General features: G+C 60.4%; 54 protein-coding genes (2 of these 54 running past the window's edge). 34 read left to right on the top strand and 20 right to left on the bottom strand.

Annotated features, from left to right (window positions below; all coding sequences use genetic code 11):
* Positions 1–310, top strand: partial view of an ABC transporter permease subunit gene (locus tag ACA041_RS30525; RefSeq protein ID WP_497439141.1) — the end only. Its footprint begins 611 nt before the window's first position; the window shows 310 of its 921 coding nt (coding positions 612–921); the start codon falls outside the window, past its left edge; its stop codon occupies positions 308–310.
* Positions 307–1200, top strand: a complete 894-nt coding sequence (locus tag ACA041_RS30520; RefSeq protein ID WP_128870578.1) for an ABC transporter permease subunit — start codon at positions 307–309, stop codon at positions 1198–1200. Before ACA041_RS30525 ends, ACA041_RS30520 begins: the two co-directional genes overlap by 4 nt.
* A gap of 141 nt (positions 1201–1341) precedes the next feature.
* On the opposite strand, the gene ACA041_RS30515 is transcribed toward ACA041_RS30520, so the two are convergent.
* A complete protein-coding gene (locus tag ACA041_RS30515) occupies positions 1342–1983 on the bottom strand; it encodes an HD domain-containing protein (RefSeq protein ID WP_497439140.1) in 642 nt (213 codons plus the stop codon).
* Between the two features lie 306 nt (positions 1984–2289).
* Here ACA041_RS30515 and ACA041_RS30510 point away from each other — a divergent pair, with 306 nt between their 5' ends.
* On the top strand, positions 2290–3255 hold the full coding sequence (locus tag ACA041_RS30510) for a GlxA family transcriptional regulator (protein WP_497439139.1): 966 nt from the start codon (positions 2290–2292) through the stop codon (positions 3253–3255).
* A gap of 135 nt (positions 3256–3390) precedes the next feature.
* Here ACA041_RS30510 and ACA041_RS30505 read toward each other — a convergent pair whose 3' ends face one another.
* Both ACA041_RS30505 and ACA041_RS30500 read right to left on the bottom strand, forming a co-directional pair.
* A complete protein-coding gene (locus tag ACA041_RS30505) occupies positions 3391–5802 on the bottom strand; it encodes a penicillin acylase family protein (RefSeq protein WP_497439138.1) in 2412 nt (803 codons plus the stop codon).
* Positions 5803–5913: 111 nt separating this feature from the next.
* Positions 5914–6495, bottom strand: coding sequence for a DUF6436 domain-containing protein (locus ACA041_RS30500; RefSeq protein ID WP_497439137.1), 582 nt, complete (start codon positions 6493–6495; stop codon positions 5914–5916).
* Positions 6496–6592: 97 nt separating this feature from the next.
* On the opposite strand from ACA041_RS30500, the gene bipL reads away from it, so the two are divergent.
* Positions 6593–7540, top strand: a complete 948-nt coding sequence (bipL, locus tag ACA041_RS30495; protein WP_497439136.1) for a phospholipase BipL — start codon at positions 6593–6595, stop codon at positions 7538–7540.
* A gap of 120 nt (positions 7541–7660) precedes the next feature.
* Here the strand turns inward: bipL and ACA041_RS30490 are convergent, their stop codons facing one another.
* The gene (locus tag ACA041_RS30490) at positions 7661–8413 is read right to left on the bottom strand and encodes a DUF2059 domain-containing protein (RefSeq protein ID WP_497439135.1); all 753 of its coding nucleotides are present in this window, start codon (positions 8411–8413) and stop codon (positions 7661–7663) included.
* 108 nt (positions 8414–8521) lie between these two features.
* On the opposite strand from ACA041_RS30490, the gene ACA041_RS30485 reads away from it, so the two are divergent.
* Positions 8522–9154: a 2OG-Fe(II) oxygenase gene (locus tag ACA041_RS30485; RefSeq protein ID WP_497439134.1), complete on the top strand. Its 633-nt coding sequence runs from the start codon at positions 8522–8524 to the stop codon at positions 9152–9154.
* Positions 9155–9156: 2 nt separating this feature from the next.
* A complete protein-coding gene (locus ACA041_RS30480) occupies positions 9157–9642 on the top strand; it encodes a 2-thiouracil desulfurase family protein (protein ID WP_497439133.1) in 486 nt (161 codons plus the stop codon).
* A gap of 135 nt (positions 9643–9777) precedes the next feature.
* Here ACA041_RS30480 and ACA041_RS30475 read toward each other — a convergent pair whose 3' ends face one another.
* Positions 9778–10365 (bottom strand): transporter substrate-binding domain-containing protein, encoded by a 588-nt coding sequence (locus tag ACA041_RS30475; RefSeq protein WP_497439132.1) that lies wholly within the window; start codon positions 10363–10365, stop codon positions 9778–9780.
* 135 nt (positions 10366–10500) lie between these two features.
* Here ACA041_RS30475 and ACA041_RS30470 point away from each other — a divergent pair, with 135 nt between their 5' ends.
* Entirely contained in the window at positions 10501–10926 is a 426-nt protein-coding gene (locus ACA041_RS30470; RefSeq protein ID WP_497439131.1) for a DUF4399 domain-containing protein, read from the top strand.
* Between the two features lie 62 nt (positions 10927–10988).
* On the opposite strand, the gene serA is transcribed toward ACA041_RS30470, so the two are convergent.
* A complete protein-coding gene (serA, locus tag ACA041_RS30465; protein ID WP_154855958.1) occupies positions 10989–12218 on the bottom strand; it encodes a phosphoglycerate dehydrogenase in 1230 nt (409 codons plus the stop codon).
* Positions 12219–12423: 205 nt separating this feature from the next.
* Here serA and ACA041_RS30460 point away from each other — a divergent pair, with 205 nt between their 5' ends.
* From ACA041_RS30460 to ACA041_RS30445, 4 genes are all read left to right on the top strand, one after another.
* Positions 12424–13818 (top strand): D-2-hydroxyglutarate dehydrogenase, encoded by a 1395-nt coding sequence (locus ACA041_RS30460; RefSeq protein ID WP_497439130.1) that lies wholly within the window; start codon positions 12424–12426, stop codon positions 13816–13818.
* A 37-nt stretch (positions 13819–13855) separates the two neighbouring features.
* Positions 13856–14521 (top strand): fumarylacetoacetate hydrolase family protein, encoded by a 666-nt coding sequence (locus ACA041_RS30455; RefSeq protein WP_497439129.1) that lies wholly within the window; start codon positions 13856–13858, stop codon positions 14519–14521.
* 184 nt (positions 14522–14705) lie between these two features.
* Positions 14706–15629, top strand: coding sequence for an SdiA-regulated domain-containing protein (locus ACA041_RS30450; RefSeq protein ID WP_497439128.1), 924 nt, complete (start codon positions 14706–14708; stop codon positions 15627–15629).
* 116 nt (positions 15630–15745) lie between these two features.
* On the top strand, positions 15746–16663 hold the full coding sequence (locus ACA041_RS30445) for an SdiA-regulated domain-containing protein (protein ID WP_497439127.1): 918 nt from the start codon (positions 15746–15748) through the stop codon (positions 16661–16663).
* A gap of 128 nt (positions 16664–16791) precedes the next feature.
* On the opposite strand, the gene rpiA is transcribed toward ACA041_RS30445, so the two are convergent.
* The gene (gene rpiA, locus ACA041_RS30440; protein WP_497439126.1) at positions 16792–17466 is read right to left on the bottom strand and encodes a ribose-5-phosphate isomerase RpiA; all 675 of its coding nucleotides are present in this window, start codon (positions 17464–17466) and stop codon (positions 16792–16794) included.
* Positions 17467–17746: 280 nt separating this feature from the next.
* Here rpiA and ilvA point away from each other — a divergent pair, with 280 nt between their 5' ends.
* Together ilvA and ACA041_RS30430 are read left to right on the top strand one after the other, a co-directional pair.
* Positions 17747–19261: a threonine ammonia-lyase, biosynthetic gene (ilvA, locus tag ACA041_RS30435; protein WP_497439125.1), complete on the top strand. Its 1515-nt coding sequence runs from the start codon at positions 17747–17749 to the stop codon at positions 19259–19261.
* Between the two features lie 38 nt (positions 19262–19299).
* Entirely contained in the window at positions 19300–19725 is a 426-nt protein-coding gene (locus ACA041_RS30430; protein WP_497439124.1) for a DUF2269 domain-containing protein, read from the top strand.
* Positions 19726–19847: 122 nt separating this feature from the next.
* Here ACA041_RS30430 and ACA041_RS30425 read toward each other — a convergent pair whose 3' ends face one another.
* Positions 19848–20504: a histidinol-phosphatase gene (locus ACA041_RS30425; protein ID WP_497439123.1), complete on the bottom strand. Its 657-nt coding sequence runs from the start codon at positions 20502–20504 to the stop codon at positions 19848–19850.
* Between the two features lie 143 nt (positions 20505–20647).
* On the opposite strand from ACA041_RS30425, the gene ACA041_RS30420 reads away from it, so the two are divergent.
* Positions 20648–21127 carry an RNA pyrophosphohydrolase gene (locus ACA041_RS30420; RefSeq protein ID WP_007945562.1) on the top strand — a complete coding sequence of 160 codons (480 nt, stop codon included), beginning with the start codon at positions 20648–20650 and terminating at the stop codon, positions 21125–21127.
* Between the two features lie 22 nt (positions 21128–21149).
* A complete protein-coding gene (gene ptsP, locus ACA041_RS30415; protein WP_497439122.1) occupies positions 21150–23429 on the top strand; it encodes a phosphoenolpyruvate--protein phosphotransferase in 2280 nt (759 codons plus the stop codon).
* A 114-nt stretch (positions 23430–23543) separates the two neighbouring features.
* Here ptsP and ACA041_RS30410 read toward each other — a convergent pair whose 3' ends face one another.
* Positions 23544–24290 (bottom strand): NRDE family protein, encoded by a 747-nt coding sequence (locus ACA041_RS30410; protein WP_497439121.1) that lies wholly within the window; start codon positions 24288–24290, stop codon positions 23544–23546.
* A gap of 136 nt (positions 24291–24426) precedes the next feature.
* Between ACA041_RS30410 and ACA041_RS30405 the strand changes: the two genes are divergently transcribed.
* From ACA041_RS30405 to ACA041_RS30395, 3 genes are all read left to right on the top strand, one after another.
* The gene (locus ACA041_RS30405; RefSeq protein ID WP_497439120.1) at positions 24427–25209 is read left to right on the top strand and encodes a sulfite exporter TauE/SafE family protein; all 783 of its coding nucleotides are present in this window, start codon (positions 24427–24429) and stop codon (positions 25207–25209) included.
* 82 nt (positions 25210–25291) lie between these two features.
* Positions 25292–26098, top strand: coding sequence for a prolipoprotein diacylglyceryl transferase (lgt, locus tag ACA041_RS30400; protein WP_497439119.1), 807 nt, complete (start codon positions 25292–25294; stop codon positions 26096–26098).
* Between the two features lie 48 nt (positions 26099–26146).
* Positions 26147–27118, top strand: a complete 972-nt coding sequence (locus ACA041_RS30395; protein WP_497439118.1) for a thymidylate synthase — start codon at positions 26147–26149, stop codon at positions 27116–27118.
* A 125-nt stretch (positions 27119–27243) separates the two neighbouring features.
* Here the strand turns inward: ACA041_RS30395 and cadR are convergent, their stop codons facing one another.
* Positions 27244–27693: a Cd(II)/Pb(II)-responsive transcriptional regulator gene (gene cadR / locus ACA041_RS30390; RefSeq protein ID WP_497439117.1), complete on the bottom strand. Its 450-nt coding sequence runs from the start codon at positions 27691–27693 to the stop codon at positions 27244–27246.
* An 84-nt stretch (positions 27694–27777) separates the two neighbouring features.
* On the opposite strand from cadR, the gene ACA041_RS30385 reads away from it, so the two are divergent.
* The 7 genes from ACA041_RS30385 (at position 27778) to ACA041_RS30355 (ending at position 35843) form a co-directional block, all read left to right on the top strand.
* On the top strand, positions 27778–30042 hold the full coding sequence (locus ACA041_RS30385; RefSeq protein WP_497439116.1) for a heavy metal translocating P-type ATPase: 2265 nt from the start codon (positions 27778–27780) through the stop codon (positions 30040–30042).
* 16 nt (positions 30043–30058) lie between these two features.
* A complete protein-coding gene (locus ACA041_RS30380) occupies positions 30059–30922 on the top strand; it encodes a LysR family transcriptional regulator (protein WP_497439115.1) in 864 nt (287 codons plus the stop codon).
* A gap of 222 nt (positions 30923–31144) precedes the next feature.
* A complete protein-coding gene (locus tag ACA041_RS30375) occupies positions 31145–32221 on the top strand; it encodes a putative 2-aminoethylphosphonate ABC transporter ATP-binding protein (RefSeq protein ID WP_497439114.1) in 1077 nt (358 codons plus the stop codon).
* Positions 32221–33945 carry a putative 2-aminoethylphosphonate ABC transporter permease subunit gene (locus tag ACA041_RS30370; RefSeq protein ID WP_497439113.1) on the top strand — a complete coding sequence of 575 codons (1725 nt, stop codon included), beginning with the start codon at positions 32221–32223 and terminating at the stop codon, positions 33943–33945. Before ACA041_RS30375 ends, ACA041_RS30370 begins: the two co-directional genes overlap by 1 nt.
* Before the next feature lie 32 nt (positions 33946–33977).
* A complete protein-coding gene (locus tag ACA041_RS30365; protein WP_497439112.1) occupies positions 33978–35003 on the top strand; it encodes a putative 2-aminoethylphosphonate ABC transporter substrate-binding protein in 1026 nt (341 codons plus the stop codon).
* 148 nt (positions 35004–35151) lie between these two features.
* Entirely contained in the window at positions 35152–35283 is a 132-nt protein-coding gene (locus ACA041_RS30360) for a hypothetical protein (RefSeq protein WP_497442212.1), read from the top strand.
* Complete coding sequence (locus ACA041_RS30355; protein ID WP_497439111.1) at positions 35283–35843, top strand: phosphonate degradation HD-domain oxygenase; 561 nt, start codon at positions 35283–35285, stop codon at positions 35841–35843. The genes ACA041_RS30360 and ACA041_RS30355 overlap by 1 nt, the downstream gene beginning before the upstream one ends.
* A gap of 131 nt (positions 35844–35974) precedes the next feature.
* Here the strand turns inward: ACA041_RS30355 and ACA041_RS30350 are convergent, their stop codons facing one another.
* Both ACA041_RS30350 and ACA041_RS30345 read right to left on the bottom strand, forming a co-directional pair.
* Positions 35975–37351 (bottom strand): GTPase/DUF3482 domain-containing protein, encoded by a 1377-nt coding sequence (locus ACA041_RS30350; RefSeq protein ID WP_497439110.1) that lies wholly within the window; start codon positions 37349–37351, stop codon positions 35975–35977.
* Entirely contained in the window at positions 37344–38714 is a 1371-nt protein-coding gene (locus tag ACA041_RS30345; RefSeq protein ID WP_497439109.1) for a DUF2868 domain-containing protein, read from the bottom strand. The genes ACA041_RS30350 and ACA041_RS30345 overlap by 8 nt, the downstream gene beginning before the upstream one ends.
* 85 nt (positions 38715–38799) lie before the next feature.
* On the opposite strand from ACA041_RS30345, the gene ACA041_RS30340 reads away from it, so the two are divergent.
* Positions 38800–39312 carry a dihydrofolate reductase gene (locus tag ACA041_RS30340; RefSeq protein WP_497439108.1) on the top strand — a complete coding sequence of 171 codons (513 nt, stop codon included), beginning with the start codon at positions 38800–38802 and terminating at the stop codon, positions 39310–39312.
* A gap of 122 nt (positions 39313–39434) precedes the next feature.
* On the opposite strand, the gene ACA041_RS30335 is transcribed toward ACA041_RS30340, so the two are convergent.
* Positions 39435–40826 (bottom strand): L-cystine transporter, encoded by a 1392-nt coding sequence (locus ACA041_RS30335; protein ID WP_497439107.1) that lies wholly within the window; start codon positions 40824–40826, stop codon positions 39435–39437.
* A gap of 241 nt (positions 40827–41067) precedes the next feature.
* Here ACA041_RS30335 and ACA041_RS30330 point away from each other — a divergent pair, with 241 nt between their 5' ends.
* The 5 genes from ACA041_RS30330 to ACA041_RS30310 all read left to right on the top strand — a co-directional run bounded on the left by ACA041_RS30330 (position 41068) and on the right by ACA041_RS30310 (position 45569).
* Positions 41068–42135: an HAD family hydrolase gene (locus ACA041_RS30330; RefSeq protein ID WP_497439106.1), complete on the top strand. Its 1068-nt coding sequence runs from the start codon at positions 41068–41070 to the stop codon at positions 42133–42135.
* A gap of 451 nt (positions 42136–42586) precedes the next feature.
* Positions 42587–42874, top strand: coding sequence for a DUF6124 family protein (locus ACA041_RS30325; RefSeq protein WP_497439105.1), 288 nt, complete (start codon positions 42587–42589; stop codon positions 42872–42874).
* A 180-nt stretch (positions 42875–43054) separates the two neighbouring features.
* A complete protein-coding gene (locus ACA041_RS30320) occupies positions 43055–44494 on the top strand; it encodes a PAAR domain-containing protein (protein ID WP_497439104.1) in 1440 nt (479 codons plus the stop codon).
* A complete protein-coding gene (locus ACA041_RS30315; protein WP_497439103.1) occupies positions 44491–45108 on the top strand; it encodes a hypothetical protein in 618 nt (205 codons plus the stop codon). The genes ACA041_RS30320 and ACA041_RS30315 overlap by 4 nt, the downstream gene beginning before the upstream one ends.
* Positions 45109–45194: 86 nt before the next feature.
* A complete protein-coding gene (locus ACA041_RS30310) occupies positions 45195–45569 on the top strand; it encodes a hypothetical protein (RefSeq protein WP_497439102.1) in 375 nt (124 codons plus the stop codon).
* Positions 45570–45729: 160 nt separating this feature from the next.
* Here ACA041_RS30310 and ilvD read toward each other — a convergent pair whose 3' ends face one another.
* From ilvD to ACA041_RS30290, 4 genes are all read right to left on the bottom strand, one after another.
* Complete coding sequence (ilvD, locus tag ACA041_RS30305) at positions 45730–47571, bottom strand: dihydroxy-acid dehydratase (RefSeq protein WP_497439101.1); 1842 nt, start codon at positions 47569–47571, stop codon at positions 45730–45732.
* 328 nt (positions 47572–47899) lie between these two features.
* Complete coding sequence (locus tag ACA041_RS30300) at positions 47900–48358, bottom strand: REP-associated tyrosine transposase (protein WP_497439100.1); 459 nt, start codon at positions 48356–48358, stop codon at positions 47900–47902.
* A gap of 190 nt (positions 48359–48548) precedes the next feature.
* The gene (locus ACA041_RS30295; protein WP_497439099.1) at positions 48549–49751 is read right to left on the bottom strand and encodes an MFS transporter; all 1203 of its coding nucleotides are present in this window, start codon (positions 49749–49751) and stop codon (positions 48549–48551) included.
* A 228-nt stretch (positions 49752–49979) separates the two neighbouring features.
* Positions 49980–51176, bottom strand: coding sequence for a class I SAM-dependent rRNA methyltransferase (locus ACA041_RS30290; RefSeq protein WP_497439098.1), 1197 nt, complete (start codon positions 51174–51176; stop codon positions 49980–49982).
* A gap of 285 nt (positions 51177–51461) precedes the next feature.
* On the opposite strand from ACA041_RS30290, the gene ACA041_RS30285 reads away from it, so the two are divergent.
* The 3 genes from ACA041_RS30285 to ACA041_RS30275 are packed head-to-tail and all read left to right on the top strand — an operon-like array spanning position 51462 to position 53490.
* Complete coding sequence (locus tag ACA041_RS30285) at positions 51462–52277, top strand: HDOD domain-containing protein (RefSeq protein WP_497442200.1); 816 nt, start codon at positions 51462–51464, stop codon at positions 52275–52277.
* 24 nt (positions 52278–52301) lie between these two features.
* Positions 52302–53114, top strand: coding sequence for a bifunctional DNA-formamidopyrimidine glycosylase/DNA-(apurinic or apyrimidinic site) lyase (gene mutM, locus ACA041_RS30280; protein ID WP_497439097.1), 813 nt, complete (start codon positions 52302–52304; stop codon positions 53112–53114).
* A 52-nt stretch (positions 53115–53166) separates the two neighbouring features.
* The gene (locus ACA041_RS30275; RefSeq protein WP_497439096.1) at positions 53167–53490 is read left to right on the top strand and encodes a multidrug transporter; all 324 of its coding nucleotides are present in this window, start codon (positions 53167–53169) and stop codon (positions 53488–53490) included.
* A gap of 153 nt (positions 53491–53643) precedes the next feature.
* Here the strand turns inward: ACA041_RS30275 and ACA041_RS30270 are convergent, their stop codons facing one another.
* The 3 genes from ACA041_RS30270 to ACA041_RS30260 all read right to left on the bottom strand — a co-directional run.
* Positions 53644–53895 (bottom strand): YfhL family 4Fe-4S dicluster ferredoxin, encoded by a 252-nt coding sequence (locus tag ACA041_RS30270; protein ID WP_038358877.1) that lies wholly within the window; start codon positions 53893–53895, stop codon positions 53644–53646.
* Positions 53896–54085: 190 nt separating this feature from the next.
* The gene (coaD, locus tag ACA041_RS30265) at positions 54086–54565 is read right to left on the bottom strand and encodes a pantetheine-phosphate adenylyltransferase (RefSeq protein ID WP_497439095.1); all 480 of its coding nucleotides are present in this window, start codon (positions 54563–54565) and stop codon (positions 54086–54088) included.
* A gap of 115 nt (positions 54566–54680) precedes the next feature.
* A protein-coding gene (locus ACA041_RS30260) for a GMC family oxidoreductase (protein WP_497439094.1) crosses the window boundary here: on the bottom strand, positions 54681–55861 show its 3' portion. Its footprint extends 415 nt past the window's final position; 1181 of the gene's 1596 nt are visible here — the last part of the coding sequence; the start codon falls outside the window, past its right edge; the stop codon is at positions 54681–54683.

Here is a 55861-nt window from a genome sequence, read left to right as displayed (position 1 = left end):
GGAAGCTGCATCCGACCTGGGTTCGAGCACGTTCAACAGCTTCTGGAAAATCACCGTGCCGTTGTCGAAAAACGGTATTGTCGCCGGCTGCATGCTGGTGTTCATCCCGGTCGTGGGCGAGTTCGTGATCCCGGAACTGCTCGGTGGTCCGGAAACCCTGATGATCGGTAAAGTGCTGTGGCAAGAGTTCTTCAACAACCGTGACTGGCCGGTGGCATCTGCCCTGGCGGTGGTCATGCTGGCGATCCTGATTGTGCCGATCATCCTGTTCAACCGTAGCCAGGCCAAAGAAATGGAGGGCAAGGAATGAAGCGCTTCCGTTTCTCGAGTTTCATGTTGATAGCGGGTTTGCTGTTCATCTACGCGCCGATGCTGATCCTGGTGATCTACTCGTTCAACGCCTCCAAGCTGGTGACGGTGTGGGGCGGCTGGTCGATCAAGTGGTACGTCGGCTTGATGGACAACACCCAACTGATGGGCTCGGTGGTGCGCTCGCTGGAAATCGCCTGCTACACGGCGGTGGCGGCGGTGGCGCTGGGGACGTTGGCAGCATTCGTGCTGACGCGTATCACTCACTTCAAGGGGCGCACGCTGTTCGGTGGCCTGGTCACCGCGCCGCTGGTGATGCCCGAAGTGATCACCGGTCTGTCGCTGTTGCTGCTGTTCGTGGCCATGGCGCAGATGATCGGTTGGCCGCAGGAGCGCGGCATCGTCACCATCTGGATCGCCCACACCACGTTCTGTGCGGCGTATGTGGCAGTGGTGGTGTCGGCGCGCTTGCGTGAGCTGGACCTGTCCATCGAAGAAGCGGCCATGGACCTCGGTGCACGGCCGTGGAAGGTGTTCTTCCTGATCACCATCCCGATGATCGCGCCTTCGTTGGGGGCGGGCGGCATGATGTCCTTCGCCCTGTCGCTGGATGACCTGGTGCTGGCGAGTTTCGTGTCGGGCCCGGGTTCGACCACCCTGCCGATGGAAGTGTTCTCGGCGGTGCGCCTGGGGGTCAAGCCCGAGATCAATGCCGTGGCCAGTCTGATTCTGCTGGCGGTGTCGCTGATGACGTTCCTGGTCTGGTTCTTCAGCCGCCGTGCCGAAGAAAGTCGCAAGCGTGCGATCCAGCAAGCGATCGAAGAAGGCGCTGCCGACTCCTGGAGACAACCGGACGCACGTCGCGCGCAGCAGGCGCCGGAAGCGGTTTGAAGTAATGCCGGGTTGATCACAACAGTGTGGCCAACCCAGATCCAATGTGGGAGCGAGCTTGCTCGCGATAGCGGAGTTTCAGTCACCATCAATTTTGGCTGTTACGCCCTCATCGCGAGCAAGCTCGCTCCCACATTTTGGTTAGGCGACCCACGGTGACTTGCGGATGATCTCGACAAAGTTCATCGGCTTGAAACCCGGCTCGCTGTCGACCAGAACATCAGCGTTCACAGTGCCGAAAGTGGTGTCCGGCTTGTGTTTGAAGCCATTGGCGAACGCACACAGGATGCACTCCTTGAACCCGTCGCCCCGTGGATGCGCATGCACCACTGCTTCACGCTGCACGGTGGGGAACGCGGCGTAGTCGATACCCAACACATCCATTTCGACACCGGCAGTCACCAGTGCCACGTTGGGGCGCAGGTGTTGCGGCACGCCCGGAGTGGTGTGCAGGGCGATCGACAGCCACACCTGCTCGATATCGTCGTCCGACAAACCGTAGGGCTTGAGAAAAGCCTTGGCGGCGTTGGCGCTGTCGACTTCGAAGCGCTCGTTATCCGTGCGATGACCTTCCACCAGCCCCAGGTCATGGAACATGGCGCCGACATACAACAGCTCGGGGTTGTAGGCCAGTTGCCTGCGCTCACCGCTCAAGGCACCGAACAGGAACACCCGGCGGGAGTGGTGGTAAAGCAGGTCGGATTCAACGTCGCGGATGTATTCGGTGGTGGCCTTGGCCAGGGCGCTGTCGGGGATCTTGATACCGGCGATGGTGCTGCTCATGCTGATTTCCTCGTGGAGAACGCCGTGGCGGCGCTGAAGAATCCAGTCTGTTCCGGGACCCCGGGCCAGACAATCGATCCATGGCTGCGATCCTTGCCAATGAACATGCATATCGCGCCAACCTCGCTTGTTGCACGCGGATTGGCTAGGGTTGCACCAGATCCTGTAGGAGCGAGCTTGCTCGCGAAGGACGTGAAGGCGCCGCGTTCATTCAGGGAGCCCCCGTTATCGTTAACGTCTTTCGCGAGCAAGCTCGCTCCTACAGGGGGGGCGGCGCATCCAGAGCTATTGAGGGCGATTCACGTAATGACTAAAACCATCGCCATCGTGGTCTTCGCAGGCGTCCAGTCCCTGGACGTCACCGGCCCCATGGATGTGTTTTCCGAAGCCAATCGCTTTCTGGCGCCGGACGATCACTATCGCCTGGAAGTGATCGGGGTCGAGCGTGGGGTGATGGCGTGTTCCAACGGTTTGTCGCTCAATGCCCATCTGCATTTCAGCGAGGCACTGCAGGCCTATGACTTGCTGCTGGTGGCCGGTGGGCCGCAGTTGCCGTTCATGCAGTTCGGCGTGGCATTCGATGCCTGGCTGCGCGATGCCTGTGCGCGGGCGCAGCGGTTTGGATCGATCTGCAACGGCGCCTTCATGCTGGCCCGGGCCGGATTGCTTGATGGAAGAACGGTGACCACCCATTGGGGCGATGCGGCGGCACTGGCTGCGTTATGCCCCTCGACTCAGGTCGAAGCCGATCGCCTGTACGTGCAGGATGGCGAGCTGTACACCTCGGCCGGGGTCACGGCAGGGATCGATCTGTCGTTGTACCTGCTGGGGCGCGACCATGGGCCGGAGGTGGCCCTGAGCGTGGCCAAGCGGCTGGTGGTATTCACCCAGCGCTCGGGAGGGCAATCGCAGTTCAGCCCGTTCCTCACGCCCCACGCGGAGCCAACTTCGGCAGTGGCGATGGTTCAGCACTATGTGCTGGCCAACCTCACCGGCGACCTGACGATTGCCGACCTGGCCAACGCTGCCAACATGAGCGCGCGCAATTTTTCCCGGGTGTTTGCCAAGGAGGCGAAGATCACCCCGGCGGAATTCGTCGAGCGGGCGCGGGTGGATGCGGCGAGGGTGCTGCTTGAGAGCACCCATTCGCCGCTCAAGACCGTGGCCTATCAGTGCGGGTTTCGCGATGCCCAGCATATGCGCAGTGTGTTCAATCGCAGGCTCGGGGTGACGCCGCAGCAGTTCAGGTTGAACTTTGCGGCGGTGGTGTGAGCCGGCATCGTTGTGGGCTGTCAGGGCCTCTTCGCGAGCAGGCTCGCTCCCACAGTTGACCGAGTTGTGCAGACAGACACGGTTTAATGTGGGAGCGAGCCTGCTCGCGAAGAGGGCAGCCCGGCCAACACAAATCTACTGCGCAGCCCGCGCCGGCAGCAGCTTCAATGTGCTACGCGTATTGGCGCTGACTTCTTCGTCGTTGATATAGGCCTGGTAGTAGACCCCTTCGATAAACGCCTCGGCCTGGTCGTCAAAGTGCCTGTCAAACGGCACACCGCTCTGGCCGACCGGGTTGACGGTCAGGCTGTGGGCCGGGTCGGCGAAGTCGATCAGGCGCCGGGTCGACGGGCCGTAAGTCACTGGCCAGGGTGCCGGGCCGATTTTGGAGGAGAGGTTGTTCGGCACTTCATGGGTGCCGGGCGCCGCGAACGGGCCGACGTTGAAGATCCGGTCCAGCGGCTTCTGCTGCCCCAATGGATGCCCATGGGTCAGGGTGTGTGCCTTGCCCCACTGCCATTGCGCGAAATCCGCACCCAAGGTGGTCTTGAGGTGCGCGAGGCTCGCTTGCCAGGCAACCTTGACCGTATCGGCGCGGGTTTCCTTGCCGAGGGTGTTGCGGTTGTCCCACCACGGCGCGTCGGCGGTCGCCGCCAGGCGCGGCAGTGCAGCATCGATCACCCGGGTCGAGAGCAGCGTTTCGAAGAATTCATTGCCCAGCTCATCGTGCATCGCAGCATCGGCCAGGTTGAACAGGAACTGGTTGAACAGCGTGGCGCTGGTGGAATCCAGCGGGTAATCGCCTTGCCACTGCGCCAGTTGCTCGACCAGCTTGAGTTCGGCCGGATCGCTCACCACTTCACGCAGTACCGGCAACAACGGAGCGAGCAAGCGCGGGCCGTAGGCGGTGGTGGTGCCCAGTTGCAGTTTCTGGCTGGCGTCCAGGTCCCACTTGATCGTCTTGTCGCTGAGTTGGCGATTGAGCTGCTGACCCCGATCGGCCAGGTTGTAGTAACCGGGAATCTCGATGCCGGTTGGTGAGGGCGGCTGGAAGTTGGCCGAGACGATATACCCCCGCGCCGGGTTCTCTTCCTGCGGGTTGGCGCTGAACGGGTGGAAGCCTTCCTTGTCCGCCTCGGCGGTGCTGCCGTCGAGAATGAACCACGGCCGCACGCCCGCCGGGCGTTTGGGCAATTGTGCCGCCGCCCACCAGCCGATGTCGCCCTTGGCATTGGCCCAGACGATGTTCAGGCCCGGTGCCTGGACCTTGGCGGCGGCACTGCGTGCCTTGGCCAGGGTGTCGGCGCGGTTCATCTGGTAGAAGCCCTCGATGATCGGATTCTGGCTTTCGAGAAAGCCCCACCACATGGCGATCGGCGTTTTGCCGACGCTGTTGCCCAGCGCATCGTTGACGATCGGGCCATGGGGCGATTGGCGCAGCACCAGCGTCACCGGTGCCTGGCCCTTGACCGCGATCTGCTGTTCGCTGCTCACCATGTCGACCCACTTGCCGCGATACCAGACCTGATTCGGATTCTGCGGATTGACCTTTTCGGCGATCAAGTCCAGGTCATCGTTCTGGAACATGGTGATGCTCCAGCCGAAGTCGCGGTTCATCCCGAGAGAGGCGAACGGCATCAACGCCTGATAGTGACCGTAGAGCTCGAAGCCCGGTGCCGATAGCTGCGCTTCGTACCACACCGACGGCGCGGAAAAGCGGATATGCGGGTCACCGGCCAACAGTGGTTTGCCGCTCTTGGTGCGATTGCCCGAGACGACCCAGGCGTTACTGCCCTCGAACTGCGGCAGGCCGTTGTCGGCCAGTGCCTGTTCGCTGAGGCGGGCGAGGGCATTGAGATCTTTCCAGTCGGTGCTGGCGAGGGACGGTACGGCAGCGCTGGGATTCTTCGCCAGCACGCCTTTGGGCTGCCAGTCGAGATCGAACACGTTGAGGTAGTTGGCACCCAGCTGATCGCGCACATACGTCAACAAGGGCTCGGTGCGAAACGCCGCGGCGAAACTGTAGGCCATGTACCCGGCGATGCTGATGGTGTCCTGAGCGGTGAACGGGCGCTTGGCAATGCCCAGTACATCGAATTCCACGGGCTTTGGATGGCTGTCCTGATATTGGTTGATGCCGTCCAGGTAGGCTTGCATGGCGATGAAGGCCGGCGATTGTTTGTCCATGTCCGCCAGGTAGGTTTCGGCACGTTCGCGTATGCGCAAGCTGCGCATCAGCTTGTCGGTATCGAGCAGTTTCGGGCCCAACACTTCGGCCAGTTCGCCGCGGGCGAGGCGGCGCAGGACTTCCATCTGAAACAGCCGATCCTGGGCGTGCACGTACCCGAGGGCGCGGTACAGGTCGGGTTCGTTTTCCGCGCGGATGTGCGGGATGCCGCGCTCGTCGTAGCGCACGGTGACCGAACCTTGCAGGTGTTGCAGCTCGACCATGCCCTGGCGTGTCGGCTGTTTGCTGTAGACGTACCAGCCGGCACCCGCGGCGAGCGCGACAATCAGCAGGGCGAGAATGGTCAGGCTACGTTTCATGATGAATCCTTGTTGTTATTAGTGGCAGCAGCTCCCTGGCGCCACTGTTTAACACGGCTCGGCGAATAGGCCCATCGCCCTAAGGAGGGATTCGTATTGCGAGGTTTTTCCCTACTTCGTTGGATCGACAGGCCACGGGCAGTAACACCCCACCGCCAACGTATGCGTGGCATTCACGGTTCGGCCTTCGTTTAACGCTTGCAGGATCGGCTCGATAAAACTGTTACTGGAGTTGCAGGTCAGGCCTTCGCTGTACGGCCCGAAATACGCCAGCTTGCCGCTGCGATCCCAGATCGCCACGGCCGGGCTGGCGGGGATCTGTTCGGAGCCTGGCAGGACGGTGATGGTTTTCAGGCTGCTCAAGGTGCTCGGCAACTGGCCGTGGCTGGCGGGTTTCTGGACGGCATAAAACTCCACCCCCTTCGGTCCGTACTGCTCAACCAGTTCGCTCAGATGTTGTTGATTGCCGACGTTGCACGGGCAGGCCGGGTCCCAGAAGTGCACCAGGCGGATGGCGCCGGGGCCGGCGAGATTGTCCGGCAGGCGCAACGGGTCGCCGGAAAACACTGCAGTGTGCGAACTGAACGGGCGCAGGTAGCGCCCCTGAAACCAGTCGTAGGCAGCCCAAAGCACACCGGCGCAGACGAGGGCGAGCAGGCTGGCAAGCAGTGTGGTGCGGTAGGGTGAACGCATGGGTTTCAATCCTCGAAGGTCGGCCAGCTTGCCATGCTTGCCGCGACAGATGAATATCGCAGGCCTATAAAGTCCGTTTCATGCTCTGGAATCGTCCATGTCCGCAACATTTGACCCCGATCATCTGCGTGCCAGTCTGCAGCCACTGGCTGAGGCGCGGCCGCTGTCGGTGGAGGCATTGGCCTACCAGCGTTTCTATGGGCTCGATTTTCCTGGGCGACATCTGCGCAGCGGCCTGGGTCGTTTCCCAGTGGATGGTTATGAGGTGGTCAGCCAGTTCTGGTGGCCGCAGCAGGCCAAGGCGACGCTGTTTTTGTTCCACGGCTTTTATGATCACACCGGGCTCTACCGGCATGTGATCGAGTGGGCGCTGGACCAGGGGTTTGCCGTGATTGCCTGCGATTTGCCGGGGCATGGTCTGTCCAGCGGTGAGCGCGCCAGCATCAAGGATTTCGCCGAGTATCAGGACACGCTGCAAGGATTGTTCGCCGAGGCGCAGTCCCTCGATCTGCCGCAGCCGTGGCACCTGTGCGGGCAAAGCACGGGCGGCGCGATCGTGATCGATCATGTGCTCAACGCGGGGGCCAGCAGTCCGGCCCAGGGCCAGGTGATCCTGCTTTCGCCGTTGGTAAGGCCGCGGGCCTGGGGCTGGTCGCAACTGAGCTATTACGCGCTCAAACCCTTTGTCAAAGCCATCGCCCGACGTTTCAGCGAGAACTCCAACGATCCGGATTTCTTGCCGTTTTTGCAGGCTGATCCGTTGCAGCCACTGCGTTTGCCAACCGCCTGGGTCGGTGCGCTGGCGCGATGGATCAAGCGCATCGAAGCCGCGCCGGGCAGCACGCGACGGCCGCTGATTGTGCAGGGGCAGGCGGACATGACGGTGGATTGGCAGCATAACCTTGCCGTGTTGAAGGCCAAGTTCGACCGGCCGCAGGTGTTGATGCTGCCGGAGGCGCGGCATCATCTGGCGAACGAGACGCTGGCGTTGCGGGGGGAGTATTTCGGGTTTTTGACCAAGCGGGTCAAGGGCAGGAATCTTTAGCGTCAGTTCGGGCCCCATCGCGAGCAGGCTCGCTCCCACAGTTGAACGCGTTGTACGGACAAGCACGGTCTAATGTGGGAGCGAGCCTGCTCGCGATGGGGCCCTTGCAGGCGCCCAAGATTACTGGCGAAGCGTGGAAGTATCCTGCCCCACCGCCAACCCCGCCCGAATCGCCGCCAACGCCGCCTGATAATAAGCCTGGCCTTCAGCCGACTCGGCAAAGGTGGCGAACTCCTCCAGTTCGTTGTCCGACAGGTCGCGATAGACATACAGCAGGGTGTTGTTCAAATCGCTGCCGATCTGATCCATTAAGCGCTGGCGCTGACCGTTCAACATGCCTTGGGCCTGACCGCCACCGAGCAGGCCGGGGATCATCGAACTCAGGCTGTCGGCCGCGACACCGGCAATCGCCAGGCTGACTTCGGCACCGGCCTCGCGAGCGGGCAGGGCCTGGGCCAGGTGACCGATGATCAGCATGCGGCTGTCGCTGGCCTGGATCTTCGGCAGGCCCTTGGCGTTTTTCGCCAGTTGATCGCGACGGGTCGCGAGCAACTCGGCGGCGACTATTTTCTTGCCCAGTGGCGACTGGAAGAAGGTCAGCGCCGGTTTCGGGTCGGCGAGGGCCTTGCGCAGTTGTGCTTCGGCGCGCTGGTCGACGGCCTGGGGGGCGAAGCGCTGATTGCTGTTGTTGACCAGTGCCTGGAATACCGCCGGTGGCAGGCTGTTCTGGTAGCGCTTTTGAGCGGCCGAGAGTGCATCGTTGAAATGCGCGCGTTGTTCTGGCCAGCCGGCGACCTTGTACAACTGGTCGTGGCCGTCTGCCCAGGCGGGCGTGACGCAGAACATAAGCAGTGAAAAAAGCAAACGACGCATAGGGGCTCCTGTCGGCAGGCGACTATTCTCCGTGGGGCATCCGTACTTGTCGAGAATTCGTATCAACCCGCTGCGCGGCTCTGTCGGATTTGCAGGCACAGGCATACTATGCGCGCCATGCAAATACCCTCTGATCACCCGCTGCTGATACGTATCGTCGACGACCTGGCTGAGCACGGCTGGTCGCAGCAGAATATTTTCCTGCCAATGGGTCTGACCCAGGAACTGGCGGCGGAGTGCCGTAAACGTTCCGCCGAGGGTGAACTGGCCCCGGCCGCCGTGGGCCGCGGGCCGACATCGGAGGTGCGCGAGGGCATTCGCGGTGACCATATCCAGTGGATCGAGCCAGGGCAGGCAGTGGCTTGCGACAGTTATCTGGGGCTGATGGACAGCTTGCGCGAGGCGATGAATCGCGGCTTGTACCTGGGCCTGGAAGATTTCGAAAGCCATTTCGCCCTGTACCCGCCCGGTGCTTTCTACCTCAAGCACCTCGACCGCTTCCGCGACGATGACCGGCGCATGGTCTCGGCGGTGGTCTACCTCAATGACGCCTGGCAGCCGGAGCACGGCGGTCAGTTGCGCATGTACCTGGATGAGGCTGTCGAATACGATGTGGTGCCTGTCGGCGGATGCCTGGTGGTGTTCCTGTCGGGTGAGGTACCCCACGAAGTCCTGCCCGCGACGCGAGAGCGCCTGTCGTTGACCGGCTGGTTCCGGCGGCGCGGCAACGAGCCGTTCTGATCATGCAGAAGATTCTGGTAAGCCGCTGCCTGCTGGGCCACCGCGTACGTTACGACGGCGGAGCCAGCGGGCCGTTCGATCAGCTCCAGCAATGGGTCGACGAAGGTCGGGTCGTACCCTTGTGTCCGGAAGTCGCCGGCGGATTGCCGACGCCAAGGGCCGCCGCGGAGATTCCGGGCGGGCAGGGCGGCGAGGTGCTGGATGGTCATGCGGCGGTGATCACCACCGAGGGCGAGGATGTCAGTGCGCAGTTTCTGAGCGGTGCCTGGCAGGCGCTGGAACTGGTTCAGAAGCACAACATCCGCATCGCCGTGCTCAAGGCCAACAGCCCGTCCTGCGGGAATCTGCTGACCTATGACGGGACGTTCAGCGGGGTGAAGGTCAGTGGTGAGGGGGTGACGGCGGCGTTGCTCAGGCGCCATGGCGTTCAAGTCTTCAGTGAACTCGAGTTGCCGCAAGCGGCGGCAGTCCTGGCAACCCAGAACTAACTACACAAAAACCTGTGGGAGCGAGCTTGCTCGCGATGGCGACCTAACATTCAACAACAATGTTGGCTGGTATGGCCCCATCGCGAGCAAGCTCGCTCCCACAGGTTTATCTTTCGCTTCACATCTCCAGCGATTTCAGGGTTTCGGCGCCACACCCGCATCCGCGCCGAACCATTTCTGCTCCAGCGCCTCCAGCCGGCCATCGGCCTTGATCCGCTGCAGTGCATTTTCCAGGCTGGCGTGAAACGCCGGGTTTCCCTTCTGAAAAGGAATCACCAGGCCCACAGCCGGGGCGGCTTTGGGTTTTTGTTCCGTCAGCGACTGCACCAACAGAATTGAACGCGGTGGCTCTTCTTTCTGCGCGATCAATTGCGCATCCGCGTGAATGTAAGGTGCGCTGAAGTCGAAACGATCCTTGAGATCAGGGGTCATTGCTATGTGGTTGATGGCAACGTCGTACTTACCGCTCTCGACACCGGCCAGCATGTCGCCGGAATCGGTGATGACGAAGTCGGACCGCACATCCAGTTCATTGGCCAGCAACTGACCCAATTCGACTTCGAAGCCCGTCAGTTTGCCGTCGTCCTTGAAATTGAAGGGCGGTGTATTAGCCTCAAGGGCAATGCGCAATTCGCCACGGTCGTTCACGTCGTCAATCAGTTCGGCATGAGCCAAGGGGCTCAAAAGGGGTAGCAGGCAGATCAGGCCAGGCAAAAAACGCATGGTCACTCCTTTGAATTCATTATCGCGATGCTCTGGGTCAGGCTCGCTTTGCTATGGTTGTCGAGAGCCTTCGACAACGAATGGCCGTGAAGTTGTCATGGTCGCGTGGATTTTACGGAAAAACTGGAGAAGAGAATGAAAACCTTTATGTCACGAGCAGTATTGGCGAGCCTGCTGATGGGGGCTTCGATGCTGGCAACAGCTGCCACACCGGCGCCCAAGGGGGCAGAGGTGTCCATCGTTTCTCCCGAGGACGGTGCCACGGTTGGGCAGACCTTCACGGTCAAGTTCGCCGTCAAGGACATCTCGCTGGCACCGGCGGGTGATGTCACCAAGAACACCGGCCACCACCACCTGCTGATCGATGTCGACAAATTGCCTGCTGCCGGTGCGCCAATTCCGACGGATGCCAACCACATGCACTTCGGCAAGGCGCAGACCCAGGCTGAAATCAAGCTGGCCCCGGGCAAGCATACCTTGCAGCTTGAATTGGGGGATGCGGGACACATGCCGTTCGACCCGCCGATCGTTTCGAAGAAGATTACCGTCAACGTCAAATGACATTGTCATACCCATAAAAAAGGGAGCCCCTCGGGGCTCCCTTTTTGTCACTCGAGTCGCTATCAGAACAATACGCGGCAACGAATGGTGCCGTTGATGTGCTGCAGCTTCTCCTGGGCCATTTCCGAGTAGTCGGCATCGACGTCGATCACGACGTAGCCGACTTTCTCGTTGGTCTGCAGGAACTGACCGGAAATGTTGATGCCGTTTTCGGCGAAGACCTTGTTGATCTCGCTCATCACACCCGGGATGTTCTCGTGGATGTGCAGCAGACGGTGCTTGCCAGGGTGAGCCGGCAAAGCCACTTCCGGGAAGTTCACCGACGATACCGAGGTACCGTTGTCGCTGTACTTGACCAGTTTTTCTGCCACTTCCAGACCGATGTTGGCTTGCGCTTCAGCGGTGGAACCACCGATGTGCGGGGTCAGGATCACGTTGTCCAGGCCACGCAGCGGGCTTTCGAACTCTTCTTCGTTGGAGCGTGGCTCCACCGGGAATACGTCGATGGCCGCGCCGATCAGGTGCTTGTCCTTGATCGCGTCTGCCAGGGCTTGCAGTTCGACCACGGTACCGCGAGCGGCGTTGATCAGGATCCCGCCTTTCTTGATGGCGCGGATTTCCTTCTCGCCGATCATCCACTGGGTCGCAGCGGTTTCCGGAACGTGCAGGGTGACGATGTCAGACATGCCCAGCAGCTCGGTCAGGCTGGCGACCTGGGTCGCATTGCCCAGTGGCAGCTTGGTCACGGTGTCGTAGAAGTACACCTGCATGCCCAGGCCTTCGGCCAGGACCGACAGTTGGGTACCGATCGAGCCGTAACCGACGATGCCCAGCTTCTTGCCACGGATTTCGAAGGAGTTGGCTGCGCTCTTGATCCAGCCGCCACGGTGGCAGGAAGCGTTCTTCTCAGGGATGCCGCGCAGCAACAGGATCGCTTCGGCCAGCACCAGCTCGGCAACGGAGCGAGTGTTGGAGTACGGAGCGTTGAACACTGCGATGCCGCGTTCGCGAGCCGCGTTCAGGTCAACCTGGTTGGTGCCGATGCAGAAACAACCTACAGCGACGAGCTTCTTCGCCTGATCGAAAATCTCTTCGGTCAGTTGAGTGCGAGAACGAATGCCGATGAAGTGAGCATCAGCGATCTTTTCCTTGAGCTGGGCTTCCGGCAGAGAACCTGTGAGGTACTCGATGCTGGTGTAGCCCGCCGCCTTGAGGACGTCGACAGCCGATTGGTGGACGCCTTCGAGAAGAAGGAACTTGATCTTGCTCTTATCGAGAGAAGTCTTGCTCATCTGCGTAAACCTGTATCCCGGAGAAAATTGGCAGGGAAGTAGCCAGCAGACGCTGACCCGAGCGGCATGACAGCCGTCGCCGCGCGACAGCCGTTGGGCACTATTGCGCGGGGTCGGTATGCTAGCATAAGCGCCCCGCTAAACACCCATTCCTGCGACGTGAAGCGTTCTCAGGATGACCATGAATTGTTCGAGAGTTCTGTCGATGACCAATCCTGCCCTGATTGATGAGCTGAAGACCCTGGTTGAGCCTGGCAAGGTGCTGACCGATGTCGACTCCCTGAATGCTTACGGCAAGGATTGGACCAAGCATTTCGCCCCGGCGCCGTCTGCCATCGTGTTTCCCAAGACCACCGAGCAGGTTCAAGCCGTAGTGCGCTGGGCCAACAAGCACAAGGTGGCACTGGTGCCGTCCGGCGGGCGCACCGGGCTTTCCGCCGCTGCCGTGGCAGCCAATGGCGAAGTGGTGGTGTCCTTCGACTATATGAACCAGATTCTTGACGTGAACCTGACCGACCGCACCGCGGTCTGCCAGCCAGGCGTGGTCACCGAGCATTTGCAGAACGTGGCCGAAGAAAAAGGCCTGTACTATCCAGTGGACTTCGCCTCTGCAGGTTCCAGCCAGATTGGCGGCAATATCGGCACCAATGCCGGCGGGATCAAGGTCATTCGCTACGGCATGACCCGTAACTGGGTCGCCGGCATGAAAGTCGTGACCGGCAAGGGCGATCTGCTGGAGCTGAACAAGGACCTGATCAAGAACGCCACCGGTTACGACCTGCGTCAGCTGTTCATCGGTGCTGAAGGCACCCTGGGTTTTGTGGTCGAAGCGACCATGCGCCTGGACCGCGCGCCGAAAAACCTCACCGCCATGGTCTTGGGCACCGCCGATTTCGACTCGATCATGCCGGTGCTGCATGCCTTCCAGAGCAAGCTCGACTTGACCGCGTTCGAATTCTTCTCCGACAAAGCCCTGGCAAAAGTCATGAGCCGCGGTGATGTGCCGGCGCCGTTCGAATCAGATTGCCCGTTCTACGCGCTGCTGGAATTCGAAGCGACCACCGAAGAGGTGGCCAACCTGGCCCTGGAAACCTTCGAGCACTGCGTCGAGCAAGGCTGGGTGCTGGACGGGGTGATGAGCCAGAGCGAGACCCAGCTGCAGAACCTCTGGAAGCTGCGCGAATACATTTCCGAAACGATCTCGCACTGGACGCCGTACAAAAACGACATTTCGGTCACCGTGTCGAAAGTACCGGCATTCCTGAAGGAAATTGACGCGATCGTCGGCGAACACTACCCGGACTTCGAAATTGTCTGGTTCGGCCACATTGGCGACGGCAACCTGCACTTGAACATCCTCAAGCCGGAAAACCTGAGCAAGGATGAATTCTTTGCCAAATGCGCGACCGTCAACAAGTGGGTGTTTGAAACCGTCGAGAAGTACAACGGCTCGATTTCCGCAGAACACGGCGTGGGCATGACCAAGCGTGATTACTTGACCTACAGTCGCTCGCCGGTTGAGATCGAGTACATGAAAGCCGTCAAGGCGGTGTTCGACCCGAACGGGATCATGAACCCGGGCAAGATTTTCGCTGTTTGACTTTCGAACTTAAGAGCTACGAACCAGGAGTCGGTAAATGAGCTATCAGCACCAGTATGTCGACGGTACGCGTATTCATTTCCCGCTGGGGAAAGTAGTGTGCATCGGCCGCAACTACGCCGAACACGCCAAGGAACTTGATAACCCGGTGCCTACGGAACCCCTGCTGTTCATCAAGCCGGGCAGTTGCGTGGTGTCGCTGGAAGGCGGTTTCAGCATTCCGGCCGAGCGCGGCTCGGTGCATTACGAAGCGGAAATTGCCGTATTGATCGGCAAGCCTTTGTCGACCAAACCGAGCCGGGAAGAAGTGCTCGACGCCATCTCCGGTTTCGCTCCGGCCCTGGACCTGACCCTGCGCGACAAGCAGGCCGAGCTGAAAGCCAAGGGCCTGCCATGGGAAATCGCCAAGTCCTTCGACGGGGCGGCGGTGATTGCACCGTTCGTGTCCGTGGGCACCTTCGAAGACCTGGCCGACATCGGCATCCGCCTGACCATCAATGGCGAAGTGCGCCAGGATGGCAACAGCAAGGACATGCTCAATCCGATCGTGCCGATGATCCAGTACATGGCCGGCTGTTTCTCGCTGCAGGCTGGTGATGTGATCCTCACGGGCACACCCGTTGGCGTTGGTCCGCTGAATGTCGGTGACGAACTGGTGCTGGAATTGCCGGGCGTCAGCAGCTTTAACAGCAGCGTGCGCTAAATCAACGCAAACCCCTTGTAGGAGCTGGCTTGCCAGCGAAGGCGGCCTGTCTGCCAACATCATCGTTGAATGTGATGGCCTCTTCGCTGGCAAGCCAGCTCCTACAGGGGCCCGGGGCTTACGGCGTCTGAGCCGAGCCCAATTGTGCTATTACCCTTGGCCTGAATTCTGGAACGCTGCCTTGATGCCGACCCAATCGTTGCTCAAACCTGCCCGCCGTCCGCGCTTTTTCATGCGTTGGTATTCCTGGCTATTGCTCGCGGCGGCTGCCGCGTATGGTCTCGCGTTTGCGATGCACTGGGATGACCGCGGCGTGCTCTGGTTGCTGGAACGTTTCGAAAGCCCGGCCGAACGCCAGGAGAGCATCTGGTTGCCGGATTACCGCGCAGTGATCGACGCCAAGGTGCTGCCGGGCATGGAAAAGGACGAGGCTTCGGACCTGGCCTACGACCCGCAGAGCAAAACCCTGTTTTCGGTCATGGGCAAGAACCCATTCCTGGTCGAGCTGACGTTGCAGGGTGACGTACTGCGCAAGATACCGCTGACAGGCTGGAGCAACCCGGAAGGCGTGACCGTGATGGGCAATGGTCGGTTGGCCATCGTGGATGAGCGCGATCACCTGCTGTCCATCGTCAAGGTCGATGCCGACACCCGTGAGCTGAACATCGCCAACTTTGCAAAATACGATCTCGGTTCTTCGAAGAACCAGAACAAGGCCTTCGAAGCCATTGCCTGGGACTCGCGCACTCAGCAGCTCCTGCTGGGTGAAGAACGTCCACCGGCGCTGTACAGCTGGAAAAGCGACGCCAGCCAGACCCTCAAGGGCGACAAGCAGAAAATCGTCAGTGATGAACTGGACATCCGCAACCTGTCGGCCCTGGCCATCGACCCGCGCACCGGCCACACCCTGGTGTTGTCCGCCGATTCGCACCTGTTGCTGGAGCTGGACGAGCAGGGTGAACAGGTCAGTTTCATGACCTTGCTGGGCGGTTTCAATGGTTTGAAGAAGACCATTCCGCGCGCCGAAGGCGTGACCATGGATGAGGCTGGCACGCTGTACATGGTGAGCGAACCCAACCTGTTCTACCGCTTCGAAAAGCAAAAATAACGATCATCCTGCGCCGATTGAATGCATAGGTTGTGGTACAAGGCCACTGGCCATTAAGCTTCAATTCAGACTACCGTGGTATTTCATCCGCCTGTCTTGAATCCGAGCCCGCCTGAATGCGCCGACTTGCCCGTCCCAAACCCCTGATTTTCATTCTTTCGGTGATTGCGCTGATCGTACTGGTTGCGTTCGGCCAGTACCTGCGCCTGTTCGAGCGTGCCTGGTTCAATGTGAACACGCTGTGGCAACCAGAGAGCGCTCAATCCATCGGGCTGGATCGCTATCAGGTCACGCTCGAAGCCCGGGTCATCGAAGGTCTGGACGACGACGTGTCTGCGCTGACCTTCGATCCGGTGCGCAAAAGCCTGTTCACGGTCACCAACAAAAACTCCGAACTGATCGAGTTGTCTCTGGACGGCCGAATTATCCGACGCGTAGCGCTGGTCGGCTTCGGCGATCCGGAGGCGGTGGAGTTCATCAGCGCCGACACTTATGTGATCACCGATGAATATCAGCAGCGACTGATCAAGATTCACTTGGAGAAGGACACCACCTTCCTCGACGCGCAGGATGCCGAACAGATCACCCTCGGTGTGCACATGAGCAGTAACAAGGGCTTTGAGGGGCTGGCTTATGACTCGGTGGGCAAGCGGCTGTTCGTGGCCAAGGAACGCGACCCGATGCTGATCTACGAAGTACAGGGCTTCCCGCATTACGACCCGGAAAAGTCCTACGCGGTACACGTGGTCAACAACCCCAGGCGCGATGCCGGGATGTTCGTTCGGGATCTGTCGAGCCTGCAATACGACGAGCGCAGCGGACACTTGCTGGCATTGTCCGACGAGTCGCGACTGATTCTGGAGCTGGACGTGGACGGGCGACCACTGAGCACCATGTCACTGAGCAAGGGGCGCCAGGGTCTGCAGAAAACCGTGCCGCAAGCGGAAGGGATCGCGATGGATGACGACGGCACGATGTACCTGGTGAGCGAACCGAACCTGTTCTACGTCTTCAAGAAACCTGCACAACCCTAACCAACACCCCAAACCAACTGTGGGAGCGAGCCTGCTCGCGATGAGGCCGTATCAGTCGATGGAGATGTTGACTGAAAGACCGCTATCGCGAGCAAGCTCGCTCCCACAGGTTTTGCATTGAGTTCGAGTTATTCGGCCCGCAGGGTTTTTACACCTTCGCTGGTACCCAGCAGCAACAGATCCGCCGGACGCGCCGCGAACAAGCCGTTGGTGACCACGCCAACAATCGCGTTGATCTGCGTCTCCAACTCCACCGGGTTGGTGATCTGCATGTTGAATACGTCGAGGATGATGTTGCCGTTGTCGGTCAGCACGCCTTCACGGTAGACCGGGTCGCCGCCGAGCTTCACCAACTCGCGGGCCACGTGGCTGCGGGCCATCGGAATCACTTCCACCGGCAGCGGGAACGCGCCCAGGACCGGCACCAGCTTGCTCGCATCGGCGATGCAGATGAAGGTCTTGGCCACTGCCGCAACGATCTTCTCGCGGGTCAGGGCTGCGCCGCCGCCCTTGATCAGGTTCAGGTGCTCATCGCTTTCGTCGGCACCGTCGACGTAGAACTCCAGGTCGCTGACGGTATTGAGCTCATACACCGGAATGCCGTGGCCCTTGAGGCGCGCGGCGGTGGCTTCGGAGCTGGCGACCGCACCGTCGAACGCGCCCTTGTGTCGGGCCAGGGCGTCGATAAAGCAGTTGGCGGTGGAGCCGGTGCCGACCCCGACGATGCTCTTGTCATCGAGTTTCGGGAGGATGAAGTCGACGGCGGCCTGAGCCACTGCCTGTTTGAGTTGATCCTGGGTCATGCGGGCTCCGAGGTGCCGAAGGGGGACGAAAGGCCGGCATTATAGGCCTCGGGCTGGGGAAGGTCATCGCCCGATTGGCGTCTCCCCCCGATGACTGTAGGAGCGAGCTTGCTCCGGGCGGCGTTCCGACGAAGGTCGTGAACGATGACGCGTAAATTCAGATACCCCGCGGCGTCTTTGGGTTTTTCGCGAGCGAGCTCGCTCCTACAAGTGTGGTCGTGCGCCCGAAAGCCGGGTTAGACTCCTTGGCCCTGCCCAACCCGCTCAGTGATGCTTTCCGATGCTCGAACAGTACGTCAAAAAGATCCTCACCTCGCGCGTTTATGACGTTGCCGTAGAAACCCCTCTGCAGACTGCCCGCCAGCTCTCCGAGCGGCTGGGCAATGACATCTGGCTCAAGCGCGAAGACTTGCAGCCGGTGTTCTCGTTCAAGATTCGCGGCGCCTACAACAAGCTCACCCAGCTTTCCGATGAGGAGCGCGCTCGCGGTGTCGTGACCGCTTCGGCGGGCAACCACGCGCAAGGCCTGGCCCTGGCGGCCAAGGTGTTGGGCGTGAAAGCGACCATCGTGATGCCCAAGACCACTCCAGAGATCAAAGTCGAAGGCGTGCGCTCCCGTGGTGGCAAAGTAGTGCTGCACGGCGATTCGTTCCCGGAAGCCCTGGCCTACTCGCTGAAACTGGTCGAGGAAAAAGGTTACGTCTACATCCACCCTTACGACGATCCGCATACCATTGCCGGGCAGGGCACGGTGGCCATGGAGATTCTGCGTCAGCACCCGGGGCGTCTGGATGCGATTTTCGTCCCGGTGGGTGGTGGCGGGCTGATCGCCGGCATTGCGGCGTACGTGAAATACCTGCGTCCGGAAATCAAGATCATCGGCGTCGAGCCGGACGATTCCAACTGCCTGCAAGCCGCCATGGCGGCCGGTGAGCGCGTGGTGCTGCCGACCGTGGGCCTGTTTGCCGACGGTGTTGCGGTGGCCCAGATCGGCCAGCACACCTTCGATATCTGCAAGGACCATGTCGATGGAGTGATTACCGTCAGCACCGACGAGATCTGTGCGGCGATCAAGGATATCTACGACGATACCCGCTCGATCACCGAACCTGCCGGCGCCTTGGGCGTCGCCGGGATCAAGAAGTACGTCGAGCAACATGGCATCACCGGACATACCTTCGTCGCTATCGACTCCGGGGCCAACGTCAACTTCGACCGCCTGCGCCACGTCGCCGAACGCGCCGAGCTGGGCGAGGGCCGTGAGGCCATCATCGCCGTGACCATTCCCGAGAAGCCGGGAAGCTTCAAGGCGTTCTGCGAAGCCATCGGCAAACGCCAGATCACCGAATTCAACTACCGCTACAACACCGGCAGCGAAGCGCATATCTTCGTTGGCGTGCAAACGCATCCGGAAAGCGATCCGCGCAGTGCGCTGCTTGCCAGTCTGACCGAGCAGGGTTTCCCGGTACTCGACCTGACCGACAACGAGCTGGCCAAGCTGCATATCCGCCACATGGTGGGCGGGCGTGCGGCCCATGTCGTCGATGAAGTGATATTGCGCTTTGAGTTTCCGGAACGGCCTGGTGCGCTGTTTAACTTCCTCAATAAGCTTGGCGGGCGCTGGAATATTTCGATGTTCCACTACCGCAACCACGGCGCAGCGGATGGCCGGGTGGTCGCCGGCCTGCAAGTACCCCATGACGAACGCCATCTGGTGCCGGCGGCACTGGAAGAAATCGGCTATCCGTACTGGGATGAAAGCGACAATCCGGCCTATCTGCTGTTTCTCGGCTGAGGGCTACGCTGATGAGCAGGCTATAAGGAAATCGAACGATGGAAACTTTAACCGCCCTGAAAGTGGCGCACATCGTGGCAACGGTGGTGTTGCTGGTGTGTGCGCTGGGTTTGGGAATTTGGGTCTGGCGCACGCGGCGTAGTGGCGACGCGACGGCACCTGCCCGCACGTTGCAGCGGCCGCGGGTATTTATCTGGCTGCTGATGGGGCTGGCGCTGCTCAGCATGCCGTTCACCGGGTGGTGGATGGTGCATCTGGTGGGCTGGCCGTTGGGGCAGACCTGGTTGCTGGCTTCGAGTGTGCTTTACACCGTGGCGGCGTTGGGGTGGTTCTGGTTGCTGGTGCGGCTTAACAAGTTGCGCACTGCGCCAGGCGGCAATGGCAAGTTCACCTTTGCCTTGGCATTGTTCAGTTTTATCTGTTTCATCGCCATTGCCGGGTTGATGGGCGCCAAGCCAGTGTAGGAGCGAGCTTGCTCCGGGCGGCGTTCCGACGATGGTCGTTAACGATAACGCGGGGCGCCTGACTCCCCGCGGCGGGCTTGAGTTTTTCGCGAGCAAGCTCGCTCCTACAGTACGATTGTCTATCAGTCGCGCAGAGTAATTACCGGCCACCCACGCTTTTCGGCCTCGGCCCGCAGATTCGGATCCGGATCAACCGCCACCGGATTCGCCACCTGCTCCAGCAACGGCAAATCATTCATCGAGTCGCTGTAGAAATAACTGTCTTGCAGCGAATACCCGCTCTCTTCCAGCCAGCGAGCCAGCCGCGTGACCTTCCCTTCGCGAAAGCACGGAATGTCGGTGCTACGCCCGGTGTAACGGCCGTCAACCATTTCACATTCCGTGGCGATCAGGGTTTCGACACCGAGTCGCCGGGCAATCGGCCCGGTGACGAAGCGGTTGGTCGCGGTGATGATCACCAGTTTGTCGCCGGCCTCGCGGTGCTTGGCCAGCAGTTCGAGGGCCTTGGGCAACACGATGGGTTCGATGCAGTCGCGCATGTAATCCAAGTGCCATTCGTCAAGCGTGGCCATCTCCGTGCGGCCGAGCACTTCCAGGCAGAAGTTCAGGTACGCATCGTTATCCAGCTTGCCGGCCAGGTAATCCTGATAGAACTCGTCGTTGCGAGCCTTGTAGGCGACGGCATCGAGAAAGCCGCGTTCACAAAGGTAATCGCCCCAGGCGTGGTCACTGTCACCGCCCAGGAGCGTGTTGTCCAAGTCGAATAAAGCCAGGCGCATTGCAGTTACTCGCTGAAAAGTCTGTAGAAAGGAGTGCAGAATACGTACTTTTCACAAGAGTGCACATAAGGTAGGCCGGCTCGTTGCTGCCTTCACAACCTTTGTGGAACAATGCGGCGACATGCGTTTGCGAGGTTGTTGCCGTGATCGACCCCGATGGTTTCCGCCCCAATGTCGGGATCATTCTGACGAATGATGCCGGCCAGGTGCTATGGGCTCGCCGTATCAATCAAGATGCCTGGCAGTTTCCACAGGGAGGAATCAACCCCCAGGAGACGCCGGAAGACGCCTTGTACCGCGAGTTGAACGAAGAAGTGGGCCTGGAACGCGAAGATGTTGAAATTCTCGCCTGCACCCGGGGCTGGTTGCGCTATCGTTTGCCGCAACGTCTGGTCAGGACCCACAGCCAACCGCTGTGCATCGGCCAGAAGCAGAAATGGTTTCTCCTGCGCCTGATCTCCAACGAGCAGCGGGTGCGGATGGATTTGACCGGTAAACCGGAATTCGATGGCTGGCGCTGGGTCAGTTATTGGTATCCGTTGGGCCAGGTGGTGACATTCAAGCGCGAGGTGTATCGACGCGCTCTCAAAGAGCTTGCCCCGCGCCTTTTAACGCGCGACTGACGACGGAGTTCGACCCCGAGCCATGCTCAATACGCTGCGCAAGATCGTCCAGGAAGTTAACTCCGCCAAGGATCTCAAGGCGGCGTTGGGGATTATTGTGTTGCGCGTCAAAGAGGCCATGGGCAGCCAGGTCTGCTCGGTCTACTTGCTTGACCCCGAGACCAATCGCTTCGTGCTGATGGCCACCGAGGGCTTGAACAAGCGCTCGATCGGCAAAGTCAGCATGGCGCCCAACGAAGGTCTGGTCGGTCTGGTCGGCACGCGTGAAGAACCCCTGAACCTGGAAAACGCCGCGGATCACCCGCGCTATCGCTACTTTGCCGAGACCGGTGAAGAGCGCTTTGCCTCGTTCCTTGGGGCACCGATCATTCACCACCGCCGCGTCGTCGGCGTGTTGGTCATCCAGCAAAAGGAACGCCGCCAGTTCGATGAGGGTGAAGAAGCCTTCCTCGTCACCATGAGCGCGCAGCTCGCCGGCGTTATCGCCCACGCCGAGGCGACCGGTTCGATCCGTGGCCTGGGGCGTCAGGGCAAGGGCATCCAGGAAGCAAAGTTCGTCGGTGTGCCGGGTTCGCCGGGTGCGGCGGTCGGTACCGCGGTGGTCATGTTGCCGCCAGCCGATCTGGATGTAGTGCCCGACAAGACCATCACTGACATCACCGCGGAACTGGGGCTGTTCAAGACCGCCATCGAAGGCGTGCGCGCCGACATGCGCGCCTTGTCGGCCAAGCTCGCGAACCAGTTGCGCCCGGAAGAGCGCGCGCTGTTCGATGTCTACCTGATGATGCTCGACGATGCTTCGCTCGGCAGCGAAATTACCACCGTGATCAAGACCGGCCAATGGGCCCAGGGCGCGTTGCGCCAAGTGGTCACTGAGCACGTCAACCGCTTCGAATTGATGGACGACGCCTACCTGCGTGAACGCGCCTCCGACGTCAAGGACCTCGGTCGGCGCTTGCTGGCTTATCTGCAGGAAGAGCGTCAGCAGACCCTGGTCTACCCCGACAACAGCATTCTGATCAGCGAAGAACTGACGCCGGCGATGCTCGGCGAGGTGCCGGAAGGCAAGCTGGTCGGTCTGGTCTCGGTACTCGGTTCCGGCAACTCCCACGTGGCGATCCTGGCGCGCGCCATGGGTATCCCGACGGTGATGGGCCTGGTCGACTTGCCGTATTCCAAGGTCGACGGTATCCAGATGATCGTCGACGGCTATCACGGCGAGGTCTACACCAACCCCAGCGAAGTGCTGCGCAAGCACTTCGCCGAGATCGTCGAGGAAGAGAAGCAGCTGGCCCTCGGGCTGGATGCGCTACGGGATTTGCCGTGCATAACCCTCGACGGCCACCGCATGCCGCTGTGGGTCAACACCGGCCTGCTGGCGGACGTGGCACGGGCGCAGAAGCGCGGCGCTGAAGGCGTCGGCCTGTACCGCACCGAAGTGCCGTTCATGATCAACCAGCGCTTCCCGAGCGAAAAAGAGCAACTGGCGATCTATCGCGAGCAGCTGGCCGCATTTCACCCGCAGCCGGTGACCATGCGCAGCCTGGACATCGGTGGCGACAAGTCGCTGTCGTACTTCCCGATCAAGGAAGACAACCCGTTCCTGGGCTGGCGCGGCATTCGCGTCACCCTCGACCACCCGGAAATCTTCCTGGTCCAGACCCGGGCGATGCTCAAGGCCAGCGAAGGCCTGAACAACCTGCGGATTCTGCTGCCGATGATCTCCGGTATCCACGAGCTGGAAGAAGCCCTGCACCTGATTCACCGGGCCTGGGGTGAAGTCCGCGACGAAGGCTGCGACGTGCCGATGCCGCCGATTGGCGTGATGATCGAAATCCCGGCGGCGGTTTATCAGACCAAGGAACTGGCGCGGCAGGTGGACTTCCTGTCGGTCGGCTCCAACGACCTGACCCAGTACCTGCTCGCCGTGGACCGCAACAATCCGCGGGTAGCCGACCTTTACGACTACTTGCACCCGGCGGTGCTGCAAGCGCTGCAGAATGTGGTGCGCGACGCCCACGCCGAAGGCAAACCGGTGAGCATCTGCGGCGAAATGGCCGGTGACCCTTCAGCGGCGGTGCTGCTGATGGCGATGGGTTTCGACAGCCTGTCGATGAACGCCACCAACCTGCCGAAAGTGAAGTGGATGCTGCGCCAGATCAACCTGAGCAGGGCCAAGGAATTGCTGGCGGAGTTGATGACCATCGACAACCCGCAAGTGATTCACAGCTCGCTGCAGCTGGCGTTGAAGAACCTTGGGTTGGCGCGGATGATCAATCCGGCTTCGGCCAAGACTCTCTGAAAGGCTGATGGCCCTTTCGCGAGCAGGCTCGCTCCCACATTGGATCTGTGTTCGACGCAAATTCCCTGTGGGAGCGAGCTTGCTCGCGATGGGGCCAGTCCTGATGGTACACATCTAAACCTTGATCTCCACTTCCCCCAAATGCCCCCCATACGGTCCGAAACTGCGCTCGACCATATGCCGCGTCCCATCCGCATGAACAATCAACGCCGTACTCGCCCGCGTCCCATAAGTCGGGCTGGCAATAAACACACTCGACAGCAACGTCTCCGTCGCCAGCCCCACCCCGGTATCCGGCAACTCGGCAAACGGAGCCGTCTGCGGGTCGTTCAACAACGCCAACAACGCCTCGGCCTGCGGATCGTCCAGCACCGCCTCCAGCGCCGTCCGGGCCTTGAGCAACTTTGGCCACGGCGTATCCAGCCCGGCGTTCGACACTCCATAAACCCCCGGTGGCAGCATCACCGCCTCAGCCTCCCGGGCATTGAAATGCCACAGCTCGTTGGCATTGCCGAGCAGCAGGTTAAATCCGGCGTATTCAATCGAACGTGCAACAACGTCGCTTAAATAGACATCAATTGGCCGGTCACTGGCAAGAAACCGCGCCACCAGCTCACCCCGGGATGTGCGCGCGGGCGGCTGATGAGGATCGCGAATGTTGGTCAGCGCAGCGAAGCGTCCATTGGCACCGACGCCCAGCCAGGTGCCACCGGCCTCAAGATCGCGGCCGGCATAGACCTGCGGCGATTCGGGCCATTGCGCCAGGGGCAGGCTGGGGCGGGCGTAGAACTCATCGCGGTTGGCCGCGACGATCAGCGGCTGGGCGTGGCCGGGGCGCCAGGCGAAAACAATCAGGCACATAAGGTGGTCCTTGTGTGTTTTTTTGCCCACTCTACGCAGTCATCGCCCGTCGATCTATCGCCATCCGCAGTGGAGCCCGAGGCCATGCATCCGTTACCATGCCGCTCCTATTTTCGGGAAGCGGGCGGGGACGGCCATGGAATTTCTGCTGTATCTGGCGCTGGGCGCCTGCGCAGGCGTACTGGCCGGGCTGTTCGGGGTGGGCGGCGGAATCATCATCGTCCCGGTGCTGGTGTTCAGTTTCACCTTGCAGGGCTTCGACACGTCAATCCTGACCCACCTGGCGGTCGGCACATCACTGGCGACGATCATCTTTACTTCGATCAATGCCATCCGCGAGCACCATCGCCGCGGCGCCGTGCGTTGGCCGATTTTTGCCTGGATGACCGTCGGCATACTCATCGGCGCCGGTTTCGGCGCGCTGACCGCCGAGGCGATCTCCGGGCCGAACCTGCAGAAAGTCATTGGCGTATTCGCCCTGATCATCGCCGTTCAGTTCGCATTGGATTTCAAGCCCAAAGCCAGCCGCACCGTGCCGGGCAAAGTCGGCCTGACCGTGGCCGGCACTGTCATTGGTTGGGCTTCAGCCATTTTCGGGATTGGCGGCGGCTCGCTGACCGTGCCGTTCCTGACCTGGCGCAGCGTGCCGATGCAGCAAGCGGTGGCGACCTCTTCGGCCTGCGGGCTGCCGATCGCCTTGGTCAGTGCCTTAAGTTTCATGATTCTGGGGTGGCACGATCCCTTGCTGCCGGCCCATAGTCTCGGTTTCATTTATTTGCCGGCGTTGCTGGGGATCGCCCTGACCAGCATGGTATTCGCCCGCTTTGGTGCCCGGCTGGCGCACAGCCTGTCGCCGCGCTTGCTGAAAAGACTGTTCGCCGCTTTGCTGTGCTGCGTTGGAGTGAGCTTCCTGCTCTGACGTGCGTCGCAATGCTGGCTTAATCCTGGCGTGACAGCGTCCCCGGGAATTTTGGAAGTTTCAACTCTAACGAGGAGTCGCAATGCTGCCTTACCCGCAGATCGACCCGGTGGCCCTGGCCATCGGTCCGCTGAAAATCCACTGGTACGGCCTGATGTACCTGATCGGCATCGGCGGCGCGTGGTGGCTGGCTTCCCGCCGGCTGAACCGCTTCGACCCGACCTGGAGCAAAGAGAAGCTCTCCGACATGGTGTTCTGGATGTCGATGGGCGTGATTGTCGGCGGCCGCCTGGGTTATGTGCTGTTCTACGATCTGAACGCGTACCTGGCCAACCCGACACTGATCTTCGAGGTGTGGAAGGGTGGCATGTCGTTCCACGGTGGCTTCATCGGCGTGATGCTGGCGGCGCTGTGGTTCGGTAAAAAGAACGGCAAGTCGTTCTTCCAGCTGATGGACTTCGTCGCACCGATGGTGCCGATCGGGTTGGGCGCCGGGCGTATCGGCAACTTCATCAACGCCGAGTTGTGGGGCAAGGCCACCGACGTGCCGTGGGCGATGATCTTCCCGACCGACCCGGCGCAACTGGCGCGTCATCCGTCGCAGCTGTATCAATTCGCCCTGGAAGGTGTGGCGCTGTTCGCCATCCTCTGGTTGTTCTCGCGCAAGCCGCGCCCGACCATGGCGGTGTCCGGGATGTTCGCGCTGTTCTATGGCATCTTCCGTTTCATCGTCGAATTCGTTCGGGTGCCAGACGCGCAGCTGGGCTATCTGGCCTGGAACTGGCTGACCATGGGTCAGGTACTTTGCATTCCGATGATCGTCGGCGGCCTGTTCCTGATCTGGCTGGCCTATCATCGCGCTCCGGCGGCTCCAGCGGCGGCAGTATAAATTCGAACCCCGGGGTGACGACCCCGGGTTCAAGGACACAGGTAACTCATGAAGCAATATCTCGATCTGGTGGCCCACGTCATCAAGAACGGCACCAAACAGGCCAACCGTACCGGCGTGAACACCATCAGCTTCCCTGGCGCGATGCTGCGTTATGACCTGAAGGACGGTTTCCCGGCGATCACCACCCGCAAGATGGCCTTCAAGTCGGCTGTCGGCGAAATGTGCGGTTTTCTGCATGGGGTGAACAACGCCGCCGAATTCCGTGCCCTGGGCTGCAAGGTCTGGGACCAGAACGCCAACGAAAACGCCCAGTGGCTGGCCAACCCGTTCCGTCAGGGCGAAGACGACCTTGGCGAGATCTACGGTGTGCAATGGCGCAAATGGCCAGCGTACAAGCAGATCCCGGTCAGCAACCAGGCCGCTATCGAGCAGACCCTGGGCCAGGGCTATCGCCAGATCGCCGAAGGCGAAGAAGATGGCCATGCCTACGTGGTGCTGTACAAGGCGATCGACCAGATTCGCCAGTGTCTGGACACCATCATCAAGGACCCGGGCAGCCGTCGCATCCTGTTCCACGGCTGGAACGTCGCGCAACTCGATGAAATGGCCTTGCCGCCGTGCCATCTGCTGTACCAGTTCCACCCGAATGTCGAGACCAGGGAGATTTCCCTGACCCTCTACATCCGTTCGAATGACCTGGGCCTGGGCACGCCGTTCAACCTCACCGAAGGCGCCGCGCTGCTGAGCCTGATCGGTCGCCTGACCGGTTACACGCCGCGCTGGTTCACCTATTTCATCGGTGATGCCCACGTCTACGAAAACCACCTGGACATGCTCAATGAACAGCTCAAGCGCGAGCCGTTCCCGATGCCGAAACTGGTGATTTCCGACCGTGTGCCGGAGTTTGCCAAGACGGGTGTCTATCAGCCGGAATGGCTGGAGTTGATCGAGCCGGGCGATTTCTCGCTGGAAGGCTACGAGCACCATGCGCCGATGACCGCGCCGATGGCGGTCTGATGTAGCACGCAATACCCCTGTGGGAGCTAGCCTGCTAGCGATAGCGACGGCACATCCAACAATGATGTGACTGAAAAACCGCTATCGCTAGCAGGCTAGCTCCCACATTGGGTTTTGGGGTGTTCTTAGTGGCCGTGACTGCGGCCCACATGTGAAGGCTCCACCTCCGTCGCCACAACCCCGCCGCTCACCTCCAACCGCTGCAAAATCCCGCACTGATCGATATCCGGCCCTTCGCCGCAGCGTTGGCGCAGGTCGATCAATTGTGTTTGCAACGCCAGCAACCCATCGATCCGCGCCTTGACGTGATGGATGTGTTCGTCGATCAGCGCATTCACGCTTTCGCACTGATCCTGCGGGCTGTCGCGCAGGGTCAGCAGGCTGCGGATCTCCTCGAGGGTCATGTCGAGGGTGCGGCAGTTACGGATAAAGGTCAGGCGCTCGGCGTGGGCCTGGGTGTAGACGCGGTAGTTGCCGTCGCTACGGGCCGGTTCCGGCAGCAGGTTTTCGCGCTCGTAGTAGCGGATGGTTTCCACGGCGCAGTCGGTGAGTTTCGCCAGTTCTCCTATCTTCATCGCGACAATCTCCAGAAGAGTGCTTGACCCTATAGTGGCTACAGGGTCTTTACTTGGCAACAGGCACCTTCATGGACGTAACCAATGAGCGACTCCCTGCATACCCACAGACCTGATGCCGCAGACGATTGCTGCAGCAGCAAACTCAAGCCCGCCCCTCAACATGTGCATGGCGGCGCTGGTGATTCCTGCTGTTCGTCGAAGGCAGCGGCGCCCGCGCTGATCCAGTTGAGCGAAGCGCCGACTGCCGATGCGCGGCTGAGCAGTTTTCGTATCGACGCAATGGATTGCCCGACCGAACAGACGCTGATCCAGAACAAACTGGGCAAACTTTCGGGTGTGCAACAGCTGGAATTCAACTTGATCAACCGCGTGCTGGGTGTGACCCACAACCTGGCGAACACGGCGCCGATCATCGACGCGATCAAGTCGCTTGGCATGCAGGCCGAGCCGCTGGAGCAGGGCGTTGAAGCGCCAGCACCGGTAGCCGGGAAAAAGCCCTGGTGGCCGCTGGCGTTGTCCGGTGTCAGTGCGGTGGCTGCCGAGGTGATCCACTTCACCAGTGCCGCGCCTGATTGGGTCGTAGGGATCATCGCGCTGGTCTCAATCCTCAGTGGCGGTCTCGGCACCTATAAAAAGGGCTGGATCGCCCTGAAGAACCGCAACTTGAACATCAACGCGCTGATGAGCATCGCGGTGACGGGGGCGATCCTGATCGGTCAGTGGCCGGAAGCGGCAATGGTGATGTTCCTCTTCACGGTGGCCGAGTTGATCGAAGCCAGGTCGCTGGACCGGGCGCGCAATGCGATTGGCGGCCTGATGCAAATGACCCCGGAACAGGCCACGGTGCAGATGGCCGACGGCAGCTGGATCGCGCAGGATGTCAAAACCATTGAGCTGGGTGCGCGGGTGCGGGTGCGGCCCGGTGAGCGGATCGGTCTGGACGGTGAAGTCGTGTCCGGGAATTCGACCATCGACCAGGCGCCGATCACCGGCGAAAGCCTGCCGGTCGAGAAAAACATCGGCGACAAGGTGTTCGCCGGCACGATCAACCAGGCGGGATCTCTCGAATACTCGGTGACCGCCGCGGCGAACAATTCAACCCTGGCGCGAATCATCCACGCCGTCGAGCAGGCCCAGGGCGCGCGGGCACCCACCCAGCGTTTCGTCGACAGCTTCTCGAAAATCTACACACCGGTGGTGTTCGTTCTGGCACTGGCCGTGGCCATCATTCCGCCGCTCTTCATGGAGGCGCTGTGGTTCGACTGGATCTACCGCGCGCTGGTGTTGCTGGTGGTCGCTTGCCCCTGTGCGCTGGTGATTTCCACCCCGGTGACTATCGTCAGCGGCCTCGCGGCGGCGGCGCGCAAAGGGATTCTGGTCAAGGGTGGCGTGTATCTGGAAGGTGGTTACAAGCTCGATTACCTGGCCCTGGACAAGACCGGCACCATTACCCACGGCAAACCGGTGCAGACCGATTATCTGTCCCTCGATCCGACCGCCGACGAATCGGCTCCAGCCATTGCGGCGGCGCTGGCCGGTCGCTCGGATCACCCGGTATCGCTGGCGATCGCCAACGCGGCTGTGGATAAACAGTTTGCGCCACTGATTGTGGATAACTTCGAGGCGCTCGGCGGTCGGGGTGTGCGCGGGGAGATCAACGGCCAGACCTATCACTTGGGCAATCATCGCCTGGTGGAAGATCTGGGGCTGTGCTCGCCAGAGTTGGAAGAGAAGCTGTTCGCCCTGGAAAAACAGGGCAAATCCGTGGTGTTGTTGCTCGACCCATCCGGACCGCTGGCGCTGTTCGCCGTAGCGGACACGGTGAAGGAGTCCAGCCGAGAAGCCATCCAGCAGTTGCATGACCTGGGCATCAAAACCCTGATGCTCACTGGTGACAACGCTCACACGGCCCAGGCGATTGCCGCGCAAGTCGGCATCGATCAGGCCCAGGGCGATCTGCTACCGACTGACAAGCTGCAAGCCATCGAAGCGCTGTATGCACAGGGCCATAAAGTCGGCATGGTCGGCGACGGCATCAATGACGCTCCGGCACTGGCCCGGGCCGAGATTGGTTTTGCCATGGCTGCCGCAGGCACCGATACCGCGATCGAGACCGCCGATGTCGCCCTGATGGACGACGATCTGCGCAAGATTCCGGCTTTCATTCGATTGTCGCGCCAGACCTCCAGCATCCTGAAACAGAACATCGCCCTCGCTTTGGTCATCAAGGCGATCTTTCTTGGGGTAACCTTCGCCGGGCTCGCCACCATGTGGATGGCGGTGTTCGCCGACATGGGCGTGAGCCTGTTGGTGGTGTTCAACGGTTTGCGCCTGTTGCGCAAATAGACGATGGGGGAAGGGTGTGCTGAGTGCCGAGCTGAAGGCGTTTTACATGGTTGCCCGCCTGGGCAGCATTACCCTGGCGGCAAAGAAGCTTGGACTGAGCCAACCGACAGTGACGACCCAGATCCGTCATCTGGAGAGTCAGTACTCGGTAGAACTGTTCTACCGCGGCGGCCGCCGCCTCAGCCTCAGCGATGAAGGCGCGCGGTTGCTGCCGATGGTCAAGGCGCTGCTGCAGCAGGAAACCGATATCGAGTTCTTCCTGCGCAACAGCGGTCAGCTCCAGGGCACGTTGCGCATCGCCGCCACCGCGCCGTATTACATACTCGATCTGGTGAAGACCTTCCGCGAGCGTTTGCCGCAGGTGCAGGTGTCGGTGGAAATCGGTAATTCCCAACAGGTGCTCGAGGCGCTTGAGGATTATCGGGTGGACGTCGCGGCGTCATCGCAATTGCTCGAAGATGCGCGCCTGATTCGCCGGGTGCTTGGCAGCGATCCGCTGGTGCTGGCGGTGCATCGCAATCATCCGCTGGCGGTGCATGACCATGTGCCGCTCAGCGCGCTGGCCGGGCATACCTTGTTGATGCGGGAATCGGGTTCGACGACTCGACGACTGACAGAAGAATTGCTGGGCAGCGCCGGGGTGAGCTTCGGGCCGCTGCTGGAGATCGGCAGCCGCGAGTCGATTCGTGAGGCGGTATTGCGCAACATCGGCATCAGTATCATTGCCCGGCAGGAAGTGCCGCATGACCCGCAATTGCGGGTGTTGACCATCGAGAATGCGCCGCAGATTCCTGAATATTTGTATTGCCTCAAGGAAAGGAAAGGGGCGCGGTTGCCGGCGGCGTTCCTGGGGTTGGCGCAGGAGATGTCCCCGGCTTGAGTACTGCGGTGACTGTGCTGGCCTCTTCGCGAGCAGGCTCGCTCCCACAGTTGGCCGCGTTCCCCTGTGGGAGCGAGCCTGCTCGCGAAGGCGTCGGCCCTGACAACACCATAACTCAACCCAAATCCCCGAATACCACTATCAGCCATTTTCGCCTCACTGCCACATGACGTACGCATTACATCCCTAGGATGGCCCTCATCTGCTTGATGAGGCCTGTCCATGAACCACTCGATCGCAACTGCCCTGACCAACCCCGGCGCCCCGATGAAAGTGCGCGGCGTGCAGAAACGCTTCGGCGCGTTCACCGCGCTGGATAACGTGTCCCTCGACGTGGCGGCCGGTGAGCTGGTGTGTTTGCTCGGTCCATCGGGCTGCGGAAAAACCACCTTATTGCGCTGCATCGCCGGTCTTGAAAAACAGGACAGCGGCGAGTTGTACCTCGGCGATCGCGACGTTTCCCACCTGGCACCTCAGGCTCGGGACTACGGCATTCTGTTTCAGTCCTACGCGCTGTTCCCCAATCTCACTGTCGAAGCGAACATCGCCTACGGCCTCGCTGGCAGTGGTCGCGAAGAAGTGCGCCAGCGCGTTGGTCAGATGCTGGAACTGGTCGGCCTGATCGGCAGTGAGAAAAAGTACCCCGGCCAATTGTCCGGCGGCCAACAGCAGCGCGTCGCACTGGCTCGGGCATTGGCACCGGCGCCATCCTTGTTGTTGCTGGATGAACCGATGTCGGCATTGGACGCCCGGGTCCGCGAGCATCTGTGCACCGAATTGCGCCAACTGCAGCGCAACCTCGGCATCACCACCCTGATGGTCACGCACAATCAGGACGAGGCCATGCTGATGGCCGACCGCATCGCCGTGATGAACAACGGCAAGGTTGAGCAGTACGCCTCGCCGCAGGAAATCTACGACCGTCCGGCCACGCCGTTTGTGGCGGAGTTTGTCGGTCAGGGCAACTGGCTGCCTTTCAGCCGCCGCAGCGACAGTCATGCCCAGGTCGGCGGGATGAACATGCGCCTGGCCGACGGCAGCGCAAAAGCGACCTCGGGCCGCTTGTTCTGCCGCCCCGAAGCGATCAGCGTCAACCCGCCGGTGCATGAAGAAAACCTGTTCCCGGCCAAGGTTCGCGAGATCTCGTTCCTTGGCAACCGCTGCCGCATGAGTTTCGAACTCGATCAGCTGCCAGGCCATGCGCTGCTGGCCGAGCTGGCGCCGGAAGCCATGCCGCGTCTCGGTGCGCAGCAGATCATGGTCGCCTTGCCACCGCGCAGCCTGCAGGTGTTTGCCTGATGAGCGCGAACATCGCGCTGCCGATGCCGCACAAACAGGTGCGGCAGGCCTCCCGTGCCGAGATCGGCGATAGGGTGTTCGTGGTTGGGGGCAAGGTTCTTTTACTGGTGCTGCTTGGTGTCGCGGTGTTGATGCCGTTGCTGGCGATCTTCTGGCGAGGCTTCAGTTCGGAAGCTGGGCAGGGCGGCGGTCTGGTGGCCGCCCGGGAACTGGTGACCAGTGCCAATTTTCATTGGCTGCTCGGCAATAGCCTGAAGGTTTCCCTCAGCGTGGCGGCGATTGTCGTACCGCTGGCCTATCTGTTTGCCTTCGCCCTGCAACGCACCTTGATTCCCGGCAAGGGCATCTGGCGCGGCATTTCGTTGTTGCCATTGATGGCGCCGTCGATGCTGCCGGGGATTGCACTGGTTTATCTGTTCGGCAACCAGGGTATGTTGCGCGGCTTGCTCTCGGACAACATCTACGGCTTCTGGGGAATTGTGCTGGGCGAGGTCATCTACACCTTTCCACACGCCTTGATGATTTTGCTGTCGGCACTGTCCCTGGCCGATGCGCGACTGTTCGATGCCGCGTCGAGCATGGGCGCCAGCCCGGCGAAAGCCTTTCGCAGCATAACCTGGCCGGCGACTCGTCAGGCCGTATTCGCGGCGTTCTGCCTGGTGTTCACCCTGACCATCACCGACTTCGGTGTGCCTGTGGTGGTCGGGGGTGACTATCAGGTGTTGGCACTGGAAGCCTACAAAGCCGTAGTCGGCCAGCAACAGTTCGGTCGCGGTGCGCTGATCGGCATGGTCCTGCTGCTGCCGGCGTTGTTCAGCTTCGGTGTCGACGCCTGGCTGCGTCGGCGTCACGGCGATTCCATGAGTGGTCGGGCGCAAGTGTTTCAACCGGCGCCATCGAAGCTGCGCGACGGTTGCTACCTGGCCATCGTGCTGCTGATCTGCGCGGTGTTGCTGCTGGTGTTCGGCATGGCGGTGTTTTCGTCGCTGGTCAAATTCTGGCCGTACAACCTGTCGCTGTCGCTCAACCATTACCAGTTCAATGACACGGCTGGCGGCGGCTGGCTGGCTTATGGCAACAGCGTGAAGATGGCCTTGTGCACGGCCTTGATCGGCAGCGTGCTGATCTTCACCGGCGCTTACCTGATGGAAAAAACCAGGAGCCAGCGCGGGTTGAACCTGACCCTGCGCATGCTCAGTTTCGTACCGATGGCGGTGCCGGGCCTGGTACTGGGCCTGGGTTACGTCTTCTTCTTCAATCTCACCGGCAACCCGCTGCATGTGCTCTACGGCACCATGACGCTGCTGGTGGTCTGCACCATTGCGCACTATCTGACCACTGCGCAAATGACTGCCACCACCGCGCTGCGTCAGCTCGATGCCGAATTCGAAGCCGCTGCGCTGTCGCTCAAGGCGCCGCTGTACCGGCACTATCTGCGCGTTACCGTGCCGATCTGCCTGCCGGCGCTGCTGGACATCGTGCGCTACCTGTTCGTCTCGGCCATGACCACCGTGTCGGCGGCGATTTTCCTCTACAGCCCGGACACCATCCTCGCGGCGGTCGCGGTGCTGAACATGGACGACGCCGGCAACGTCGGCGGCGCGGCGGCCATGTCGACCCTGATTCTGTTCACCTCGGCGGGCGTGTCGCTGCTGCTGGCCTGGGCTTCGCGCGGTGTGCTGCGCCGCTCCCAGGCCTGGCGGCAGACCGCGCCTGGTCATTGATTTACACCCTCAACTCATACAGGAATTGCATCATGTTCAAGCCTTTGGCCCTGGCCGCTGCTGTCCTCACCGCTTTCAGCCTGAACGCTTACGCTGCGAAAACCGAGTTGACGGTGTACACCGCCCTCGAAGCCGAACAACTGAAGACCTATAAAGCAGCCTTCGAAAAGGCCAACCCGGAAGTCGAGATCAAGTGGGTGCGCGATTCCACCGGCATCATCACCGCCAAACTGCTGGCGGAAAAAGCCCTTCCGCAGGCTGACGCGGTGTGGGGGCTGGCGGCCTCGAGCCTGGCAATTCTCGATCAGCAAGGCATGCTGCAAAGCTACGCGCCGAAGGACCTGGACAAGATCGGCGGCAATTACCGCGACGCGGCGAATCCTCCAGCCTGGGTCGGCATGGACGTTTGGGCAGCGACCATTTGCTTCAATACTATCGAAGCCGAAAAGCAGGGTTTGACCAAGCCGGTGAGCTGGCAGGACCTGACCAAGCCTGAGTACAAAGGCAAGATCGTGATGCCCAACCCGGCCTCGTCCGGCACCGGATTCCTCGACGTCAGCGCCTGGCTGCAAACCTTCGGCGAGAAGCAGGGCTGGCAGTACATGGACGACCTGCACCAGAACATCGGTCAGTACGTTCACTCCGGTTCCAAGCCGTGCAAGCTGGCGGCGGCGGGTGAATTCCCGATCGGCATTTCCTTTGAATACCCCGCCGTTCAGTTGAAACGCCAAGGCGCGCCGCTGGACATCATCCTGCCGAAAGAGGGCCTGGGCTGGGAGATCGAAGCCACCGCCGTGATCAAGGGCACACCCCATGAAGATGCCGCGAAGAAACTGGCTGACTTCTCTGCAAGCCCGGCGGCAATGGAGCTCTACAAAGAGAACTTTGCAGTGCTCGCTCAACCGGGTATCGCCAAGCCACAGACAGAATTGCCGGCGGATTATGAGCAGCGTTTGATCAAGAATGACTTTGCCTGGGCGTCGAAGAATCGCGATAAAATCCTGACTGAGTGGCGCAAGCGGTATGACGGAAAGTCGGAGAAAGTGGCTGCCAAGTAAGATCTTTATTGGCTGATAGGGCCTCTTCGCGGGCAAGCCTCGCTCCTACAGGGGGGCCATGGCGGACACAGGTCATGTGAACGCCCCGCTCCATCTGTAGGAGCGAGGCTTGCCCGCGAAGGCGGCTTCGAATTCAGGACATCACTTAATGACTCACCACAACGACATGCTGATCGTAGGCGCCGGCATCCTCGGCCTGTCCCACGCCTACGCCGCCGCCAAAGGTACACGGTTACCGCGTCGAGCTGCTGCGCGGTGCCGCATGTTGGGAGAACTTTGATGGACCGCAACGAGCAAGTGATCGCCGAGGTGTTCGGTTTGTACGAGCGCTTTGGCGACAGCGATTACATCGGCGAACCGGTGTCGCAGATCGAGCACATGTCCCAGGCGGCCGAACGGGCCATGGCCGAAGGCTTCGATGACGAAATCGTGCTGGCGGCGTTCTTTCATGACATTGGCCATATCTGCCCCGCCGAGAATGCCGGGAACATGGGTGGTTTCGGCGTAGTCAGCCATGAACGCCTCGGTGCGGACTACCTGCGGCGTGCAGGCTTCAGCGAGCGCATGGCGCGGCTGGTGGAGTATCACGTTCAGGCCAAGCGTTATCTGACGTTTAAGGAGCCCGGGTACTACGAGCGCTTGAGCGAAGCCAGCCGCCGGACCCTGGAATATCAGGGTGGGGTGATGACAGTTGAAGAGGCTGAGGCCTTCGAGCGGGATCCGTTGTGCGAGGTGAGTTTGCGGATGCGGCAGTGGGATGAGCAGGCGAAGGAACTGTCGGTGCCGGTGCTGGATCTTGCAGTGTTGAAGGAAAAAGCAGTGCGACTGCTGGCTGCGTAATTGTGTGATATCGAGGCGCGGCCTTCGCGAGCAGGCTCGCTCCCACAGTGGATCGGTGATCGACGCGCATCCCTTGTGGGAGCGAGCCTGCTCGCGAAGGGGCCAGCTCCGACCACACAGCGCTCAAGATCCTACAACTGCCGCGCCAACACCTCGACCTGCTCCTGCCTCTCAGCCTGATTCAGCTTCGCATGCGGATTGAGCGACGACCACTGCGGATGCGCCCGGGCCTTGTTCAGCGCTTCGGGCAATTTGCCTTCGCGCCAGGTCTTGTCCTGAGGTGTAGCGACTTGAATGCTGTCCATCGCTGCATGCCCGCGCGCATTCAGCGCTTGCAAAAGCTGCCGCTGACGCAACGCCAACAACCTTAGAACGCTGTCATCGACAGTCAATTCGCGCTGGCCTTTGATTTTGCCCATCAGACGACTGCCGTAGCTGCGCGCAGTTTGCAGGGCGCCGCCGGCAATCGCGCCGGCCAGCGCGGCAGCACCGAGGGTCAATCCGCCGACCAGCAAGTCGACTCCGGCCCCGGCCGCCGCGCCGGCGGCGATACCGCCACCGACCCGCACGCCCAGTTGCTTGAGGGTTTCCGGGTTGAACAGATCATCGCCCCAGCGGCCGTCGAGCAGTGGCAAATCAGTGGCTGACGCGTCCTGTGGGCGAAAGGCGTAGAGCTTGAGCAGGGCTTCGACGCAACGCTGTTCTCGCTGTCGAACGGCTTTGCGCAGCTCGTTGACGGCTCGCTGTTCCTGCTCGGCATTGCTGATCACGCTACGTCGGCAGGCGGCGCAGTCGATCAATAAATCGGCAATCAATTGCGCAGCGCTCTGCTCACGAGCCAGGCGTTGCGCCTGCTGATCGGCGATCAGGCGCTCCAGTTGCTCGCGGGAGCTTTCCAGCAGCAGCGCGAGGCTTTCATAGAGTCGACGTTCGCCATCCTCCGGCGGGGCGACACTGTCAAAACGCACCAGTGCGTGCAAACCCAGGCGCGCCAATGCCTCGCGCCAGTCCGGCTCGCGGTGGTTGGCGCTGCTGACGAAGTTCAACACTGGCAGCAAGGGTTTGCCGCAACTGGCCAGCACTTGCAGTTCGTCGCGGTACTTGGACAGCACCGGCTCGCGGGCGTCGATCACATAGAGGCCGGCGTCGCAGGTCAGCAGTTGCCGCAGCACCTTGGCTTCCTGTTCGAAACGCTGCCGGGCCTCGCTGCCTTCGAGGAATCGTGCCAGCCGTGCCGGGCCGTCGAGGCGTTCGCCGGGACGCTCCAGGCGTTCGAGGTAGTCGAGCAGGGCGATGGCGTCTTCCAGGCCGGGGGTGTCGAACAGATCGAGCAAGGGCTCGCCGTCCACCGACAACCGAGCGCCTTCGACGTGTCGCGTGGTACTGGGGCGATGGGAAACTTCACCGAATCCGACATCCCGGGTCAGGGTGCGTAGCAGCGAGGTTTTGCCGACGTTGGTGTGGCCGACCACGGCGAGCTTCAGCGGCGGTTTCCAGGGATTAGTCATGACCGGTCTCCAGCCAGTTCAACGGCGCGCTGTCGGCAAACGGCAGTTCCAGCTGTTGCAGCGCCACATGCCAGTCGCCGAGGCGCGCGGCATCCAGCGCTTCGCCGGGCGGCGCTTGCAGCAACCAGACACGGGTCGCAGTTGCGCTGCGCGCCAGTTCGGCGATCAGCGACAGGCTGCCGCGATCCGGTGAACGTCGTGGATCGCAAGCGATGGCCAGGCGAGCCGGCGGGAAGCGGCTCAGTTGTTCGAGCAGTTTGTTGCGCGATTCGCGGCTGTCGAGGATGCCCGCGTTGCTCACGGTCTTCGGCAATTGCGGTGGCCACGGGCGTTGGTCGTCCAGTTCTATCGCCACCAGCAGCGCGCCATCGCCAGGCAGGTCGCTGACGCCGTTTTCAATACGGTGCAGTTGTTCGGGGGCGGCATCGCTGATCCCCAGGCGTTCGCTGGTCGGCATCAGCCGCTCGCGCAGTTGGGCGTAGCCGGGCAGGTTCAAATCCAGATGCAATCTTGCCAGGCCGGTTTTCCAGCGCCACCGGCAGAACAACGCCAGAAGCAAACGTGGCAACACACCGTAGACCAGCAAAACGCCTACCAACCATGCCGCCCAGGCCTGGCGGGCGCTTTCGATATTCAGCGCGGCATCGCCACTGGCACGGATCATCTCCACGGTGGGCACACTGAACCCGAGCAGGGCCGGCAGGGCGCCGAGGGCCTGGGTCATGGCGACGAACGTCTCGCCGCCAAGGATGGTGGTTTCCCAGACGAAGCCGTAACGCCGGGTGGCCATCAGCATCAGCAGAATCACCAGGGCACTGAGCATCGCCAGCAGCCACAAACCGTTGACCAGCACGCCGAGCGCCCAGCGGTTGAGTTTCTGTCGTTGCAATAACAACAGCAGGGCCGGCGCCAGTTGCGCAGCCTTGGCATCGCGGGCGAGTTTTTCGCTGAGCCACAGCCACACGCGTCCCAGCGTTGCGCCGTGTTCCCCGGCAAACACCAGGCCCAGCGCCCAACTCAGCAACAAAATCAGGTTCAGCCCGAGCAGACTGCCCAGGGCCCAGAACACATTCACCGGCGTTTGCCCGTCACCCAGCGCGGCAAATGCCAGGCCGGCGCCGCTGACAACGGCCAGCACGGCCATGACAATCAACGCCAGGCGTGCACCTTGCAGCCAGTGTTCGAGGGCGATGGTCAGCCCATCGCGATCGGCCAGCCACAGCGCACGACGTTGAATCCGCGCCGGCAGGTCGCCGCCCGCGGTGCGGGCCAGTCGGTTGGCTTCCATATCATCCAGAGGGCCGGCGTGTTCTTCGCGCAGGCGGATGGTTTCCGTCAGCCAGAGGTTATTCAGTCCAGTCACGCGCCATCCCGTCGCTCAATTGAGTCGTGAGCATAACCGCTGTGACGCTTATCGGGGTACGGGAGGCTCTGGTATCCTCGCCGACATGACTAAATCACTCCCTCTCAGCCTGATCGCAGCCCTCGGTGAAAACCGTGTGATCGGCATCGACAACAGCATGCCCTGGCACCTGCCGGGGGACTTCAAATACTTCAAGGCCACGACCCTCGGCAAGCCGATCATCATGGGACGCAAGACCTGGGATTCCCTCGGTCGGCCACTGCCGGGCCGGTTGAATATCGTGGTCAGCCGTCAGGCGGATCTGCAACTGGAGGGGGCGCAGGTTTATCCGTCGCTGGAGGCCGCCATCGTTCGCGCTGAAGAATGGGCGAACGAGCAGGGCGTCGATGAGGTGATGTTGATTGGCGGCGCGCAGTTGTATGCGCAAGGGTTGGCGCAGGCGGATCGGCTTTATCTGACTCGCGTGGCGCTGAGTCCGGAAGGGGATGCGTGGTTTCCGGAGTTTGATTTGAACCAGTGGAAGCTGGTGTCGAATGTGCCGAATCCTGCGCAAGGCGACAAACCGGCGTACAACTTTGAAGTCTGGGAAAAAGCCTGAAAGCATCGCCAGCAGGCTGGCTCCCACAGTGGGTTTGAGGGGAAACACAGATTGTGTGAATACCCAAAGTCCCTGTGGGAGCCAGCCTGCTGGCGATGAGGCCAGATCAGACGCTAAAGAATTTAAGCGTGAGCCAACTCCGAATGCTCATCCGCACCCAGCAACGCTTTATCCGTCTGCTGCATCATCTGGCTGGTAATCGCCCCCGCCGTAATCGACCCACTGACGTTCAACGCCGTACGCCCCATATCAATCAGCGGCTCGACCGAAATCAGCAACGCCACCAGTGACACCGGCAAGCCCATCGCCGGCAACACGATCAACGCCGCAAACGTCGCGCCACCACCGACCCCGGCCACCCCGGCCGAACTCAACGTCACAATCGCCACCAGGGTCGCAATCCACAGCGGATCCAGCGGGTTGATGCCCACCGTCGGCGCCACCATCACCGCCAGCATCGCCGGGTACAGACCGGCACAGCCATTCTGGCCAATGGTCGCGCCGAACGAGGCGGCGAAACTGGCGACGGACTGTGGAATGCCCAGGCGACTGGTCTGGGCTTCGATGCTCAACGGAATGCTGGCGGCGCTCGAACGGCTGGTGAACGCAAACGTCAACACCGGCCAGATCTTGCGAAAGAAGCGCAGCGGATTGATCCCGGCGGCCGACACCAGCAGGCCATGCACCACAAACATCAGGCCCAGGCCCAGGTAGGAAACGACCACGAAACTACCGAGCTTGATGATGTCCTGCAGGTTGGAACCGGCGACCACCTTGGTCATCAGCGCCAATACCCCGTACGGCGTCAGTTTCATCACCAGACGCACCAGGCGCATTACCCAGGCTTGCAAGGTGTCGATGGCGTTGATCACTTTCTGACCTTTGTCGACGTCATCCTTGAGCAATTGCAACGCCGCGACCCCGAGGAATGCAGCGAAGATCACCACACTGATGATCGAAGTCGGCTTGGCCCGCGCCAGGTCGGCGAACGGGTTTTGCGGGATGAACGACAGCAACAGCTGCGGCACATTCAGGTCCGCGACCTTGCCCGCATAGTCGGTCTGGATCGTTTGCAGCCGGGCCATTTCCTGAGTGCCGGCCACCAGGCCTTCGGCGGTCAGGCCAAAGAGGTTGGTCAAGCCGATACCGATCAGCGCGGCGATGGCCGTGGTGAACAACAGCGTGCCGATGGTCAGGAAACTGATTTTGCCCAGCGACGAAGCGTTGTGCAGACGGGCCACGGCACTGAGGATCGAGGCGAACACCAGCGGGATGACGATCATTTGCAGCAACTGCACATAACCGTTGCCCACCAGGTCAAACCAGCTGATCGAGGCTTTCAGCACCGGGTTGCCGGCACCGTAAATCGTGTGCAAAGCGACACCGAAACCCACACCCAGCGTCAGCGCGAGCAGAACTTTTTTCGCCAGGCTCCAGGTCGTGTGGCGAGTTTGTGCCAGGCCAAAAAGTAACGCGAGGAACACCAGCAGATTGAGGATCAGCGGCAGATTCATGAGAACTCCGATAAAGACTTGTGCCAGCCACCTTCCGGGGCAGCTGCGAACCGGCAAGCCTAACAGCTTGATATCTAATGAATTAATATCAAAAAAGTCTGATTACTGTCGTTTTTGGAATAAGCGGATGTCGCTCTCAGGGATGCAGCTGGCGCAATAGGGACTTGGGTGGTCGCAGGCAGGTGAGGACTGTCACGGCAATTTGTTAGCGTCGATATCTTTAAATCAGGGAAGCATGCCGATGAAGCTCGCACCGAAATTTCTGGCCGCCGCACTGGGATTGAGTTTGGGCTTGGGCCTCGTCGGCCAGGTATTCGCCACGGATCTGAAGCATTGGCCTGCCGATCAGGCCAAGGCGCTGGACGCGATGATCGCCGCCAATGCCAACAAGGGTAACTACGCGGTGTTCGACATGGACAACACCAGTTACCGCTACGACCTCGAAGAGTCGTTGCTGCCGTTCATGGAAAACAAAGGCCTGATCACCCGCGACAAACTCGATCCCTCCCTGAAACTGATTCCGTTCAAGGACACCGCCGAGCACAAGGAAAGTCTGTTCAGCTACTACTACCGCCTCTGCGAACTCGACGACATGGTCTGCTATCCATGGGTCGCCCAAGTGTTCTCCGGCTTCACGCTCAAAGAGCTCAAGGGCTATGTCGACGAGTTGATGGCCTCCGGCAAACCGGTGCCGAGCACCTATTACGAAGGCGACGTGGTCAAGACCATCGACGTCAATCCGCCGAAGATCTTCACCGGGCAGAAAGAGCTCTACAACAAGCTGATGGAGAACGGCATCGAGGTCTACGTGATGACCGCCGCCTCCGAAGAGCTGGTGCGCATGGTCGCCTCCGATCCGCAGTACGGCTACAACGTCAAACCGCAGAACGTGATCGGCGTGACCATGCTGCTCAAGGACACCAGCACTGGCGAGCTGACCACGGCCCGCAAGCAGATCACCGCCGGCAAGTATGACGAAAAAGCCAATCTCGGCCTCCAACTGACCCCGTACCTGTGGACACCGGCCACCTGGATGGCCGGTAAACAGGCCGCGATCCTGACCTACATCGATGAGTGGAAAAAACCGGTGCTCGTAGCTGGCGATACCCCGACCAGCGACGGTTTCATGCTGTTCCACAGCGTCGACGTGGCCAAGGGTGGCATCCACCTGTGGGTCAACCGCAAAGACAAATACATGACCCAGATTAACGGCATGATGGCCAAGCACGCCGCGGCCCAGGCCAAGGAAGGGCTGCCGGTGACGGCGGACAAGAATTGGGTGATCGTCACACCGGCAGAGATCCAGTAAGGATTTGGATTCAGTGTAGGAGCAAGCTCGCTCCTACAGTTGATCCCGGTTGTTCACACATAGCATGTTCACTGAGGACCCATTGTGGGAGCGTCGGTGCAACGAAAGACTCCGCTTGAACGACATCTCCTTACAGTCGCGCCCTACGCATTCTTGCGTAAGGGACTACGACTACTTCAGAATCCGCCGGCTTGTGCGTCTGGGTACCGGCTTCTATCGTTTCCGCGTCGCTGAACATCAGTGATCGGGTTTGGTAGCCCGTGTTCACCTCGGCGCATTGCGCCACCCGTTGCAGGGTTCATTTCTGTCTCTGCTCATATGGTGGCCATGCGCAGGGCATCTTCGGACGCGCCGGGTTCCTGGTGACCGGTCTACCAACCTGCGTATGGCCGCCACCCTTCGTTTGGTAGCGAGGGTGATGGCTCCTTTTTTCTCACCCGGAGCTCCATCAATGTTGAAAATTACCCCCGATCCTCCCGATTCCGACAACCTGTCCGCCCGAATCAACGCCACCTCACGAAAACCCAGCCAAATGTTCTTGATCAGACCAGGCCTCGACACCGAAAGCCTTTTGGCGCACGCCTGTGAATCGTTGGCCTCGGCCAATGTCATGGCCAGCGATTTCGCCGGCCTGCTGGAAGGCTCTCAACGCAGCACGATGCTGGGGATTGCCCAGGTCATCATGCTGGGCGAGCTGGCGGTGAATCAGGCGTTGGATAACCTCGACCCGCAGGAGTAACGCGGGTAAAAAATGCCCCGCACTTGGCGGGGCATTCCCTAGCTTTATCGCCAGCATACCGACCAACATATCCAGCCTCATTTCAGAAATGACCTACATCAATCACAGAAGCGTCTGATTCTTCCTCCACTTCGCCTCTTCTAACTTGCGTCCTTTCGATCTGACAAGGACATATTTCGCATGAAGCGCTACAACATCACCGTCGGGGCCAAAACCACCGTCGGCGGCACGGTCGTCAGCGGTTGGCATCGCGGCAGCATCAATGGCCAGGCCATTGCCTGCGAAGGCGATGAAGTCAAATGCCCGGAATGCGACAGCACGGGGACAATCGTCTGCGTCGGCCCACGCCTGTCGGAGCAGTGGGATGGACTCAAGCCCGCCCTGGATGGCGACCTGTGCAAGTGCAAGTGCGATCCACCGCCCAAGTTGATTGCCAATCAGACCATGAGGAGCCAACAGATCGAAGGCGGCAGCATTGCGTCGCCTGCCCGAGCCGCGGCTCAATCCGCCGCACCGGTCGAAGCTCGTAAGCCGACAGCCGAACCGAGCCCCTCCAGCGTCCGTCCTGCAACGAGCTACGGCGAGCAGTCGGGACAGGTCTGCCAGAACCTTTGGCGCAGCTATCAGCAAAGAGCCGAAGCCATCGTGGCACCGGGCGGCATCCTGATCGCCGACCCCAAGGCGCGTAATCGCGCGATCAATTCGGCGTACGCCCGATTGTGGCTGGAGGATCAGCGTTTCCAATGGGCCGGTCTCGCGGCGTTCGCTTCCAAGCAGGTGGGATGTGGCTTGCTACATGCGGCTGATTCAGTCGAGAGGATTCAGAATGAATACGAGGCGGGAAAGCGCATGGTCGACAGCGCCCAGCGTCGCTGGAAATTCTTTGGGATTGAATTGTTCGGCAAGACTGACAAACAGTCGCAACGCGACTACGAGCTAACCCGAAGCAATAACCCGATACCGGGCGTTGACCTGCGTAACGACAGCGAATCATTGTCGTACGTGCAGAAGCAACTCCAGTACGTGCACGACATGCTGGCGCTGGGCAATACCACGCTGTTTCTGGATGTGTTTCCGCTACATGCTTTTTACAAGGAGCGTGGATTGTGGGCGCTCAAGACATGCCTCGCATCACGAAAAAACATATTTGGGCATGTACAACAACCAGTGTTGTGGCCGATCGAGCAGGAAAAACTGGAGTTTGGCACTTACCATGAGGAAATACTGCAAGCCTTCGCGGCCATTGAGGCTGGCAACATTGCCGAAAGTGTTGTGTTTCTTGCCGAACATGAACAAAAGAACATCCTGCAACCAGCAATGTACAGCAACGTGCAATTGGTACGTTTGCTACATGGCAACCAATTCTCCTATGTCACTAACCTCCCCTCCGGTGCTGCGGCAGCGGTCGAGCTGACTCTGGCCAGCCAGTGCCATCCCAGCGAAGACGGGCGCACCGTGGGCTTCAGCAATGATTACTTTGCCAACCTGGCCGATATCCATCAACGCATGCCTTTCGTACTCAAGGCCGCGGTGCAATTTGATGAGCTGCTACGACGCTCTGATCGTCATCTGATCGAACAGGCGATTCTGGACATTGCCGCTGGACGCGGTGTGCGATGAATCTGGTGCGACGCATGAAGTGGCGATGGAGGGTTTTGGCCACTGCTGTCGCGGCTCTGCTGACAATGGCGGTGATGCGAGCGCTATCGGATGAGCCGGAAATTGCGCTAGTGATCGGCGAACCTTGGGAAGCCATGCGTCTGCGCTCCAGCGCGGTCATTGATCCGGCTTTTCCTGGGTACTCCTGGTTCAATACACCCAAGTCTGACGCGCGCCTACGTTTTATCGACTATCAATTTGGGTTCGTGACCCCGCAGGCTCGCTTTTTCACGGTTAGTTTCGATCGTGATGGGTTAGTCAGAAGTCTCCGCATGTCCCCGCAAGTCGAGCCCCTGTTACTCGACGATACACTCAAGGTCGTGCTGGATTTGCAGGCGCAATGGCGCCACGGTGGCTGGATACCCATTCGGGTCAACGACGACCCACCGTTTGCTGACACTCCCGAATGGCGGGCTCGATTGCGAGACGTGAACAAAGGTGGCACGTCTACTTGGCAAGCGGGTGATCAGTATCAGGTGATGCTGGTGGTCAATCGTTTCAGAGATGACAAGCGCCCCAAAGAGGAGCGTTATCTTATCAAGTTACAAGTTGCAAGGCCGTGGGTGAATCCTTGACTTCGCGAGTCGAAGACATAAGTAACGCTCTCATTAGGCCGAGAACTTATGCAGCTTAAGAGTTATTTTAATGGAGTAGATTAGACATGGTGGTACGCATTCTTTGGTCAGTGATGTATCTAATTGGAGGTGTCTTGCCTGCCTTCGGATTGGCCCTGCTAAGCTCATTCCTTATGATGTCTGGTGAAGTCTTTGGCGTAATATTCAGCACACTCACCTGGTTGGGAACCACCGGGCTTGGATTGGCGGCGCTAAACACACCCACTGCTACTGGATTGAATCGCAGGCGCATTGTATCGGTGATGTTAATAATGGGGCTGATAGTTATATCCCCTGTGCTGCTAACCTCGCTAACCCCCCCCAGCAACAAGATTTGGTTTAATGCGGCAATTCTTGGTCCGACACTATTGGCAATTCTCTATTTGGGGAAAGTTGCCTGGATCTCTAACTCCGACGAGTGACGAATTATTGCGTTTGACTCAGTCATGAAGGTACTCCTGTGGGGTATCGCTTTGTTTTGGCAAGTTAGAAGCACCAAGAGTGGATGTAATCGACTGATATTTGAGCCCAAAAAAAATGCCCCGCACTTGGCGGGGCATCTTTATGTTCGACGGTTAAGAATTACAACCCATCAAGCATCGCCTTATTACGCACGGCACCCTTGTCGGCACTGGTGGCCAGCAAGGCATAGGCCTTCAGCGCGGTGGTCACCTTGCGTGGACGCTTCTCCACCGGTTTCCAGCCTTTCTGATCCTGCTCGGCACGACGCCCGGCCATCTCTTCATCGCTGATCAACAGGTTGATCGAACGGTTCGGAATGTCGATCAGCACCTTGTCGCCGTCCTGCACCAGACCGATCGCGCCGCCCGCAGCCGCTTCCGGCGATGCGTGGCCGATGGACAGGCCCGAGGTGCCGCCGGAGAAGCGGCCGTCGGTGAGCAGGGCGCAGTCTTTGCCCAGGCCCTTGGATTTCAGGTACGACGTCGGGTACAGCATTTCCTGCATGCCCGGGCCGCCTTTAGGGCCTTCGTAACGGATGATCACGATGTCGCCGGCCTTCACTTCATCAGCGAGAATGCCGCGTACGGCGCTGTCCTGGCTTTCGAAGATCTTCGCGTTGCCTTCGAAGACGTGGATCGACTCGTCGACGCCCGCGGTTTTCACTACGCAGCCATCCAGCGCGATGTTGCCGTAGAGAACGGCCAGGCCGCCTTCTTTCGAGTAAGCATGTTCGACACTGCGGATGCAGCCGTTCTCACGGTCGTCGTCCAGGGTTTCCCAACGGGTCGACTGGCTGAACGCGGTTTGCGTCGGGATGCCCGCCGGACCGGCCTTGAAGAAGTGATGCACCGCTTCATCGTCGGTCTGGGTGATGTCCCACTTGGCGATGCCTTCGGCCAGGCTCTTGCTGTGCACGGTCGGCAGGTCGGTGTGCAGCAGACCGCCACGGGCCAGCGAGCCGAGGATGCTGAAGATCCCGCCGGCACGGTGCACGTCTTCCATGTGGTACTTCTGGATGTTCGGCGCGACCTTGCACAGTTGCGGTACGTGACGGGAGAGACGGTCGATGTCGCGCAGGTCGAAATCGATCTCGGCTTCCTGGGCCGCGGCCAGCAAGTGCAGGATGGTATTGGTGGAACCGCCCATGGCGATGTCCAGGGTCATGGCGTTTTCGAACGCCTTGAAGTTGGCGATGTTGCGCGGCAATACCGACTCATCGTTGTCGCCGTAGTAACGCTTGCACAGCTCGACGATGGTGCGGCCGGCCTGCAGGAACAGCTGTTCGCGGTCGCTGTGGGTGGCCAGGGTCGAACCGTTGCCCGGCAAGGCCAGGCCCAGGGCTTCAACCAGGCAGTTCATCGAGTTGGCGGTGAACATGCCGGAGCACGAACCGCAAGTCGGGCAGGCGCTGCGCTCGTATTCAGCGACTTTCTCGTCAGAAGCGCTGGAGTCGGCGGCGATCACCATGGCGTCGACCAGGTCGAGACCGTGGGAGGCGAGTTTGGTCTTGCCGGCTTCCATCGGGCCGCCGGAAACGAAGATCACCGGGATGTTCAGGCGCAGGGCGGCCATCAGCATGCCTGGTGTGATCTTGTCGCAGTTGGAGATGCAGACGATGGCGTCGGCGCAGTGGGCGTTGACCATGTACTCGACGGAGTCGGCGATGATCTCGCGGCTCGGCAGCGAATACAGCATGCCATCGTGACCCATGGCGATGCCGTCATCCACGGCGATGGTGTTGAATTCTTTCGCTACACCGCCAGCGCGTTCGATCTCGCGGGCGACCAGCTGGCCCAGGTCCTTGAGGTGGACGTGGCCCGGTACGAACTGGGTAAAGGAGTTGGAAATGGCGATGATCGGCTTTTTGAAGTCGTCATCTTTCATCCCCGTGGCGCGCCACAATGCGCGGGCGCCGGCCATGTTGCGGCCATGGGTGGATGTTTTCGAGCGGTAATCAGGCATGAAGCACTCCGGGCGGCTAATCAGGTATCAAAAGGGAAGTGAGCTTCTATTGACGTCGGGAACACTCAGAAATGGCCGTGTGTCCGGAAGTTGCCGATAACTTTGCGGGATCGCCGCGCGCTTCAGCTTGAGCTCATAAACCCGCCGGGGGATGACTGGCGATGAATAGGGCCGATTCTACACCGCTGGCGGCTGGAGGGAATGGCCGTATACCTGTAGGAGCGAGCTTGCTCGCGAAAAACCCATGGACGTCGCGGGCAATTTGCAGCGCTGCGTTATCGTTGACGTTTTTCGCGAGCAAGCTCGCTCCTACAGGGGTGGGGGTGATTCACAACCAGATGGCGTCCCACAATGGGTAATGTCCGATATGCTCGACCAGGCCTGCCCTTAAAGGATTGGCGGCGATATAGCGAGCCATTGCTTTCAAGTCATCCTCCTGACGCAATGCGCGGTCAAAGTAGCCCTTCTGCCAAAGCGTCCCCTGGCAACCCCTTGCCTTATTGATGGCGTGGGCACTTCGCGATTTGGTGATTCGCATCAGCCTCGGCAAATCGCCGTTGTGCAATTCAACCAGCCAGTGGAAGTGGTCCGGCATGACCACCCAGGCCAGCGAAGTCGCCTTGCCGTCTTCCTGAGCCTTCCTGAATTCGCTGACAAGCAGGCGGCCAATGCGCCAGTCCTGGAAGATCAATTGCCGCTGGTGGGTGACAGCGGTGAGCAGATAAATACGCCCTGATTCTGAACAGCGCCCTGTGCGCAGCCGATGTGCGTTTTGCCGGGTGGACATTCCTTCGTCCTCTTCTGTAGTTGGAAGAGAAACGGTAGTTGGACCGGCGTCTGTTGGCCTCTGAACAGTGGTTCCGGATATGTCCTGCCCCCCCTGTAGGAGCGAGCTTGCTCGCGAAAAACGTCAACGAAAACGCAGCGCAGCCAGGTTGCCCGCTTCGCCGATGCGTTTTTCGCGAGCAAGCTCGCTCCTACGGCGAAGATATCCTGTTATTCGTCAGCCAACCCCAGAGGCTGAAAACAATGAAGCTGACAGCAATCGTCATCAGCAAATCACTGCCGGCTTGTGCAAGGGCGGCGCTGCTGACGGCGGCGGTCAGGAACATGATGCTGTTGCCCGCCGATGCCGCCGTACCTGCGCTGCTTGAAAACAACAGCATCGCCGCAGAAATGGCGGCTGGCCGAACCAGGGTGACGGCCAGGGCGCTGATCAGCATCGGTATGAGCAAAGTCAAAGTGCTGATGGCTTCAAAGCTGACGACCAACGTTAGCAGCACGCCAGCGACGCCGAGCAATCCGAGGCCGATGTTGATTTGCCGGGACGGCGAAATGTGTTTCTGCAAGAACGAGGCAGCAATGCCGCCGAGGAGATAGGCCACCCCGTACACCATCAGCACCAGCGCGTACTGGTATTCGGAGAGCTTCAACGCGTCCATGAAAATCAGCGGCGTCACGCTGATCAAGGCGAAATAACAGGCGAATACCAGCGCGGCGATCCACCAGTAGCGCAGGAAGTCTCGATTGCTGGCGACGGCTTTCAGCGTGCCGATGATTGATGTGCAGGCTCGGTTCGGGCTGGCCGACTTGGACGGCAGTATGCAGAACGCATGGATCAGCATGCCAAGCGCCATCAGCGCAAAGCCGTAGAAGCTTCCCTGCCAGCCGAATGTGGTTTGCAACCATGAACCTATCAGCGGCGACAGCGCGACAAAGGAGCCGCTCAAGGTCATGTAATAGAGCCTCACCCGGGCTCGATCCTGTTCATCGAACAGGTCTTCCACCAGCGCATGTCCCAGCACGAAGAAACCACAGCCCATGGCTTGCACCGAGCGAAACAGCAGGAAGGTCAGGTAATCCGCCGCCAGTGCGCAACCTATTGCACCCAGGATCGACAGCGCGATGCAGCCCAGCAGGACTTCCTTGCGTCCCCATTTATCCGAGAGCGGGCCGGCGACCAGTTGGGAAATCGAAAAGACCAGGGTGAACAAACTGATGGAGAGTGCGACGTCTGCGGTGGGCGTGTTGAACCTTGCGGCCAGAGCGGGGAATGAGGGCAGGAGAATATTGATGGGGAAGAAGCTGATCAGCGAAATGCAGGTGACGAGGATGAATCGGGAGAGTTGTTGGCGCTTTACCGCGCTACTGAGCGGGGGCGATAAGGAGGACTCAGACATTGTTGTTAATTTCCGGAGCAAAGCCAGAAACCGATACTAGTCTGCGAACGATGGAATTCAATCAAAAGCGTTGTGGGAGGTTTCCCGTATTGATGTGGCTTGCCTCTGTAGGAGCAGCCGGTCGACGCTCGATTGCTCGCGAAGAACGTCAACGATAACGCAGTATTTCTGGTTGTCCGCGTCGTCGATGCGTTTTTCGCGAGCAAGCTCGCTCCTACAAGGGGGTGGTTAGCTGTTTGGCAGCAGGCGGCAGGTGATGCTCTTGATGTAGCGCGTTTCAGCAATCGCCGGATGCACCGGATGATCCGGCCCCTGGCCGCCGCGCTCCAGCATCTGGATGTTGCGATCCAGGTGACGGGCGCTGGTCAGCAGGATGTTTTGCAGGTCGTCTTCCGGCAAATGCATCGAGCACGAAGCGCTGACCAGGATGCCGTCCTTGCTGAGCAGGCGCATGGCTTGCTCGTTCAGGCGACGGTAGGCGCCTTCGCCGTTCTTCATGTCTTTCTTGCGTTTGATGAACGCCGGCGGGTCGGCCACGATAACGTCGAAACGCTCTTCGCTGGCTTTCAGTTCTTTCAGGGCTTCGAAGACGTCGCCTTCGATGCAGGTCATTTTTTCGGCGAAGCCATTGAGCGCGGCGTTGCGCTCGACGCCGTCGAGGGCGAAGGCCGAAGCGTCGACGCAGAACACTTCACTGGCGCCGAATGCGGCGGCTTGCACGCCCCAGCCGCCGATGTAGCTGTACAGGTCCAGTACGCGCTTGCCTTTGGCGTAAGGAGCCAGGCGTGCGCGGTTCATGCGGTGGTCGTAGAACCAGCCGGTTTTCTGGCCCTGGATGACCGGCGCTTCGAATTTCACGCCGTTCTCTTCCAGCGCGACCCATTCCGGCACCAGGCCGAATACGGTTTCGACGTAGCGGTTGAGGCCTTCGGCATCGCGTGCGGCGGAGTCGTTCTTGAACAGAATGCCGCTTGGCTTGAGCACTTGGGTCAGCGCCGCGATCACGTCTTCTTTATGGGCTTCCATGGTCGCCGAGGCGATCTGGACCACCAGGATGTCGCCGAAACGGTCGACCACCAGGCCAGGCAGCAGGTCGGAGTCGCCGTAGACCAGGCGATAGAACGGCTTGTCGAACAGGCGCTCGCGCAGGGACAGGGCCACGTTCAGGCGATGCACCAGCAGCGATTTGTCGAGCGGCAGCTTGATGTCCCGCGACAGCAGGCGGGCGCAGATCAGGTTGTTCGGGCTCATGGCAACGATGCCCAGCGGCTTGCCGCCGGCGGCTTCGAGGATCGCCTGGTCGCCGGCCTTGAAGCCGTGCAATGGCGTGGCGGCGACATCGATTTCGTTGCTGTAGACCCACAGGTGGCCGTTTCGCAGGCGACGGTCGGCGTTGGCTTTGAGGCGCAGGCTAGGCAGGGACATGACGTCGCTCCGGAAAAAAGAGCGGGAGTATAGCGTGTTGCGGCTGGTGGCGGGCCGGGTGGGCGATGAAACGCGGATGTCGCCTTCCGACGAAAGCGATTTCGAATATCACGCACAAGCACCGATCAACCCAAGATTAAACCCAGCAATATCAACGGCGATTTGCCCATCAGTGTGTCGGATCCAACTTCATAAAGGTTAGAATTGCCCCCTGACCCAGAGCGCGTATTTATGTCCCAAGAGCTGACCACTGAACAGATCCGACAGTCCCTGCAAGGCATCAGCGTGCCGGCCCAACCGCAAATCATGGTGGATTTGCAGATGGAGCAATACATGCCGGATCCTGATCTGGAAGTGATCGCCAAGCTGATTTCCCAGGATCCGGGTCTCTCCGGTTCCTTGCTGAAAATCGTCAATTCGCCGTATTACGGCTTGAGCAACAAGATCGCCTCGATCAAGCGGGCAGTGAATCTGCTGGGCAGCCGTTCGATCATCAATCTGATCAACGCGCAGTCGATCAAAGGCGAAATGAACGACGACACCATCGTCACCTTGAACCGTTTCTGGGACACCGCCCAAGACGTGGCGATGACCTGCCTGACCCTGGCCAAGCGCCTCGGGACCCAGGCCGGCGATGAAGCGTATGCCCTGGGCCTGTTCCACGATTGTGGCGTACCCTTGATGGTCCAGCGATTCCCGAACTACATGAGCGTCCTGGAAGAGGCCTACGCCAGTGCCAGTGCCGAGTGCCGGGTGGTGGACACCGAGAACCGGGTGTTCAACACCAACCACGCGGTAGTGGGTTACTACACGGCCAAGTCCTGGCGCCTGCCGGAGCACGTGACCGATGCCATCGCCAACCACCATAATGCCTTGGCGATCTTCACCGATGAGTCGTCGCGCAACAGCCAGCTGAAAAACCTGCTGGGGATCCTGAAAATGGCCGAGCACATCTGTGCGTCCCATCGGGTCCTGGGCAACCAGGCAGAGGACCACGAGTGGAACAGCATCGGGCCACTGGTGCTCGATTACGTCGGCCTCTCGGACTACGACTTCGAGACCCTCAAACAAACGATTCGCGACCTCGGCGCTCATCGCTGAGCGACAGCCTGACTCGAGAACCCCATGCCTGAATTGCCGGAAGTCGAAACCACCCGCCGCGGGATCGCGCCGCACCTTGAAGGCCAGCGCGTCAGTCGGGTGATCGTGCGCGATCGCCGGTTGCGTTGGCCGATCCCGGAGGACCTCGATGTGCGGCTGTCCGGCCAGCGCATCGTGTTGGTGGAACGGCGCGCCAAGTACCTGCTGATCAATGCCGAAGTCGGCACGCTGATCAGTCATTTGGGCATGTCCGGGAATCTGCGCCTGGTGGAAGTCGGCATGCCAGCGGCCAAGCATGAGCACGTGGACATCGAGCTGGAGTCTGGCCTGGCCCTGCGTTACACCGACCCACGCCGGTTTGGCGCGATGCTCTGGAGCCTCGATCCGCTCAATCACGAATTGCTGATTCGCCTGGGACCGGAACCGTTGACCGACCTGTTCGACGGCGACCGCTTGTTCAAGCTGTCCCGGGCACGTTCCATGGCAGTCAAGCCGTTCATCATGGACAACGCGGTGGTGGTCGGCGTCGGCAATATCTACGCGACCGAAGCGCTGTTCGCCGCCGGGATCGATCCGCGTCGTGAAGCCCGGAGCATTTCCCGGGCGCGCTATCTGAAGTTGGCGATAGAGATCAAACGTATCCTTGCACATGCCATTGAGCGCGGCGGCACCACCTTGCGCGACTTTATCGGCGGTGACGGCCAGCCCGGTTACTTCCAGCAGGAATTGTTCGTTTACGGCCGCGGGAACGAGCATTGTAAGATCTGCGCAACGCAATTGCGGGAAGTAAAACTCGGGCAGCGCGCCAGCGTGTTTTGCCCGCGTTGTCAAAGCTGACAGGTCCCAGAGGCTATAGTCAGTGCTCACTGCCTAGCCGAAGGAACGTGCCATGAACCTGTTTCGAACCCTTGTCGTCGCTTTACTGCTGAGCATCGGTACGCCCGTGCTGGCGGCGAACGCGGGCAGCGGCGACCCGCGCTACACCATCCAGAATCCCCCCGCGTACGCCATGATCGGCGATTTGCTGATCGCCCGACCCTTGCTGGTGGTGGCAACGGTGATCGGTGCCGGGGCGTTTGTGGTGTCGTTGCCGTTTACCGTGCTGGGCGGCGGCGTGGGCGATGCCGGCCAGGCGTTGGTGGTCGACCCGGCGAAAGCGGCGTTTGTACGGTGTCTGGGGTGTATCGGGGAGGGATTTGAGCAGCGGGAGTGAGGTCAGTCAGGTCTTCGGTGTGGCTGATGGCCTATTCGCGAGCAGGCTCGCTCCCACATTTGATTCGTGTTGTGAATCAGATAGTGTAAACACAGCAGTACTACTGTGGGAGGGAGCCTGCTCGCGAAGGCGCCCTCACAGGCGCCGAATGACTTATGCCTTGCCGGTAATGATCCGGTACTTCTCCATCAACTGCTCTTCAGTCTCCGGATGCGCTTCGTCCAGCGGAATGCAATCCACCGGGCAAACCTGCTGGCACTGAGGTTCGTCATAGTGGCCAACACACTGTGTGCACAGGTTCGGGTCGATCACATAGATCTCTTCGCCCTGGGAGATGGCGGCGTTCGGGCACTCGGGTTCGCAGACGTCGCAGTTGATGCAATCGTCGGTGATGATCAGGGACATGCTAACTCCAGCCAGGGCGCAAGACCCGGGCGCAATAAATCAATGCGACAATTGTGCCGCATTGGCGCTGTAGGAGCCAGCTTGCTCGCGATGAACGTAAGGGCGCCGCGCTCATCCAGGCAGCCTTCGTCATCGTTAACGACCTTCGCGAGCGCCGCCCCGAGCAAGCTCGTTCCTACAGTTGCGGAGTTTACTTCTTGAAACGTTCGGTCAGCGCGTCCGCCACCGCCGGGTGGACAAACTTGGTGATATCGCCGCCAAGGGCTGCGATTTCACGGACCAGCGTCGAAGAAATGTACGAATAACGCTCGGACGGAGTCAGAAACAGGCTTTCCACATCCGGCGCCAGCTGACGGTTCATGTTGGCCAGCTGGAATTCGTATTCAAAGTCCGACACCGCCCGCAAACCACGCAGGAACACGTTGGCATTCTTCTCTTTTGCGAAGTGCGCCAGCAGCGTCGAGAAGCCGACGACTTCTACATTAGGCAAATGTTGAGTGACCTCGCGGGCCATTGCCACTCGCTGTTCCAGGGGAAACAGCGGGTTTTTCTTGGGGCTGGCAGCGACGGCGATGATCACATGATCGAACAGGCGCGCGGCGCGTTCGACCAGATCGCCATGGCCCTTGGTAATAGGGTCGAAGGTACCTGGGTACAACACTCGGTTCATCGCGTCGTCCTGGCGGGAGTCCGTTGGGGAGTCGGATGGTATCGCAGCCTTCCCGGTCGGCCAAGTCGCCTTTTGGGTAAGAAAGCACTATAGACGATTGCACTATTCTCCGTTTTCATGGGTTTTTCAAACGTTCGGCCAAGGCGGTGGCCAGTTGCGCCGTCAGCCCATAGACCGACAATTGCGGATTTGCGCCAATGCTGGTGGGGAACAGCGAGCCGTCATGGATCGAAAGATTGCCTAGCTGATGATGCCGGCCAAGGCTGTCGGTCACGGCGTTTTTCGGATCTTCCCCCATGGCGCAACCGCCCATCACATGGGCACTGCCCAGGCGGGTGCGATACAGCTCGAGGCTCAAACCGTCGATCAGGGTGCGCGCTTCGGCCAGGGTCTTCACATAGCGAGCGTCGGCATGCATCGGCATCACCGCGTTGGCGCCGCCCGCGAACTGAATTTCGGCCATGCTGTGAAAGGCCCGGCGCAGACCGTCCCAGGCATAGGGTGAAACCTGATAGTCGAGCACCGGTGTGCCGTCACCGCGTAATTCGACGCTGCCGCCGGGGCTGTCCGGATGAAAGCCGTCGCGCATTAACGCCAACATGGCGTGGGTATGGGGCAGGTTTTCCATGTGCCGGGCGTTTTCCTTGCCGAAACCGCCGAGCAGGGTAGTGGCCAGCGCAGGGTGCAGCGGGGGCACTTCCAGTTTGTAGGACATCTTGCCGGTGGTGCCGTCCTGCCACTGGAAATGGTCGGAGTAGATCGACTGCGGCGCGCCATAGAACGGATTGATCACTTCGTCGAACAGGCCGGCTGACATGTTGACCAGATGCAGGAACGTCCGTTTGCCCAGGCGCTGGTGCGGATCGGGCGCGTCGGAGCGCAACAGCAGCGCCGGGCTATTGATGCCACCGCCGGCCAGCACGTAGTACCGGGCCTTGATCGTGATCGTCTTCCCGGTTGGGGCGACGCAGCGGTCGTCCATCGCCACGCATTGCAGCCCAGTGACCTTGCCGTCCTTGATCGAGAGTTTTTCGGCACGGGCGAGGAACAGCAGTTCGCCACCTTTATCCAGGGTGGCCGGAATAGTCGTGACCAGCATCGATTGCTTGGCGTTGGTCGGGCAGCCCATGCCGCAGTAGCCAAGGTTCCAGCAGCCACGCACGTTACGCGGGATGACATGCCAGGCGTATCCGAGCTTCTCGCAGCCTTTGCGGATCACGTCGTTGTTGGCGTTCGGCGGAACCATCCAGGGCGCGACACCCAGGTATTGCTCCATTTTCTCGAACCAGGGCGCCA

Source organism: Pseudomonas sp. LBUM1676, from assembly GCF_059695605.1.
The sequence above is the reverse complement of the archived record's forward strand: the minus strand, read 5'-3'. Positions and strand labels throughout refer to the sequence as shown.

Excerpts from the sequence above, each read along its gene's own strand:
- ACA041_RS30300 (WP_497439100.1), bottom strand. The coding sequence starts at position 48,358 with ATGTCCACCCGGCAAAACGCACATCGGCTGCGCACAGGGCGCTGTTCA.
- ACA041_RS30325 (WP_497439105.1), top strand. The coding sequence starts at position 42,587 with ATGTTGAAAATTACCCCCGATCCTCCCGATTCCGACAACCTGTCCGCC.
- ACA041_RS30460 (WP_497439130.1), top strand. The coding sequence starts at position 12,424 with ATGACCAATCCTGCCCTGATTGATGAGCTGAAGACCCTGGTTGAGCCT.
- ACA041_RS30310 (WP_497439102.1), top strand. The coding sequence starts at position 45,195 with ATGGTGGTACGCATTCTTTGGTCAGTGATGTATCTAATTGGAGGTGTC.
- coaD (WP_497439095.1), bottom strand. The coding sequence starts at position 54,565 with ATGAACCGAGTGTTGTACCCAGGTACCTTCGACCCTATTACCAAGGGC.
- mutM (WP_497439097.1), top strand. The coding sequence starts at position 52,302 with ATGCCTGAATTGCCGGAAGTCGAAACCACCCGCCGCGGGATCGCGCCG.
- ACA041_RS30365 (WP_497439112.1), top strand. The coding sequence starts at position 33,978 with ATGTTCAAGCCTTTGGCCCTGGCCGCTGCTGTCCTCACCGCTTTCAGC.
- ACA041_RS30455 (WP_497439129.1), top strand. The coding sequence starts at position 13,856 with ATGAGCTATCAGCACCAGTATGTCGACGGTACGCGTATTCATTTCCCG.
- rpiA (WP_497439126.1), bottom strand. The coding sequence starts at position 17,466 with ATGACCCAGGATCAACTCAAACAGGCAGTGGCTCAGGCCGCCGTCGAC.
- ACA041_RS30375 (WP_497439114.1), top strand. The coding sequence starts at position 31,145 with ATGAACCACTCGATCGCAACTGCCCTGACCAACCCCGGCGCCCCGATG.
- ACA041_RS30475 (WP_497439132.1), bottom strand. The coding sequence starts at position 10,365 with ATGCGTTTTTTGCCTGGCCTGATCTGCCTGCTACCCCTTTTGAGCCCC.
- ACA041_RS30510 (WP_497439139.1), top strand. The coding sequence starts at position 2,290 with ATGACTAAAACCATCGCCATCGTGGTCTTCGCAGGCGTCCAGTCCCTG.
- ACA041_RS30395 (WP_497439118.1), top strand. The coding sequence starts at position 26,147 with ATGAAGCAATATCTCGATCTGGTGGCCCACGTCATCAAGAACGGCACC.
- ACA041_RS30450 (WP_497439128.1), top strand. The coding sequence starts at position 14,706 with ATGCCGACCCAATCGTTGCTCAAACCTGCCCGCCGTCCGCGCTTTTTC.
- ACA041_RS30480 (WP_497439133.1), top strand. The coding sequence starts at position 9,157 with ATGCAGAAGATTCTGGTAAGCCGCTGCCTGCTGGGCCACCGCGTACGT.
- ACA041_RS30425 (WP_497439123.1), bottom strand. The coding sequence starts at position 20,504 with ATGCGCCTGGCTTTATTCGACTTGGACAACACGCTCCTGGGCGGTGAC.
- cadR (WP_497439117.1), bottom strand. The coding sequence starts at position 27,693 with ATGAAGATAGGAGAACTGGCGAAACTCACCGACTGCGCCGTGGAAACC.
- ACA041_RS30295 (WP_497439099.1), bottom strand. The coding sequence starts at position 49,751 with ATGTCTGAGTCCTCCTTATCGCCCCCGCTCAGTAGCGCGGTAAAGCGC.
- ACA041_RS30470 (WP_497439131.1), top strand. The coding sequence starts at position 10,501 with ATGAAAACCTTTATGTCACGAGCAGTATTGGCGAGCCTGCTGATGGGG.
- ACA041_RS30335 (WP_497439107.1), bottom strand. The coding sequence starts at position 40,826 with ATGAATCTGCCGCTGATCCTCAATCTGCTGGTGTTCCTCGCGTTACTT.
- ACA041_RS30320 (WP_497439104.1), top strand. The coding sequence starts at position 43,055 with ATGAAGCGCTACAACATCACCGTCGGGGCCAAAACCACCGTCGGCGGC.
- ACA041_RS30500 (WP_497439137.1), bottom strand. The coding sequence starts at position 6,495 with ATGCGTTCACCCTACCGCACCACACTGCTTGCCAGCCTGCTCGCCCTC.
- ACA041_RS30430 (WP_497439124.1), top strand. The coding sequence starts at position 19,300 with ATGGAAACTTTAACCGCCCTGAAAGTGGCGCACATCGTGGCAACGGTG.
- ACA041_RS30445 (WP_497439127.1), top strand. The coding sequence starts at position 15,746 with ATGCGCCGACTTGCCCGTCCCAAACCCCTGATTTTCATTCTTTCGGTG.
- ilvD (WP_497439101.1), bottom strand. The coding sequence starts at position 47,571 with ATGCCTGATTACCGCTCGAAAACATCCACCCATGGCCGCAACATGGCC.
- ACA041_RS30315 (WP_497439103.1), top strand. The coding sequence starts at position 44,491 with ATGAATCTGGTGCGACGCATGAAGTGGCGATGGAGGGTTTTGGCCACT.
- ACA041_RS30355 (WP_497439111.1), top strand. The coding sequence starts at position 35,283 with ATGGACCGCAACGAGCAAGTGATCGCCGAGGTGTTCGGTTTGTACGAG.
- ACA041_RS30490 (WP_497439135.1), bottom strand. The coding sequence starts at position 8,413 with ATGCGTCGTTTGCTTTTTTCACTGCTTATGTTCTGCGTCACGCCCGCC.
- ACA041_RS30505 (WP_497439138.1), bottom strand. The coding sequence starts at position 5,802 with ATGAAACGTAGCCTGACCATTCTCGCCCTGCTGATTGTCGCGCTCGCC.
- ilvA (WP_497439125.1), top strand. The coding sequence starts at position 17,747 with ATGCTCGAACAGTACGTCAAAAAGATCCTCACCTCGCGCGTTTATGAC.
- lgt (WP_497439119.1), top strand. The coding sequence starts at position 25,292 with ATGCTGCCTTACCCGCAGATCGACCCGGTGGCCCTGGCCATCGGTCCG.
- bipL (WP_497439136.1), top strand. The coding sequence starts at position 6,593 with ATGTCCGCAACATTTGACCCCGATCATCTGCGTGCCAGTCTGCAGCCA.
- ACA041_RS30410 (WP_497439121.1), bottom strand. The coding sequence starts at position 24,290 with ATGTGCCTGATTGTTTTCGCCTGGCGCCCCGGCCACGCCCAGCCGCTG.
- ACA041_RS30515 (WP_497439140.1), bottom strand. The coding sequence starts at position 1,983 with ATGAGCAGCACCATCGCCGGTATCAAGATCCCCGACAGCGCCCTGGCC.
- ACA041_RS30275 (WP_497439096.1), top strand. The coding sequence starts at position 53,167 with ATGAACCTGTTTCGAACCCTTGTCGTCGCTTTACTGCTGAGCATCGGT.
- ACA041_RS30290 (WP_497439098.1), bottom strand. The coding sequence starts at position 51,176 with ATGTCCCTGCCTAGCCTGCGCCTCAAAGCCAACGCCGACCGTCGCCTG.
- ACA041_RS30370 (WP_497439113.1), top strand. The coding sequence starts at position 32,221 with ATGAGCGCGAACATCGCGCTGCCGATGCCGCACAAACAGGTGCGGCAG.
- serA (WP_154855958.1), bottom strand. The coding sequence starts at position 12,218 with ATGAGCAAGACTTCTCTCGATAAGAGCAAGATCAAGTTCCTTCTTCTC.
- ACA041_RS30520 (WP_128870578.1), top strand. The coding sequence starts at position 307 with ATGAAGCGCTTCCGTTTCTCGAGTTTCATGTTGATAGCGGGTTTGCTG.
- ACA041_RS30270 (WP_038358877.1), bottom strand. The coding sequence starts at position 53,895 with ATGTCCCTGATCATCACCGACGATTGCATCAACTGCGACGTCTGCGAA.
- ACA041_RS30340 (WP_497439108.1), top strand. The coding sequence starts at position 38,800 with ATGACTAAATCACTCCCTCTCAGCCTGATCGCAGCCCTCGGTGAAAAC.
- ACA041_RS30360 (WP_497442212.1), top strand. The coding sequence starts at position 35,152 with ATGACTCACCACAACGACATGCTGATCGTAGGCGCCGGCATCCTCGGC.
- ptsP (WP_497439122.1), top strand. The coding sequence starts at position 21,150 with ATGCTCAATACGCTGCGCAAGATCGTCCAGGAAGTTAACTCCGCCAAG.
- ACA041_RS30485 (WP_497439134.1), top strand. The coding sequence starts at position 8,522 with ATGCGCGCCATGCAAATACCCTCTGATCACCCGCTGCTGATACGTATC.
- ACA041_RS30405 (WP_497439120.1), top strand. The coding sequence starts at position 24,427 with ATGGAATTTCTGCTGTATCTGGCGCTGGGCGCCTGCGCAGGCGTACTG.
- ACA041_RS30350 (WP_497439110.1), bottom strand. The coding sequence starts at position 37,351 with ATGACTAATCCCTGGAAACCGCCGCTGAAGCTCGCCGTGGTCGGCCAC.
- ACA041_RS30385 (WP_497439116.1), top strand. The coding sequence starts at position 27,778 with ATGAGCGACTCCCTGCATACCCACAGACCTGATGCCGCAGACGATTGC.
- ACA041_RS30330 (WP_497439106.1), top strand. The coding sequence starts at position 41,068 with ATGAAGCTCGCACCGAAATTTCTGGCCGCCGCACTGGGATTGAGTTTG.